Source organism: Aequorivita vitellina (genome assembly GCF_022008365.1).
Lineage (GTDB): Bacteria > Bacteroidota > Bacteroidia > Flavobacteriales > Flavobacteriaceae > Aequorivita > Aequorivita vitellina.
In genome coordinates, this window is sequence record NZ_JAIRBA010000025.1 from 1 (window position 1) to 57,671 (window position 57,671).

At 34.5% G+C, this 57,671-nt stretch carries 54 protein-coding genes and 2 pseudogenes (1 of these 56 running past the window's edge); 19 read left to right on the top strand and 37 right to left on the bottom strand.

Annotation, left to right across the window (positions count from 1 at the left end):
* Window positions 1-1,840: 1,840 nt before the first annotated feature.
* Complete coding sequence (locus tag K8089_RS11955) at window positions 1,841-2,464, bottom strand: hypothetical protein (protein WP_237603525.1); 624 nt, start codon at window positions 2,462-2,464, stop codon at window positions 1,841-1,843.
* A 258-nt stretch (window positions 2,465-2,722) separates the two neighbouring features.
* Between K8089_RS11955 and K8089_RS11960 the strand changes: the two genes are divergently transcribed.
* The 5 genes from K8089_RS11960 to K8089_RS11980 all read left to right on the top strand — a co-directional run bounded on the left by K8089_RS11960 (window position 2,723) and on the right by K8089_RS11980 (window position 7,495).
* Window positions 2,723-3,442 (top strand): LytTR family DNA-binding domain-containing protein, encoded by a 720-nt coding sequence (locus tag K8089_RS11960; RefSeq protein WP_237603526.1) that lies wholly within the window; start codon window positions 2,723-2,725, stop codon window positions 3,440-3,442.
* Between the two features lie 219 nt (window positions 3,443-3,661).
* Window positions 3,662-3,823, top strand: a complete 162-nt coding sequence (locus tag K8089_RS11965; RefSeq protein WP_237603527.1) for a hypothetical protein — start codon at window positions 3,662-3,664, stop codon at window positions 3,821-3,823.
* A gap of 85 nt (window positions 3,824-3,908) precedes the next feature.
* Window positions 3,909-5,939, top strand: a complete 2,031-nt coding sequence (locus K8089_RS11970; RefSeq protein WP_237603528.1) for a tetratricopeptide repeat-containing sensor histidine kinase — start codon at window positions 3,909-3,911, stop codon at window positions 5,937-5,939.
* 4 nt (window positions 5,940-5,943) lie between these two features.
* Window positions 5,944-6,627 (top strand): response regulator, encoded by a 684-nt coding sequence (locus tag K8089_RS11975; protein ID WP_237603529.1) that lies wholly within the window; start codon window positions 5,944-5,946, stop codon window positions 6,625-6,627.
* 187 nt (window positions 6,628-6,814) lie between these two features.
* A complete protein-coding gene (locus tag K8089_RS11980) occupies window positions 6,815-7,495 on the top strand; it encodes a hypothetical protein (RefSeq protein WP_237603530.1) in 681 nt (226 codons plus the stop codon).
* A gap of 14 nt (window positions 7,496-7,509) precedes the next feature.
* On the opposite strand, the gene K8089_RS11985 is transcribed toward K8089_RS11980, so the two are convergent.
* Window positions 7,510-7,752 carry a hypothetical protein gene (locus K8089_RS11985; protein WP_237603531.1) on the bottom strand — a complete coding sequence of 81 codons (243 nt, stop codon included), beginning with the start codon at window positions 7,750-7,752 and terminating at the stop codon, window positions 7,510-7,512.
* A 35-nt stretch (window positions 7,753-7,787) separates the two neighbouring features.
* On the opposite strand from K8089_RS11985, the gene K8089_RS11990 reads away from it, so the two are divergent.
* Both K8089_RS11990 and K8089_RS11995 read left to right on the top strand, forming a co-directional pair.
* Window positions 7,788-9,290 carry a MauE/DoxX family redox-associated membrane protein gene (locus tag K8089_RS11990; RefSeq protein ID WP_237603532.1) on the top strand — a complete coding sequence of 501 codons (1,503 nt, stop codon included), beginning with the start codon at window positions 7,788-7,790 and terminating at the stop codon, window positions 9,288-9,290.
* An 84-nt stretch (window positions 9,291-9,374) separates the two neighbouring features.
* Window positions 9,375-9,632: a DUF6520 family protein gene (locus tag K8089_RS11995; protein ID WP_237603533.1), complete on the top strand. Its 258-nt coding sequence runs from the start codon at window positions 9,375-9,377 to the stop codon at window positions 9,630-9,632.
* 41 nt (window positions 9,633-9,673) lie between these two features.
* Here the strand turns inward: K8089_RS11995 and K8089_RS12000 are convergent, their stop codons facing one another.
* The 3 genes from K8089_RS12000 to K8089_RS12010 are packed head-to-tail and all read right to left on the bottom strand — an operon-like array spanning window position 9,674 to window position 16,725.
* Window positions 9,674-12,319, bottom strand: coding sequence for an alpha/beta hydrolase family protein (locus K8089_RS12000; protein WP_237603534.1), 2,646 nt, complete (start codon window positions 12,317-12,319; stop codon window positions 9,674-9,676).
* Window positions 12,320-13,708, bottom strand: coding sequence for a RagB/SusD family nutrient uptake outer membrane protein (locus K8089_RS12005; protein WP_237603535.1), 1,389 nt, complete (start codon window positions 13,706-13,708; stop codon window positions 12,320-12,322).
* Window positions 13,709-13,722: 14 nt separating this feature from the next.
* Window positions 13,723-16,725 (bottom strand): SusC/RagA family TonB-linked outer membrane protein, encoded by a 3,003-nt coding sequence (locus K8089_RS12010; protein WP_237603536.1) that lies wholly within the window; start codon window positions 16,723-16,725, stop codon window positions 13,723-13,725.
* Between the two features lie 243 nt (window positions 16,726-16,968).
* On the opposite strand from K8089_RS12010, the gene K8089_RS12015 reads away from it, so the two are divergent.
* A complete protein-coding gene (locus tag K8089_RS12015; RefSeq protein ID WP_237603537.1) occupies window positions 16,969-17,349 on the top strand; it encodes a helix-turn-helix domain-containing protein in 381 nt (126 codons plus the stop codon).
* 15 nt (window positions 17,350-17,364) lie between these two features.
* Window positions 17,365-17,757, top strand: coding sequence for a helix-turn-helix domain-containing protein (locus tag K8089_RS12020; protein ID WP_237603538.1), 393 nt, complete (start codon window positions 17,365-17,367; stop codon window positions 17,755-17,757).
* Window positions 17,758-17,999: 242 nt separating this feature from the next.
* Here the strand turns inward: K8089_RS12020 and K8089_RS12025 are convergent, their stop codons facing one another.
* Window positions 18,000-18,224, bottom strand: a complete 225-nt coding sequence (locus K8089_RS12025) for a hypothetical protein (RefSeq protein WP_237603539.1) — start codon at window positions 18,222-18,224, stop codon at window positions 18,000-18,002.
* Between the two features lie 344 nt (window positions 18,225-18,568).
* On the opposite strand from K8089_RS12025, the gene K8089_RS12030 reads away from it, so the two are divergent.
* From K8089_RS12030 to K8089_RS12040, 3 genes are all read left to right on the top strand, one after another.
* Entirely contained in the window at window positions 18,569-19,666 is a 1,098-nt protein-coding gene (locus K8089_RS12030; RefSeq protein ID WP_237603540.1) for an ImmA/IrrE family metallo-endopeptidase, read from the top strand.
* A complete protein-coding gene (locus K8089_RS12035; protein WP_237603541.1) occupies window positions 19,666-20,232 on the top strand; it encodes a DUF4411 family protein in 567 nt (188 codons plus the stop codon). Before K8089_RS12030 ends, K8089_RS12035 begins: the two co-directional genes overlap by 1 nt.
* A gap of 892 nt (window positions 20,233-21,124) precedes the next feature.
* Window positions 21,125-21,745, top strand: a complete 621-nt coding sequence (locus tag K8089_RS12040) for a hypothetical protein (protein WP_237603542.1) — start codon at window positions 21,125-21,127, stop codon at window positions 21,743-21,745.
* 296 nt (window positions 21,746-22,041) lie between these two features.
* Here K8089_RS12040 and K8089_RS12045 read toward each other — a convergent pair whose 3' ends face one another.
* Genes K8089_RS12045 through K8089_RS12055 form a run of 3 tightly spaced genes read right to left on the bottom strand, consistent with a single transcriptional unit; the run spans window position 22,042 to window position 23,891 of the window.
* Window positions 22,042-22,596: a hypothetical protein gene (locus K8089_RS12045; RefSeq protein WP_237603543.1), complete on the bottom strand. Its 555-nt coding sequence runs from the start codon at window positions 22,594-22,596 to the stop codon at window positions 22,042-22,044.
* A complete protein-coding gene (locus K8089_RS12050; protein ID WP_237603544.1) occupies window positions 22,597-23,100 on the bottom strand; it encodes a hypothetical protein in 504 nt (167 codons plus the stop codon). It abuts the gene before it with no gap.
* A gap of 2 nt (window positions 23,101-23,102) precedes the next feature.
* The gene (locus K8089_RS12055) at window positions 23,103-23,891 is read right to left on the bottom strand and encodes a TIGR04255 family protein (protein ID WP_237603545.1); all 789 of its coding nucleotides are present in this window, start codon (window positions 23,889-23,891) and stop codon (window positions 23,103-23,105) included.
* A gap of 1,013 nt (window positions 23,892-24,904) precedes the next feature.
* Here K8089_RS12055 and K8089_RS12060 point away from each other — a divergent pair.
* The 7 genes from K8089_RS12060 to K8089_RS12090 all read left to right on the top strand — a co-directional run bounded on the left by K8089_RS12060 (window position 24,905) and on the right by K8089_RS12090 (window position 29,698).
* A complete protein-coding gene (locus K8089_RS12060; RefSeq protein WP_237603546.1) occupies window positions 24,905-25,258 on the top strand; it encodes a hypothetical protein in 354 nt (117 codons plus the stop codon).
* A 150-nt stretch (window positions 25,259-25,408) separates the two neighbouring features.
* Entirely contained in the window at window positions 25,409-25,741 is a 333-nt protein-coding gene (locus K8089_RS12065) for a hypothetical protein (protein ID WP_237603547.1), read from the top strand.
* 34 nt (window positions 25,742-25,775) lie between these two features.
* Window positions 25,776-26,351: a hypothetical protein gene (locus tag K8089_RS12070; protein WP_237603548.1), complete on the top strand. Its 576-nt coding sequence runs from the start codon at window positions 25,776-25,778 to the stop codon at window positions 26,349-26,351.
* A gap of 1,113 nt (window positions 26,352-27,464) precedes the next feature.
* The gene (locus K8089_RS12075; protein WP_237603549.1) at window positions 27,465-28,220 is read left to right on the top strand and encodes a hypothetical protein; all 756 of its coding nucleotides are present in this window, start codon (window positions 27,465-27,467) and stop codon (window positions 28,218-28,220) included.
* 18 nt (window positions 28,221-28,238) lie between these two features.
* A complete protein-coding gene (locus tag K8089_RS12080) occupies window positions 28,239-28,649 on the top strand; it encodes a DUF5675 family protein (protein WP_237603550.1) in 411 nt (136 codons plus the stop codon).
* Window positions 28,650-29,239: 590 nt separating this feature from the next.
* Window positions 29,240-29,515 (top strand): hypothetical protein, encoded by a 276-nt coding sequence (locus K8089_RS12085; RefSeq protein WP_237603551.1) that lies wholly within the window; start codon window positions 29,240-29,242, stop codon window positions 29,513-29,515.
* A 12-nt stretch (window positions 29,516-29,527) separates the two neighbouring features.
* Window positions 29,528-29,698, top strand: coding sequence for a hypothetical protein (locus tag K8089_RS12090; RefSeq protein ID WP_237603552.1), 171 nt, complete (start codon window positions 29,528-29,530; stop codon window positions 29,696-29,698).
* A 175-nt stretch (window positions 29,699-29,873) separates the two neighbouring features.
* On the opposite strand, the gene K8089_RS12095 is transcribed toward K8089_RS12090, so the two are convergent.
* From K8089_RS12095 to K8089_RS12230, 28 genes and pseudogenes are all read right to left on the bottom strand, one after another.
* The gene (locus tag K8089_RS12095) at window positions 29,874-30,623 is read right to left on the bottom strand and encodes a formyltransferase family protein (protein ID WP_237603553.1); all 750 of its coding nucleotides are present in this window, start codon (window positions 30,621-30,623) and stop codon (window positions 29,874-29,876) included.
* A gap of 12 nt (window positions 30,624-30,635) precedes the next feature.
* Window positions 30,636-30,959 (bottom strand): hypothetical protein, encoded by a 324-nt coding sequence (locus tag K8089_RS12100; RefSeq protein WP_237603554.1) that lies wholly within the window; start codon window positions 30,957-30,959, stop codon window positions 30,636-30,638.
* The gene (locus K8089_RS12105; protein ID WP_237603555.1) at window positions 30,946-31,557 is read right to left on the bottom strand and encodes a sugar transferase; all 612 of its coding nucleotides are present in this window, start codon (window positions 31,555-31,557) and stop codon (window positions 30,946-30,948) included. Before K8089_RS12105 ends, K8089_RS12100 begins: the two co-directional genes overlap by 14 nt.
* 84 nt (window positions 31,558-31,641) lie before the next feature.
* Window positions 31,642-32,856 carry a glycosyltransferase family 4 protein gene (locus K8089_RS12110; protein WP_237603556.1) on the bottom strand — a complete coding sequence of 405 codons (1,215 nt, stop codon included), beginning with the start codon at window positions 32,854-32,856 and terminating at the stop codon, window positions 31,642-31,644.
* Window positions 32,849-34,240: a phenylacetate--CoA ligase family protein gene (locus K8089_RS12115; protein ID WP_237603557.1), complete on the bottom strand. Its 1,392-nt coding sequence runs from the start codon at window positions 34,238-34,240 to the stop codon at window positions 32,849-32,851. The genes K8089_RS12110 and K8089_RS12115 overlap by 8 nt, the downstream gene beginning before the upstream one ends.
* A gap of 135 nt (window positions 34,241-34,375) precedes the next feature.
* The gene (locus tag K8089_RS12120) at window positions 34,376-35,251 is read right to left on the bottom strand and encodes a sulfotransferase domain-containing protein (protein ID WP_237603558.1); all 876 of its coding nucleotides are present in this window, start codon (window positions 35,249-35,251) and stop codon (window positions 34,376-34,378) included.
* Window positions 35,252-35,509: 258 nt separating this feature from the next.
* The gene (locus K8089_RS12125) at window positions 35,510-36,688 is read right to left on the bottom strand and encodes a glycosyltransferase (RefSeq protein WP_237603559.1); all 1,179 of its coding nucleotides are present in this window, start codon (window positions 36,686-36,688) and stop codon (window positions 35,510-35,512) included.
* A 175-nt stretch (window positions 36,689-36,863) separates the two neighbouring features.
* On the bottom strand, window positions 36,864-38,054 hold the full coding sequence (locus K8089_RS12130; RefSeq protein WP_237603560.1) for a glycosyltransferase family 4 protein: 1,191 nt from the start codon (window positions 38,052-38,054) through the stop codon (window positions 36,864-36,866).
* Between the two features lie 14 nt (window positions 38,055-38,068).
* Entirely contained in the window at window positions 38,069-38,626 is a 558-nt protein-coding gene (locus K8089_RS16595) for a serine O-acetyltransferase (RefSeq protein ID WP_277612593.1), read from the bottom strand.
* Window positions 38,613-39,758 carry a glycosyltransferase family protein gene (locus K8089_RS12140; RefSeq protein WP_237603561.1) on the bottom strand — a complete coding sequence of 382 codons (1,146 nt, stop codon included), beginning with the start codon at window positions 39,756-39,758 and terminating at the stop codon, window positions 38,613-38,615. Before K8089_RS12140 ends, K8089_RS16595 begins: the two co-directional genes overlap by 14 nt.
* A 100-nt stretch (window positions 39,759-39,858) precedes the next feature.
* The gene (locus K8089_RS12145; protein WP_237603562.1) at window positions 39,859-41,118 is read right to left on the bottom strand and encodes an EpsG family protein; all 1,260 of its coding nucleotides are present in this window, start codon (window positions 41,116-41,118) and stop codon (window positions 39,859-39,861) included.
* 41 nt (window positions 41,119-41,159) lie between these two features.
* On the bottom strand, window positions 41,160-42,029 hold the full coding sequence (locus K8089_RS12150) for a hypothetical protein (RefSeq protein WP_237603563.1): 870 nt from the start codon (window positions 42,027-42,029) through the stop codon (window positions 41,160-41,162).
* Between the two features lie 69 nt (window positions 42,030-42,098).
* Window positions 42,099-43,549, bottom strand: a pseudogene (locus tag K8089_RS12155) (MBOAT family O-acyltransferase).
* A 69-nt stretch (window positions 43,550-43,618) separates the two neighbouring features.
* Window positions 43,619-45,103 carry an oligosaccharide flippase family protein gene (locus K8089_RS12160; protein ID WP_237603564.1) on the bottom strand — a complete coding sequence of 495 codons (1,485 nt, stop codon included), beginning with the start codon at window positions 45,101-45,103 and terminating at the stop codon, window positions 43,619-43,621.
* Entirely contained in the window at window positions 45,087-45,935 is an 849-nt protein-coding gene (locus K8089_RS12165) for a sulfotransferase domain-containing protein (protein ID WP_237603565.1), read from the bottom strand. The genes K8089_RS12160 and K8089_RS12165 overlap by 17 nt, the downstream gene beginning before the upstream one ends.
* A 2-nt stretch (window positions 45,936-45,937) precedes the next feature.
* Window positions 45,938-46,948: an NAD-dependent epimerase gene (locus K8089_RS12170; protein WP_237603566.1), complete on the bottom strand. Its 1,011-nt coding sequence runs from the start codon at window positions 46,946-46,948 to the stop codon at window positions 45,938-45,940.
* Window positions 46,945-48,357 carry a nucleotide sugar dehydrogenase gene (locus K8089_RS12175; protein ID WP_237603567.1) on the bottom strand — a complete coding sequence of 471 codons (1,413 nt, stop codon included), beginning with the start codon at window positions 48,355-48,357 and terminating at the stop codon, window positions 46,945-46,947. Before K8089_RS12175 ends, K8089_RS12170 begins: the two co-directional genes overlap by 4 nt.
* A gap of 48 nt (window positions 48,358-48,405) precedes the next feature.
* Window positions 48,406-49,662, bottom strand: coding sequence for a sulfate adenylyltransferase subunit 1 (locus tag K8089_RS12180; protein WP_237603568.1), 1,257 nt, complete (start codon window positions 49,660-49,662; stop codon window positions 48,406-48,408).
* Window positions 49,663-49,723: 61 nt separating this feature from the next.
* Window positions 49,724-50,071 (bottom strand): annotated as a pseudogene (locus K8089_RS12185) (four helix bundle protein).
* A gap of 46 nt (window positions 50,072-50,117) precedes the next feature.
* Complete coding sequence (gene cysD, locus K8089_RS12190; protein ID WP_237603569.1) at window positions 50,118-51,023, bottom strand: sulfate adenylyltransferase subunit CysD; 906 nt, start codon at window positions 51,021-51,023, stop codon at window positions 50,118-50,120.
* Window positions 51,020-51,616, bottom strand: coding sequence for an adenylyl-sulfate kinase (gene cysC, locus K8089_RS12195; RefSeq protein ID WP_237603570.1), 597 nt, complete (start codon window positions 51,614-51,616; stop codon window positions 51,020-51,022). Before cysC ends, cysD begins: the two co-directional genes overlap by 4 nt.
* 10 nt (window positions 51,617-51,626) lie before the next feature.
* Window positions 51,627-52,043, bottom strand: a complete 417-nt coding sequence (locus tag K8089_RS12200) for a DUF2061 domain-containing protein (RefSeq protein WP_237603571.1) — start codon at window positions 52,041-52,043, stop codon at window positions 51,627-51,629.
* Window positions 52,043-52,831, bottom strand: coding sequence for a 3'(2'),5'-bisphosphate nucleotidase CysQ (gene cysQ / locus K8089_RS12205; RefSeq protein WP_237603572.1), 789 nt, complete (start codon window positions 52,829-52,831; stop codon window positions 52,043-52,045). Before cysQ ends, K8089_RS12200 begins: the two co-directional genes overlap by 1 nt.
* 52 nt (window positions 52,832-52,883) lie before the next feature.
* Window positions 52,884-54,095: a UDP-N-acetyl-D-mannosamine dehydrogenase gene (gene wecC / locus K8089_RS12210; RefSeq protein ID WP_237603573.1), complete on the bottom strand. Its 1,212-nt coding sequence runs from the start codon at window positions 54,093-54,095 to the stop codon at window positions 52,884-52,886.
* 76 nt (window positions 54,096-54,171) lie between these two features.
* The gene (gene wecB, locus K8089_RS12215; protein WP_237603574.1) at window positions 54,172-55,308 is read right to left on the bottom strand and encodes a non-hydrolyzing UDP-N-acetylglucosamine 2-epimerase; all 1,137 of its coding nucleotides are present in this window, start codon (window positions 55,306-55,308) and stop codon (window positions 54,172-54,174) included.
* A gap of 145 nt (window positions 55,309-55,453) precedes the next feature.
* Window positions 55,454-56,452 (bottom strand): SDR family oxidoreductase, encoded by a 999-nt coding sequence (locus K8089_RS12220; RefSeq protein ID WP_237603575.1) that lies wholly within the window; start codon window positions 56,450-56,452, stop codon window positions 55,454-55,456.
* An 82-nt stretch (window positions 56,453-56,534) separates the two neighbouring features.
* Complete coding sequence (locus tag K8089_RS12225) at window positions 56,535-56,909, bottom strand: four helix bundle protein (RefSeq protein ID WP_237603576.1); 375 nt, start codon at window positions 56,907-56,909, stop codon at window positions 56,535-56,537.
* A gap of 179 nt (window positions 56,910-57,088) precedes the next feature.
* Window positions 57,089-57,671, bottom strand: partial view of a nucleotide sugar dehydrogenase gene (locus K8089_RS12230; protein WP_237603577.1) — the 3' portion only. The gene runs 803 nt beyond the window's last position; only the last 583 of its 1,386 coding nucleotides appear in the window; its start codon lies off the right edge, out of view — the gene reads right to left on this strand; it ends in the stop codon at window positions 57,089-57,091.

The following is a 57,671-nucleotide window of genomic DNA, read 5'->3' on the forward strand; positions in this document are numbered from 1 at the left end:
CGGCGGATAAAAGTTGTGGGTTGTCCGTTTCTAAATAGCATTGACCGTTTTTAGTTGTTTGTTGTGGCTATGATTTGGGGCGGGGTGAAAGTTCCCTGATGGCGAGAGATTTCGTCTCAACATCCCCCCTGCCCCCCCGTTCAAAGGGGGGGAGCGCGTCATGAATGGTGCTGAGGTTGTTTTATTTGACAAGTGCTAAAGTTTTGAGTATTGTTATTTTTTTGAGGGGACAGAGGGGTTGGGAGGTTTTTGAACGGGGATATTGCTTTCGGGGGTATTCGTTATACAGCGGGGTTCGACTGCGCTACCCTGACAATGGGAATGGAGGCTCGATCCGATAGCTATCGGATGCTGTTCGGCTGCGCTCGGGACGGGTTGCTCTGCTTGACAATGGGGCTTGCGATGGGATGCGTTAGACAGTGGGGGTTCGACTGCGCTCACCCTGACATATTGCTCACCTTGATATATTGTTTGCGGTAGTATGTGTTAGACGGAGGGGGTTTGAGTGACTATTTATAAACTTTTGTTTTTTAAATAAGTAGAACGGAAATTAGCGGTGTTTGGTTCTAGACGTTACTAAGCCCTCCTTTTGAAGGGGGGTTGGGGGGATGTTTTTGACGGGCTGCTCAGCCTGACATTTGGCTTGCGATTGGAGGCGTTAGACAACGGGGTTCGACTGCGCTCACCCTGACATTGGGAATGGAGGTTCGACTGCCCTTCGGCTCAGTTTAGGACAGGCTAGCTCACCCTGACAAAGAGGCTTGCGGTGGGATGGGTTAGGTGACGGGAGTTCGATCCGATAGCTATCGGATGCTCTTCGGCTGTGCTTAGGACGGGCTAGCTCACCCTGACAATGGGGCTTGCGATGGGATGGGTTAGACGCCGGGGGTTCGACTGCGCTCACCCTGACAAAGAGGCTTGCGTTGGGATGCGTTAGGTGACGGGGGTTCGACTGCCCTTCGGCTCCGCTCAGGACAGGCTGCTCACCCTGACAATAGAGCTTGCGATGGGATTCGATCCGATAGTTATCGGATGCTGTTCGGCTCCGTTTAGGACAGGCTGCTCGCCCTGACATATTGCTCAAACTGACAATTGGGCTTGGGGTTGGGTTATTTTAGGTGGTGTATTATTGTTTCGGGGTTGATGCCGGTGTAGTCTGCGAATTCGTAGATGGTGAGGAGGTGGTGCTTTTTTTTGTGAAGGTAGTTTCTTATTTCCTTGTTTAGGTAGAGGGCGTGACGGTATGACTTGCCCGTGAGGAGTTGGATATCTTTTGGATATATAACTATTCGGGAGGTGCGGGAACTTTTGGGCGAAAGTGGAGTTTTGATATTTTTTTCATCGGGGTACATGGTGGTTTTTTAGAGTTATAAATGTTTGAGGGACATTTATATAAACAGATAGGCGTAATTTGAGGTGACAATTGATTAGCATTGAAAATTAATTTTAATGAAATAAGACTAAGATTTATAGTTGCTTTTATTTTGGTTTTAATTAAAAAAAACGGGGTTTTAGATTTTAACATAGTAGTATGATAGTAGGGGTTGACTAGGGAAACACTAGCATGAACGTAGCACTAGAGTAGCATGAAAGGTACATGAAACATACATAGATGCGGGTTGAACACTACATTAAGTCACCCTGAACCATACATAGATAATTTTGAACAGTACATAAACACATCATTTAGTTTTCGTTTTTTAGCTTTTTTTAATTCATTTTTTAATTAATCACTGAATTATTGTGCTTAAAAAATCTTGATGCAGTTTGTGTGTATTTTGTTTGGTGTTGGGCAGACCTCAGCGTAAAAATTACTGGGTTGACTTGCCATGTTATTATTTTAATTAAGGGCTTTGAATTGTATGAGATGTCGCAATTGATCTAAGGGTATAAATTGGATTTTTGAATATTTGCGGCGTACTATTTTGTATCTACTTATATGTTTGAAATAATAAGCATCGCCTAAAAAATACAATAGAATAATATGCATTAGGTCGTGCAAATCTGATTTGGGTAGTTGCTTATCCATTTCTAAATACAGGAGGAGATGAAGTTTATTGGAGGTTTTGTAAATTTTTTTTACCGCAAAATAAATTTGATAGATATTATTTTCAGTGCCTAAAAACTGGTTATAAGCGCACAACGCTATGATAGAATGCTTATATGGAGTGATGCCCGACTGAAAATGCCACTGAGAGAAGGAAGGAGCTTTATCGAGCAACCGTGCGGCGATTTTTTTTAATGTGGATCTACCTTTTGTTAAAAAAACTAAATTGGCCGAAGGAGTGTCGTTTTTATTAAAACTTATTAAAATATAAAGTTTTGGGTGAAGTTTACGAACCAATTTGTCTAAAACACAATAAATATCGTATTGTGTCCTTTTATCGTCGATGCTCCGTGCAAAAAGGAAGTTTTTTTGTTTTAAAGAAAAGTAATTCCAAAAACTGCTTATTTCTGTTTCCATGATTTTGAAGATTTTGTTAGTTATCGCTTTATAGGATTCTAGCCTTCAGGTGAAAATTCAATCTTATTTTTCTGAAACTATTTATTTATTTACGTGGCAGAATTGCGAATGCACGAATTTCAACTAGAGGTGTCTTTGTAACTGCAAATTATTAAAATACATTGCAAAATAATGGCGGACGAACTGCCAACGATGGCGGTTGAACCGCCATTATTAGTTATATAATTGTGGTATTATTCAAGTGCTAAATTTTATGCTTTGCGATATTACCTCATCATTGGAGCTATACCAGCAGCCTTGAATGCAGTAATTCCCGTTTTTGACAAAAGCGGGGAGTTTAAGTGTTTGGGGATGGCAGCCGAAAATGCTATTAATTGGAGTAAAATACTGAAGTTGCCGCCAGAATTAATTTTGATCAATCTGGATGACCCGAAAGTAGAAGTGTCTAAGATCATCAAGAAATGCAACATTAAATTAGGTGTAATTCCTAATTATATTGGGATAACAACTTCGTATGAAAAAGGATTTAATGCATTTAGAGTTGGTTTTGTTGATGTAATTCTCGCCCCATTTACCAAAATCAAAATATTGAAGGTTCTGGACAAATATAGAGTTGCTTTTTGGCCAAGTTACATTTATTGTATAGACTGCTATTATGACTTTTTTTATATAAACCTTCATGATTTACTTCTGATTAAAGCCGATAATTATAATACAGATTTTTTCATGAGGGATGGTTCGATCCATGCTAGTTTTAAAAATCTAAAAAAAACCCATCCCCTGTTACCTTCCAATTTTCAAAGAATAAACAGAAGTTATGTTATAAATTCCTTTTATGTTTATAGAATACATACTGGAAAGAGCCAACTATATCTACGGCATTACGACCAAATATTAACCTATACAAAAAAATATCGCAACAATATTTTCCTTATTAAAAAGCAATTGTTAAAAGCTCCTGAATCTATTTTCGCTTGATTTATACCCCTTCACATGTTCTACCCCCCCTACTCACATGAATTTTAGGGCACCTCACAGGATAGCTCTCTATTATTTCGGTTTTTATAATTATGGATATTACTTTAGACGACAGGAAGTTGCTCTCCTACTGGTCTATTGCCAGGTTCATTGTGCACAATGATTACCTCTTCGCAGGAAGAGGATTGTCACTTATTCAATAATTTAAAAACGTACACAATGAAAACAAAATTAATATTTCTAGGGCTATGGTGTTTTATAGGATTATTAACCTCCTGTACTCCCACTCCAATCAATAACGACAATAAAGTTGAAAAAACCCAGCCAGTATATGCCACAGGTGGTGAACACAGTACTGAAGCAGATAATGAAAAGGATTAAATTTCATAACTCCCTAATTTTGAGAGAAGCCTTTTATAATAAAGAGGCTTTTCTTAATTTTGTGTACCCCCCTAACACATTAATTATGAGCACCTACTATTCAACACACGGGCGGGCGTTTGGCTATGCCCTTTTTTTATTTCTCAATTTAGCTTCCCTTCCACTCACCGCACAGAGAGCACCAATGGATCCGGATTTTGAAAAGCATTTAAATCAGGCTCTTAACGACAGTTTATCTCTAGAGGTTAGAAAAAAACACTTAACCTTCTATTATAATCTAGTAAAGGAAATTCAAGATGATAGTTTGAAATATGAACGAATAAGCGAAATTGTTGAAATAGCTTCAAACCTTAAAGATTCCGTTTATTTCCACAATATTTCCAACGTAGGCCATAAACTAGCACTTAGCATAAATAAGCCATCATTTGTTGGGGATTCACATTGGAATTATGCCGCATATTATTTAAACGAAAAAGAATACGAGCGCAGCTATGACCACTATCACCATGCGTATAAGTTATTTATTGAAGCAAATAATGATTATTACGCCGGGAAGATGCTGTACAATATGGCTTATATATCAAGCAAGACTTACGATTATACTGGAGCCGAAATTCTTCTTTTTCGGAGTATCAAATTATTTGAGCAAACGGGAAGTACCTTACAGCGCTATCGCAGTTTTAACCTATTAGGTACTATAGCTGACGACATGGAGGAATTTGAAAAAGGTCTGAGTTATTATACTACTGCGGCCAATTTAATAAAGGAACTTGACAAGTGGGAGTATAATAGACTGCAAAATTTGAACAATCTGGGAGTACGATTAATAAAGATGAAGCAATTTGACGAAGCTCTCTCCTATTTTAACGAAGCCCTTTCATTTCCTGAAATTCTTAGATCATCACCAGCTTTACTAGCTAAATTACTAGACAACAGAGCATATTGCTTAATATCCCTCGGGAAGCATGAAAATGTAGTTTCTTCTATGTTAAAGGCAATAGCCATACGCGATAGTATAGACGATACATCAGGGCGGGTTATAAGCAGACTTCGATTTGCCAATTATTATGGAAAGATTGGCGACAGCGCGCAGGCTATAGTATATGCAAAGCATGCCAGAGAGCTTGCAAGCGAGAATAATTTAAAGCGGGACGTGCTTCATTCGCTAGAGTTTTTAGCGGTGTATGATAGAAAGAATGCGGTTTCGTATTTGGAGCGACATATAGCTTTAAATAAAAAGATAAATGCAGAGGATCGAAATTTGAGAAATAAGTTTACAGCTATTCAATACGAGACGGAAACCTACATTCGTAAAAATGAGCGGCTTTTAAAACAAAAGCTGCAGCTTTTATTAATATCGTTGGTTTCCATTGCCATTCTTTTACTTATTTATTTAAATACAAGGCAACGCGCAAAAAATAAGCAGCTACTGCTGGAGCGGCAGGAACAGCAATACAATGAAGATATGTATTTGATGGCACTTGCCCAGAAGTCGAATCTAGAAAAGGGAAGAGCGGAAGAACGAAAGCGCATCAGTCAGGAATTGCACGACGGAATTATCTCAAGACTATTTGCGCTCCGGTTTAAGTGGCAAACGATTAAACTTAGTGGCGAAGCTATAATGCTAGAACAGCACAGACATTTTTTAAATTTATTAGAAGAATTAGAGACTGATATTCGAAACCTTTCCCATGAGTTTCGAAATATGCTATATATGGAAGATAAAAATTTCCTCAATGGCATTAAAACGCTTATTAAAGAGAAAAGCGAAATAGGAAATTTCACCTTTCGTTTTGATTATGAGCAGGCGGAGGATTGGGAAAATATACCGTTTATTACCAAAATTAATGTGCAGCGTTTTTTTGAAGAGGTACTTCAAAACGTAATAAAACACGCTCAAGCTACGGAAGTAACAGTATCTATTTACAGGGATATGAAGGTGTTAATATTTAAAATAACGGACAACGGGAAGGGGTTTAGCCAATCGCAATTAAAAAAAGGGATAGGAATTAAAAATTTAGAAAACAGGAGTAGTAAATTAAAAGGGAATCTTGAGGTACAATCAACATTAAATGTTGGTACGGTAATTTGTTTATGCATTCCCATTAATAATTAATGGTATGGAGACAAAAAGTATAAATGTATTCATGGTTGACGACCATGCTATGATTTTGAAAAGTTATGCAGATGAATTGAAGAAATTTGAAAACCATAGTGGAATCTATCGGTTTCAGATAGAGCGAGCGTATTCTTTATTACAAGCGATAGATGTATTAAAATTTACTTTTGAAAAAAGAGAGATGCATTTGGTCCTATTGGATATTGGTTTACCAAATTGCGAAGTTCCGGGTTATAAATCTGGTTTGGAATTAGGAATTGCAATCCGCGAGAATTACCCAAAAACAAAAATAATAGTTATTACTAGTTATAACTCCTATCCCCTAATACAGAGATTATTTGACCTTATAAAACCCGAAGGATTACTGTTAAAAGGAGAGCTTAATCCTGAGGGGTTGCGGGCAGCAGTTCAGGATGTTTTGGAGGGAGTGCCCCACTTTACTAAGACCGTGCGGAAATTTTTAACCCAAGCTCCTGTGAAACCTAATATATTAGATCATTATGATATGCTTATACTCTATTACCTATCTGAGGGGGTGCTAACCAAGGATTTAGTAAACCACCTACCACTATCATTAAGATCAATTGAAAGGAGAAAAAATAATCTCAAGGATATTTTAAAACTGGATTATAAAAGCAGTGATGTAATGCTATTAAACAGAGCAAAGGAGGAAGGGTTTTTGTGAAACCGAGATGTTAGACCGCACTTCTACTAGAATATAGAGCGCTTCGCTGCTAGAATCTAGACCGCTTCGCTGTTAGACTTGAGAGCGCTACGCTGCTAGAACCTAGATCGCTTCGCTGTTAGATTATAGACGGCTGCGTTATTAAACTTTAGACTTGACGAAATACAACTGATAAATAATATAAACTGTGGCAGTTAAGACATTGAAATATCTTTTTATTGAACATCTTTTATTTGTAAAAGATGGGTTTTACGATGGGTTAAAGCAAATTTCAAGGAGCAATTCTTTTCTAAAGTTAGAGGGTATTGAAATAAGTGATGTTGCAACCAATAGTCCGTTACTCAGCGAGCTTATTGATAATAATAGATTTTATTTTGTTTGGGTTAATTTAGATTTTCCGTTGGAGTTAAAGGAGGAACATACTACTCCTGTAGCGTTACTTGCTGCTATAAAAAAGAAATATCCGGAAACACATTTAGTGGTTACGATGAGAAATATCACTGTTTTTTCCTTACGGAAGGTGTTCAAAAAAATAAACCCACAGATCGTTCTTGAATTAATAGACTGTGATCGAGAAACAATAATTGATGCATTAAGAAGTGTTTTTAAAAAGGAGGTTTACTACAGCCGAAATGTTTTGATGCTATTGTATAAATTTTTAGAAACATTTGAAGTGATGGACGATACAGACTATGCCATATTGCACGAGCTTGATCTTGGTACTGCAGTTAGCGCCCTACCGAAAAAAGTGCACCTCGCCCATTCGACAATCTTAATTAGAAGAACCAAACTTAAGGAAGTATTTAAATTAGTAGGAAAAACTGATATGGATTTGATAAAAGCTGTAAAAACGCAGCGATTTGTATAAGTCTTTCTTATAACTCATCCACATTTATTTAGCCTTAAGTTAATATAGTATTGCTTTACAATATCTAATTTTTCAAGGATAATCCTTGAATTTTCAGTGATAATCCTTGAAATATCAGTGATAATCCTTGAATTTTCAGTGATAATCCTCGAATTTTCAGTGATAATCCTTGAATTTTCAGTGATAATCCTTGAATTTTCAGTGATAATCCTTGAATTATCAGTGCATTTTATACAGATAGTTTCATTTTGGCTCACTAATTTTATCTATGTAAAAATTGAAACACAATATTATGTTTTCGCTAGATAAAAAATATTTTAATGCAGAAACTGTAGTTATAATTATCAGCTATCTCTATAGCTTACTCTTTCTCTACGCAGCTGTTAGCAAATTATTAGATTTTGAAACCTTTACTGTGCAATTGGCTCAGTCTCCTTTACTTAGTGCTTTTGCAGGGGTTATTGCTTGGTTGGTCCCGGGAATTGAAATAGCTATTGCCGTGTTATTGATGGTTCCTAAATTTAGAACACTAGGCCTCTATGCTGCCTTTACCCTAATGGTAATGTTTACGGCCTATATATTTATCATTCTAAATTACTCTGACTTTATTCCCTGTTCTTGCGGTGGAGTTTTGGAGAAGTTGAGTTGGACACAGCATCTTATTTTTAATGTAATTTTCATAATCTTGGCGGGGGTGGCGGTCTTTTTTACTGCGCAAGGGAATAACAAAAAGACCTTGCTTTTGCATGCCACCCTTGCCATTATCGGGATTGGGATAGTGGCTTTGTTGTTTGCTTTTTCGGAGAAGAAGATGCACAGGAATAATGCGTTTCAGCGAAGGTATCCGCATCATCCTGCCAATGAAGTACAAAAAGTGGATATTGGATATAATTCCTATTATTTTGCTGGGATTACCGAAGACTCCATTTATCTCGGTAATAATTCTGCGCCGCTTCATGTTTTAGCAATTAGCAAGAAAACGCAAGATACCCTCCACAGGTTTATTAAACTTCCCAATTACGATTTTCCATTCAGAGCAATAAGAGTAAAGGTAACCGATTCTATTTTTTATGTGATGGACGGTAACGTTCCCGTAATATTCAAAGGCTCATTAAGGGAATTAAAAGGAACATTGCTTCCTCAGAATCATCATCGATTCATTTTATCAGAACCACTTGACGAGGGTTACTTTGCAATTCGAGCTTATGATACTATAACAGAGGGCAACATTCTAGGGCGTATGAGTGATGGCAATAGTCACACTACCCACTTTTATCCAAATATCTTAAAAGCTTATGGGGACGTATTTTTTGATACCGACGGACTCCTACTTTATAATGCGCAGCTCAAAAAAATTATTTATGTGTATTACTACCGAAACGAATATGTTACGATTGAAAATGAATTTTCAAAATACCATAGCGGAAGAACTATAGATACCATCTCAAAACCAGTGTTGGACGTTCGCACCATAGCATCAAAAAACGAAAAAAGACTGGGTAAGAATCCTATATTAGTCAATATTGAAGCTGCAACATTTGGTAATTACCTATTAATCCAAAGTGAGCGCCTTGGTAAATATGAATCTGAAAAAATGCTGGATGGAGCTTCTATAATAGACGTTTACAATTTGGAGGACAGAACCTACGTCTTCAGTTTTTACCTATATCACCCAGGCTTAAATAATACAATAGAATTTAGACTTGACGGGGAATTATTGTATCTAATTGTTGACCACTTTTTGATTACCTATAAATTAAAAGCCGAATATTTCACTTTAGATTCAAGGCAATAAAAATACTATATAGTGAAGGGGTGAGACCGAAAACCTTTAGAAAAGAGTAGGTTGAAATCAATTAATTTTTAAATTTTTAATATTATGAAAAAATCGAGTAAAAATTGGCTTCTGCCCTTAGTGGCAATTGCCTTAGCAATTGGCGGTGCATTTGCCACCAATTTAAACACAAATGACAATATGCTGTCAACGGGATATGCAACTGTGCATATGCCTTGCGATACGCCAGTAGATTGTTCGACGGTGCCTGGCTTGGCTTGTAAAGCGCCAAGTGGGCAGATTGCGTATGGGAAAATAAACCCCAATGACGGTTTCTGTCCGGTAATACTCTATAGAAAGTAGAGTAAAAGAGAAAAGGCTGGTTTGCATTTCGCCAGCCTTTTTTAATGGTATTCCTTAATCCATTTTTTAGCTGTTTTTCCTCTAAGATAATGATCGAACCAATCTTGCATTTTCAAAGTTAAGTCTTTTGCATTATTTGAATGGTTCAGTAGGTGTCCTTCATCTTGATAGAGCAACATAATATGTTCCTTTCCCAATTTACGGAGCGCTAAAAATAGTTCCACTGTCTGTTCCCAGTTTGTATTGGTATCCAGTTTACCTACCCAACTCAAAAAGGGGATATTAATATTTTGGGCATATACTATTGGCGAATTTCGCTCATAAGCTTCTCTTGCATTATAATATCCTGTTCCTAATCTTATACTATAACTTTCAAAACGATAAGATTGTGGGACATCCCACATCCAAGCCATTGATAAATAAAGACTTCGAAGATCACTAATTCCTGATCCAGCTACGGCCGTGGCAAACATATTGGTTTGGGTTATCAAAAACATAGTTTCGTACCCGCCCCAAGAATGACCATAGGCGCCTATTTTCTCATTGTCAATAAACTTATTTTTTATAACCTTATTTACTCCATCTATAATACAAGCAACTGCTGAGATTCCGGGATTTCCGATTTCATATACAATATCTGGGCAGAAAACAAAATATCCCTTAGTGGTATAGTTTGAGATATTAAAGCCGTGTTCTTCATACATTGAAGGACTAATGTATTTATGAAGATTTTCAGCCATCTCTTCATAATAATAAGTAACCATTGGATATTTAATTTGGGGATTAAAATTAGATGGGTAGTATAATATGCCCTTTAAACTATCCTTTTGAGAAGTGTAGTAAACCAATTCTGATTTACCCCAATTGTATTTAAAATGTTGGGGGTTTGACTGCTGTAACAAAATTGGCTTTTTTTGTTTTAGGTTGAGAAACATCAGCTGCGGAGGACTATCATACCGCTCTTGGGTATATATTACCGAATTACCATCATCTGCCAAACGTAAATTGGAAACAAAGCTATCTTTAAAAACTATTTTTTCCAGACCTACATTATTGTTATATGTAAAATATCCCGTGCGTTCATCGACTAGCGAGCGTGCTTTAACAATTATCCCATTTGTAAAGTCATACAGTTGTGCATTGAAATCTTTATAGGGGTTATTTAAATAATTATAAAGTCTAAACCTTATCTTCTCGCTTCGTCCATTGGTAATCTTTCTCGTTTTATTTCCATTGGGAGTGATGGCCCAAATATCAAATTTGTCATAAATTAATACTTCGGCTTCATTTATTGTCCAACCTGCCAGTCCGTAGGGTCTAAAAGGTATGATTCTGGTGTCTTCTGTGTTTAAGAAACTATGTTGAAGGTTCTGGGTTAGATTACTATGACTATCATTTAGTGCATCATAGCACCACCAATTATTTTCTTTAAAATAAACCAGATAGCGACCTGATGGGGAAATTTGGAATTCCATACCAAAGGGTTTTTCCAAAATAGATTTATGATCTCCCGATTCTATATCGTTAACTAGTATTTCTGAGGCGGGGGCTTTATCATTAGCTGCTAATATATAATCTTTCACTGAATACGAAAAAGCGTAAGGAGAACCTTTGCGGATCTCAGTCATACTCTGCTCGGTATTTCCCAATAAGTGCCACTCTTCCGTTTCCAAGTTCCAAGAAACTGTCATGTCAGGGTTTTGAAGAATGTGCTTTAATTTTTGATATGCGGGGTACAAAAATTCATCTTTTGTATTCCAGACTTCAACACTTGCAATTTGATTGTCTATGAGTTCAGGTTCTTTAGAAGATTTGATTTCCTGACGTCTGACCCTAAAAAATATGTTTTCGTTATCCTTTGAAATAATTATTGGTTCCAAGAAAGATCCACAGATTTCTAATCCGTTTCTGTTTGAATTAAATACTTTAACCTCCGACGGACTTCTCCAATTTTGAATCCAAAAAACATTGATATTTCCATCTACTTCCATCTCATAAAATGCCAAGCCATTACCATTTAATGACCAAACAAGATTTTTAAAGTTATTTACTTTAGTTACTTTTATGAGTGAGGTTTTTTGGTCTAACAAACTTTGCACAAATAGTTTATTGCCTTCCCCTTCGGAATTTATATAGGCAAGATAGCTACCTTCCTTATTAAGTTGAAATTCGGTGACATTTTCAATTGTATATCCTATCTTTTCCCCTAATCTTTTTACAATCAATCTCTGATTCTCTGGCGAAGCTGTTTTTTGAAGATAAACTATAAACTGGGAATCAGCGGTTATCTCAAAATCGATCACTTCCCTAATTTGCACCTGAGTTCCATTTGTTAAATTGACCTGAGATAGTTTGTTATTGATGTCCTTAATCAGGCACCATTTACCATCTGAGGAAAAACTCTGTTTGTTACCTCGAGGGATAGAAAATTTTTGTCCGTTTTGGGTATTCAATAAAAACAGTGTGTCAGTAGTTTGAGGATAATAAAGCGAATAAGTAGCCCATTTTCCATCGGGTGAGATTTGATGGGGCAGCATATTATGCCATTGTTCATAGTCAACAGGTGTAAGATCTTTTAACTTGCCAACTTGCCCAAATACAGGGCAAGCCAACAAGAAAAAAATGAAAAAAACCACTCCTTTTCTGCCAATCCAAAGTAATTTAACTATGAGTGAAAGAAGTATCATTTAGTATCCGGGATTTTGTGGTTGAAGGTTTGGATTTACCACTAGCTCGCGCTCTGGAAGCGGGAATAACCGATCGGTTGTATTCCAGCCTGGTTTAAGTTGGTCAAGCACTTCATCAAGCTTCCCTACTCTTTTGAGATCAAAAAAACGATGGCCAAATTCGATAAAAAGCTCCAATTGCCTTTCCTGTAATATCGCTATAAGCAATTCACTCTCAGTGGTAGCAGTTGTATTGTCCAAGCCCGCACGATTTCTAATTTTATTGATGTCGTTCTGTGCTTCCGCAATATTTCCCAATCTTGTATTGGCTTCTGCTCTAATAATATATTGCTCTGCCATTCGGAAGATGATGGAATATTCTTGCGAGCTACCTGCTCCCAATCCTATTTTATATTTATAGGGAAAATACCAGCTGTTGTTTCCATCGGTAACGACTCCGATCCAATTTGTTTTTCGCAGATCATTTTCGCTAAATGCATTAACCAATGCACTGCTCAATGCCCTTGTGGAAGGAGGCGCTGAAAGTATTATAAATGTATCGGCTTCTAGCGTATTACCACCTACTTGACCGGGGCTGAATTGCCAAAGAGTAGAGCGACTGGAATTGAGAAATACATTGGCTATATTATCTTCCCATCCATTATTTTCAATTACCAAGCTTGCATATTGATTAGCAAGTTCATAATTTTTTTGGTATAAATACACTCTTGCCAGTAAGGCCAGGGCAGTATATTTATTGGGCCGTGTATGTTCGCCGGTGCTATCTGTTTCAGGCAGCAATTCAGCTGCTTCTAGCAAATCAGCCGTTATAAGAGCGTATACATCTGACTCTGCCATCCGTGACACGGACTTATTAACGATATAGTTTGTTGTTTTAATATAAGGAATATCACCGTAAAGATTCAGTAAATAGAAATGAAGGAGTCCTCTTATAAAAAGAGCTTCCCCAGTGAATTCCGCTTTTTCCTCCTCACTGAAAAAATCTGAACCTGCAACCCCTTCTAAAATGGCATTAGTACTATAAATTTGGTTATAAGCACTGTTCCAAATCTCTGCGACCGCGGGTTCACTAGGGGTTAGATTGTTTTTATTAAAACTCTCTTCGGGCAGTGGAATTGCACTGTAATAGTCAAGTTCGTCCGCATACTGACCCATTAGATTGGACATTCCCTGTGCACCTCCGGATAGAAGACCATAGTCTCGCAAATTTGCGTAGATACCAATTATTGCCGCTTCTACCGTGGTTGGGTCGGTATATACATTATTGCCTCCTAACAAATGGCTAGGAGTTTCCACTTCAATACGTTCACAAGAAAAAAATGCGAAAAGTAATAGAAGGAAGGTAATTCCTTCGCTTGTTTTAAGAATAGTATTATATATATTTTTCATCTTTTATGGTTTTATTAAAGTGTTAATTCAAGACCGATACTGACCAGTTTCAAGGGAGGAAGGTTATCGTAAATTTGGGTTTCCGGGTCTGGTCCTTTGTACTTTGTAAAAGTTAAAAGGTTTTGTGCAAGCGCATAGACACGACAATCAACACCAAGGGTGCTTAGGGTTGGGATCGTGTATGAGAGGGATATATTTTTAAGACGGATGAAAGAAGCATCGCCAACCGAGGAATCGCTGTCATAATTATTGACATATCCTGAAACGGCTTCTTGATTAAGTCCCGTAGTAAACAACTGGACGTTTGTATTATCCCCTTGCTGTTGCCAATGGTTCAATATTTCGGTGGATTGGTTTGCCATGGTTCCTGGTAAGGGACTGTTTGCCATAAAATTTCTACCCTGTTGCTTTACGAACTGGACCAGAAAATCTAAGCTAAGGTTGGCATAGGTAAAGGTATTTTGTATGCCTCCGAAGTACTTAGGACTCAAATTGGCTATAGTTTTAAGATCATTTGGTTTGGTGATGGCATCATCGCCGTCTACATCCTCGAAAGTGTAAATTCCCGTTTCTGGGTCTACGCCATTGCTATTATAAAGCAAGAGGATATCCAGAGGTTCGCCTATTATATACTGATTGGCATAGGTAGAAGCATCAAGATTCGGAAAGGCAAGTAGTTTATTTCGGGGAAGCGAAATATTAATAAAAGTCTTCCAAGAAAAATTATCTCTCTGAAAATTGGTAGTTGCAAGCTCAAATTCCCAGCCCGTATTTTCTACAGTCGCGGGCAGGTTGGCCTGTAAAGTTGAAAAACCTGTGGTTCCGGGAAGCGGTATTCCTACCAATTGGTTTGAAGATCGGTTTTGATAATAGGAAGCCGATAAATTGATTTTATCCTTTAGTAAACCCAATTCAATTGCACCCTCTAATTTTTTATTTGTTTCCCATCCAAAATGGGGATTAAATAGACTTACAGGAATAAGCCCTTGCATACCCTGATATGAGAGTCCGCTGCTGGTATAAGTATCTAAAAACCCGTAATTCCCTATTTGATCATTGCCTGTGGTACCATAGCTGCCACGAAGTTTCCCAAAGCTTAAAAACGAAAGTTTGTTTTTGATTAATTCCTCCTTAGAAAAAATCCATGCAGCCCCGATCGCTCCAAAGTTGGCATATTGGTTTCCGGGTCCAAACCTGCTAGAACCATCCCTCCTGCCTGTTAAGTTCACAATATATTTATGGTTCCAATTAAAATTAAGGCGACCAAATAGCGCCCTATAGTTATAAACTTCTTCCGTATTGCTCATTATAGCAATGTTTGCCGCTGATGCTGGATTGTATATAAGACTGTTACTTGAAAATCCCTGGGCAAATAGAAGGGATTTTGTTGTGATTTCCTTTTGTATTGTACTTCCCAAAAGCAGATTCAAATTTCCTTTACCTATTGACTTTTTATAGTTTAATTGTGGTTCTACGATATAGGAACGTCTGTTTGCTTCATTAACTATGATGGAGGAATAGCTGCTATTTAATCCATAATCGGGATTATAGATTGTATGCGGGGAAGTCTTGGTTTCTTTTAGGGTATTGGTTGTAAAACCCAAGTTGGTCTTGATTTCCAATCCTTTTAGAGGCCGATAGGCAATCGTTCCACTGCTTAAAAGTGTATTTGTACGGGATAGATATTCCCCGTTCAATTGAGCCAAGGGATTTGTAAAGGTGCCGTCCTCCCAATTTAGATCTCCATTAGCGTCATAAAGTGAAGGAGCATTTGGAGGTAGGTTTCGTGCTTCGTTTACCAAGTTAATAGGTGGCAACTTGTTGTTATCCACAACATAATTTCCATTGAATTGCAGTGTAAATTTATTGTTTGGTGAGCTATGATTTAGGTTAAGCAGTGCCGATCCTTTTTTATACTTAAAATCGCCAGGGAACACCGTTGTTTGTTCCTCATAACCTCCCCGGAGTAAAAATCGGGTCTGATTATCACCTCCCTGTACTGATGCACTTGCAGTGTTATAATAGGCGGTACCTCCTAAAAGTTCTTCCTGCCAGTCGGTATATCTATTAGTGGACCACGTACCATTTACATCATAAGCGTTAAATGGATATTCGGTAATACCATCATTGGCAAAAGCTTCACGGCGCATGGCTAAATATTGCTCTGTATTTAGCAGGTCCAAGTCTCTTGTAATACTTCCAACTCCTGTAGTGGTATTTATTTGAAAACGTGTCTTCCCAGACTTTCCCATTTTAGTAGTTATTAGCACCACTCCATTAGCCCCTCTAGAACCATAAATAGCAGTAGCATCGGCATCCTTTAAGACCTCTATACTTTCTATGTCGTTTGGACTAATGCCATTTAACGGACTTTGGGAGTTTCCCAAAACATTGGATACATTGATATTACCAAGTGACTGCGAAGGATAAGGCACCCCATCTACAATATAGAGGGGTTCGCTCCCATCTGCCCGAATGCTATTGCGCCCTCGAATACGTACCGAAAAGCCACCACCGGGAACGCCTGTGCTCTGCACAATATTTACTCCTGCCATCCTGCCCTGCATAGCGGCAAGCGGATTGGAGACAGGTTGGTTTTCAATTTCGGTAGCGGTAATACGTGTGATACTTCCCGTTTTTTCTTTGTCGGAAACTTTATAGTAGCCCGCATTTATTACTACTTGATCCAAGGCTTGCGCACTTGGCTCCATAGTAATATAGAACTCTGTCTTTCCTCCAATTGGTATTTCCTGAGGGGTGTAACCTAGAAATGAAAACACCAAGGTGTCATTTGCGGCCGTGTTTATAGCGAACCTACCGTCAAGATCGCTAATAGTACCTTTGTTTTTATGTTTTAATATAATGTTTACCCCTGCCAAAGGAGCCGTCTCGTCCTGTACCCTACCCGTCACCAAATAAGGTGCATCTTGGGCATAGGTTGTTATTGAAGTAAATAGTGGAAAGAGAAGGCAAAGTGAAACCTTTAAGGCATAGGTATGCCTGTAGTAATTTTTCATACTTTTGTAGTGTTAAATTAGACAACTGATTTAATGTTGGCCTTTCACACGTTGCGCAACAGGGTGTGAGGGCCTTTTTTATAAAGAGTTTAAAAGCTGAAAACAAATTGCAATAGACTTAACTTCCAGCACTTAATTCTTTTGAGTGCAAATAATTAAAAATTTATATATATAAAAAATAATTTTGGTTGACCTTTACCTAAATATCATTGACTTTTACTATATTTATCCAAATTTCTTATTATGACTACAACAACGAAAAGAAAAAAGCACACCTCCCACATGGGACACAATGTGGCAAAATTGAGGTCTTACCTAGGGGTAAAACAAGAGTCCCTTGCTCAGGATTTAAAAATGACTCAACAACAAGTATCCCAAATTGAGCAACAGGAAAAAATTGAAGAAAAAACTTTAGTCGTAATTTCGGAATATTTAGGAGTTCCAGTAGAATTAATAAAGAATTTTGATGAAGACGCTGTCATTTATAATATCAATCATTATAATGTACATGATAATACATTTGCGGATTCTTCATCTGCACAAGTTTTTAATCCAATTGAAAAAATAGTGGAACTTTACGAGAGATTATTGGAAAGTGAAAAAAAAAATTTAACTAACAAATAATTCAATTTTTAAACTATGAAAAATAATTTTGAAAATGTTTCTAGCCATATTGGCCGTAAAATAGAGAAAGTAAGGCTTCTTAGAGGTTTTACTCAAACAGAATTAGGCGAACGATTAGGGGGCATTAGTAAACAAGCTATCAGCAAACTTGAACAGACAGAAGTTATTGATGACAATAGAATCGAAGAAGTAGCTAGAGCTTTAGGAGTCACTCCGTCTGGATTGAAAAAATTTAATGAAGAATCCGTTTTGTATGCTACGGCGAATTTTTATGAAGGAAGTCATTCAGTTAATACTAATATCAATACCATTATTAATGATCCCGTAGATAAGATAATTGAATTTTACGAAAAGAGGCTTCAAGATCTCCGAAATGAAATAATCGCTACCTTAAAAGATAAAAAATAATTCGTAAGTATATTCACTATATGAGCGCACTTTTAATCAAATACTAAGAGATTTTATTTCTCAAATCAAAAGTCCAAAAGTGACATTATAATCCTTTGATAACCTAAAACCTAACAACTCCGAAAATCCACAAGAAAAAAACAATAGCTCCAACAATTACGGCCATTACTAATGAGAATTTAAACTGATCTCTGTAGAATTTTTCGTAGTTACGCATCTGCTATTTATTATAAGTTCACCATTTAATCTTCCCAGCCACAAAGTGAACGACCTAGCTTTTTGGCTTCACTTAACGTTACCGAATACGTATCGGTAGAACAGTTCGACAGACCTCTACAGTCTTTTTTATAATGGTATTTGGTACTTTTCGGGCCTTTGCAGATATATACGCCTGAAACATCCAAGGAAAATGAGGTAAGAAATAAAAACAGTAACCCTCCAATAAATAAACTTTTAATTTTTTTCATTGATTTAATTTTAAAAACTGGGGAGAATATTCAAATATAATAAATTGTTTATTAGACACCTAGAATATTACTTTAGAAAAAAATAATTAAATAAAATTGTTTATTTGGTAATCTCCATGGTTAAAATTGGCGCTGTTACGGTTTTCCGCAATGCATTGTATAAATTATATTTTAAATTTGAAATAACTTATTAGATACTGCTATGTGTGGTATATACAATGTGCTAATGTACACATTGCACGCAAGCTAAAAAGAAATCGTAACTTTGCACAAAAGTTTTAAAAAACATATTGAAAGTAGAACATAACATATCAAGAATTAGACATTTGCTAGAAATGTACAGAATGGATGTACAAGAATTCTTGCAAAAAATTAGTAGTGGACTTAAAAATCCAATAACTAAGGAAGATGTGTTTGGTAAAGAAATTCAAGTATCTTACTTAAAAAGAATTGATAAAATTTTTGGAAAAGGTCTTCACTATTATCTTGACCCAAAAGCACCTGAAAAATCAAAAGAAGCAAGTGTATTCTTTAGAAAGCAAAACTTTCAAAACGATGAACTCAATCTAGGTGCAATTAAAATTGTTAACCAATTCGAAGAATTAAAACTATCACTTTCAGCAATTGCAAAACTTTCAGATTTAGATTTTAAAAGACAGATAAAAAAATATTCGATTTCTGACAGTCCAAGAGAAATCGCTTTAAAAGCTAGAAAAGTCTTATATCCAAGATTCGATAAAAATAGACGCGATTTTTTGAAGTCATTGATTTCTTCATTTGCTACCAAAAATATTATGGTTTTTGAATTCATAGAGACTTGGAATAAAAAGGAGAAAGCTAATATTGACGGATTTTATCTAAAGCCAAATATGATTGTTCTTAAGAGACATCAATCTTTTTCCAGAGAAATATTTACACTTGCTCACGAATTAGGTCACTATTTACTTGACGAAGAAGAAATCGAAGAAATAAATTATAGCGTGTACAATAAAAATCTTTCTTCGATAGAAAGATGGTGTAATGATTTTGCTTTTTTCTTTCTTGCAGGTAATTATGCTAAAACACTAGATTCATTAGATAAAGCTTCAGCGAATAATGATTATCATCACGACTTTATTGAGAAAGTTTCTCACCATACTCATTTAAGTCAATTGTCTCTTTTCACAAGACTTCTTTATCAAGGTAAAATATCAAAATCAAACTATGCTTTAGTAAGAGAAGAATTTGAAGAACTTTATAGACAAAAGCAAGAGCAAAAGGAAAGAGAAAAACAATTATTGAAAGAACAAGGAGTTAAACAAAGAGGTTCTGTCGCTAAACCTATTCCATCTCCATTGTTTTTATCTACAATTCAAACAGCTTACTATGAAGGTGTTTTAAACGAATATGAAGTTTGTAAAAAACTTAATATTAAACCCGAAAAATTAGAAAAGTATATTTGATGAAAGTAATAATAGATACAAGTTCCTTACTGTCCTTGGTTCGTTATTACTTACCATTTGACCAAAAAACAAAGTTATTCGATTTCATAAAATCTGAATTTGAAAATGGAAATTTAATTTTAATAGATGCCGTTTATCAAGAATGTGAATATACTGCTCAAGGTTTAGTTCTTAAAACATTAAATTATTTAAAAGAAAAGGAGTTTAAGAAAGATTTTAAGCTTCCTTTAAAAACAAAAGATTTACTTCCACCTTCAACAAAGAAATTTTACAACCTTTTAAATGATAATTTCAGAACACCTCTATCGAGACGACTTAATGATGCTGAATTTGAAGAGCGTAAAAAAGAGTTTTTAGAAACAGCTGATGCAAGAATGATAATACTTGCTTTGATAAAGAAAAGTAAAAAAGAGGAAATTGTTATCGTTACGGAAGAATCTGAAAATGGAAATGATCACAAAGCATTTAAAAAAATACCTTCTATCTGTAAGATGCTTGACATTAAAGTAATGACACTACCTGATTTATTAAAAATCTATCAAGGTATTGACATTGAATTCAAATAAAAGTCAGCGTACAACAACGGTAACCGTTGCAAAACCCCTTAATTTATAAAACCCCAACTCATATAAGTCACTCGAAGCTTCTGGATAAGAGGCTTTATTTTTTAATCAGGCTTGTGAGTGAGCCAAATTTGGACCTTTTAAAAAAAGCCTATCTGCGTTAAGGGGCAACACTTTAGGTAAAAAATGGTTATATCAGTTCGATTTGTGCCAGTGATTTCGGTTTCACAGTGCCAGGCATTACGGTTTAAATTGAGCATATATGTCCCCACCCAAAACTGCCGGAAAAGGCAGTTTTGACCTCCCCAAAGGGGAGGTAGTCTGGAAGTTTAAGGCAATGTATTTCTGGCGATTCTATATGGGCCTTTAATGTTATGGATATGCTGGACTGAGCGAATTTAAAGTATAAAGTGACTCTATCTTTATAACAACTAATATGTCTTTGCTTACTTATACAAAAATTATTATATTTGGTATACTCCCCAATTTAAAAACGCATATTCTCCCCGATTTAAAAACCCACACGTACGGTTTTTCGTAATGTGTGGGTTTGTGTTTGAATTATATTAATAAAAATTATTGGTTATTTCAATTCGATTTGTGTCAGTGATTTCGGTTTCATAGTGCCAGGCATTTCGGTTAAAACAGTGCCAGTTTGCCTGTGACCGAAAAACCAATAACGGTTCGATTTGTACTACTTTGAAAGATCAAGTAATAATTACCTTGTCGCTTAAAAGCAAGCGATATAGCCAACACACTTGATCCAGTTTTCCGCAATGCATTTTATAAATTATATTTTTATTTTGAAATAACTTAATAGAAACTGCTAAATATGGCATATACAATATGCTAGTGTTGTATATACGCAGATTGTGCAATATTAAAAAAACCAAGAATGAAATTGAGACTTTTACTAATTACCATCTTATTTTGCATTCCTATTTACTCCCAACCTCAAAAGGATTCTCTTTTCAAAGAGGATATTGAAGCTTTAGTTGAAGAAATGGAATTTATGTATGGTTACGACCAAACATTACGTGAATATACTCTTTTCAGAACATTCGATAAATCAGAAACTGATAGAATTGAAAATCTTCCCGATAGTTTACGTTTGAAGGAAATGACTGGACGCAAATTCGTTTCTGACACTTTGAGTAAATTTATTTTCCAAAACTACATTAATCCAAAGGATGCATTGCATACGGAAAGAATGATTGAAATAATAAAAAAATATGGTTTTCCAAGTGTCGAGCGAATAAGAAAATTCTACAATAAGGAATTTGCCGATCCTGAATTTAGGCCTATGTTAATTTTCATTCATTCGCCTAGTCAATATTGGGAAGAGTTAAAAGTATTAATGCTGGATGAATATAGAATTGGGAATATCAATCAATGTCAGTATGGATATTTTCTGTGGCAATTTACTGGACGACAAAGTTTTAAGCCAATGTTGGATAATGGATATAAGTTGATTGAAGAAAACGGCAAAACGATATTGCAACCTACTTGTGAATAAGAAGAAAAACATTTCTGAATTTTAGCAACAAAATCTGAATATGAAATAGGAATATCGAGCATCGGAAAGGCAAAACCAGCGAACGCCACTTCTCTTTTGCAACAGTCTGTTAACGATTAAAAAAACGGAAGCAAGACGGAGCAGAACGTGGGAAAACATTGCAAATACGAGGCTATAAGCAATGCTGGGTTTTGTGTTAAATCCGAAAGCAGTTGTATATTTACGAAATGAGGATCAACCCGAAAATGATTGCATTTTTTGGCGCACTACTCATAGCCCAAACGTTGGCAAACATTTCAGACAACCTTCTTGAATTCAACATCATCATAGGAATCAGAAATTGGGTTGCTATCAATTATAAGTTTACAATCTTTTGATAGCTTTCTCGAGAACGACCTAATTGCAGTATTTGGGGTTTCATTATCTTTTAATGCAGGATTTTCATAAACTAAATCAGCGTGCGCAGGATTTCCAGGAGAATCTGTAAAAACTTCTGCTTCTTTAGGTAAATATTCGAAATTTTCATCTAACGGTGTCGAAAAAATATCAGCTTCAAATTCATTTCTCTCATTTAGAATATAATCTTGTTTTACTTTTTCAAAATGTGATTTTCGAAAAACAATAAAACCTATATAGACTTTGCCAATTGCAAAACCTTTTGCAAAATCTTTACATTTACTCTCTTCACAATAAAAATTTCGTTGAAAAGAAACACCACCTTTGTTTGGTAAAAAAATATCTTTGGAAACTAGCTTTTCCTCTGTTATGATTTTGTTCTTAAAATTTCGGTCAAAAATAAAATGAACCAAAATTTCATCATAGGCAATTTCTTTTGGTATTGGTAAGTGCATTTAAACTGATAAAAAGCTAGATAAATCTTGTAGTAATTCATTTTCAGATTCATCTAATATTAATGAATCTACTTGTTTATCATCAGTTCCGTTTACTTCAATAAAATATCCAAGTTCTTTGGCACCAATTTCTAATGAAAAAACATTATCCACATTTTTTTCCCAATCAAACACAACAGTTCCATAAGAAGTGCTATATACATCATCAATTTCTAATTGTTCCAAAACACTCGGATAAAGATTATCGATAAAAGAATAACATTGTGATAGAACATCCGCAGATATCTTAACGTCGGCATCAGCTGAGTTGAAAAAATCTAAAATTTGTCTTTTCAAAAAATCTGACTTTTCATTACTTATAATCCCAGTAAAATGATAAGTATGTTTCAAGTCAACAACTTCTTCTTCAAGATATACATTTTCCATTTCGATATTGCTTCGATTTAAAAAACTGAACTTTTCGACTTCAGGATTTAACGCAAACAAACTAGTTAATAATGCCATAATTACTTTAATTTTATTAAATTCTGACTATCTACTGTCAATATATCTTTAAGAATTTTTTTGTTCTCTAAATGCGCTGAATCATATAGAGAGCTGAAATTCTTATGTTGGTTTAAGGTACTAAATAATTTTATATCACCAAACCTTTGAGCGTATTGATGGTCAATTATTATTCTTTTAATATCATTATTGAAAGATATTTCAGTTTTCTCTTCATAAGTAAAACCACCTTCCTCATTTCCTTGAGAAACTAGAACTAAAGTTCCGTTTTTAGAAGATAAAAACTTTTTATTTAAAAGTTCTGAATCAATATTGAATATGTCAGCCACAGGTATAGGTGAGTTTCTATCAGTCCATATAAATTCATCTCTATAATTTAAACTAATCGCTTCAACATAGAAATCATTCATACCAGAGAACGAATTCAAATCTGAATCTAACTGATTTTTAAACCTGTCCCAATCCTTATATTTCCTATTCTCTAATGACAGAATCGACTGATTTTCTTTACTGTTTTCTAATTTAAAAACATTGTTTATCGAACCTTTATCGTCATAGCTTTCAAATATAAAACCTCTAATTTGTTCATTAGAAATTCCCAAATTGTTATTATTAATATTAATGGTTGTTGCCTTCAACAATCCTTTTTTAGGATAACCTTTAAAACCCTCAACTTCCTTTGTTTTTTCAAAGATATCTTGAGGTTTTAAAAAAGCTTGTGGTATGAATACTGATGCTACAGCTCTACTAATCGAATGATTTTCAGAAATAGGCTTTAAAAATTCTAACATTTAATTTTAAAAATGGTTTTATTTACAAATGTAGGTTTTTATTTGAATTTAGTTAAAATATTCAACAAGTTTTAAGAAAGTAATAACTCTAAAAAAACGATTTGCCAATCGAGTAGACGGCTCCGCCCCTAAATAGGAACAGAGTGCGCCTCTCACACCACCGTACCCTTCGGCTCCGCTCAGGATAAACCCAGCGGGTCTCGTATACGGCGGTTCGATAATGAAACTCTTTGTTTGCAGTGTTCTTTTAACCTAATATAAATTTACCTATTCAGCCGTTTTACGGTGAATGAAGTAGGCAGTTTGGTCTTTAGACTATTGATCATCCTCCACCTATTTCATTCGTTAATAAAGTTTTTAGGTATTCGTGATTGCTATGCAAGTCTTTAGTCTCAACCTCACGGTTAGCAACCTTGTAGCTAACTATTGGTTATGGCATTACCCCTGCCCATAAGGGACTTGCACCCTCTGGATTAATTATTTACCTTTCGGTAAAGTAGAAAGTGTGCATGGTGGAAACACAAAACGCATTTAATTAATTGCTAGTTTGAGCTTGTTTACGAAAAACCACGCGGATTTTCTATTCGGGGATTATTTGCTAATTTCAATGCTTAATCGCGGCACTAATCATCTGCAAAAACATAGTACATTTGAGAAAAACCTCGGAATACAGGAAAATACGAAGGCATAATAAAATTTATGGATAGAAAGAAAATAACTTATTTAATCATATTCGTGAGTTTTATTTGCCTTATATTCTCTGTAAGAGGGAATATAAATACTTATCAAGATTATATTCAATCAACAGGAAAAACAAGAGCCTTATTTGGATTATCTGAATTAAAATTTAGTTACAGATATTATTTAGGAATTTTATCATTAATTGGATTTATAATATCTGCCAACTATTTAAGAAAAAAGGAAAACCGACTATTAGTGTCAATTGCAATGTTAATTTCAATTCTCGGAATTATTACATCATTTTTTAGAATTTGGAAAATATTTATTTAAAAATGAGTAGAATAAAATTAGAAACTGAATCTTATTTAATAAAGGGAAATGAAAATGAACGTTTCTTTCCCTTCTTGGAGTTAGAATTGAATGAATGGATAATTTATGAAAATGATACACCAAAATATTATTTCGATCTCAACTCTGAAGTGGAATCTGAGTTCGAGATATTAAATTGGTTAGTGGCAGAATTAAATAGCGGAAAAAAATTACAGGATTTGATTTCTGAACTTGGAAAACGAAAGGGAAAAATATGGAATATATTTCCTTCCCAACTCGGAATGGAAGTTGAAACCAGCTTTAAAACTGAGCGAATTGAATTAGAATATCTGACAGACAGAACAATTGAAAAATAAGAACAACAGTATCCGTGTATAATTTATTGCTAGTTTTAGCCTACTTGCGAAGATCTTTGCGGATTTCTTTTCGGTTTTATTTGCTAAATTAGTTGCTTAATCCGGCACTAATTATATAGAATGCCAGTTGCAAACAATTGAGAGGAATTGATGAATAAAGAAACTGAAATAGAAAAAGTATCAAAACGTGAAGTTTTAAACGAAACTGACGATATAAATAAATTTATTTCTGAACTAAAAACAACTGGTGCGAGTTTAATTGAAACTTTTAAAATATTAGCTAGTAAGCTAAATATTAATACGGACTTGGCATACGATATGACACGCAATTCTCCCGCTTGGAGTCATATCTTTAATGTTGATAACCCCTTTACTCAAGAGTTCCTTGATTTAGCTAGTGAGGATGCAGATGAAGTCGAAATAAAAGACAGTAAACTTGTTTCTATCACATACAAATTAGAGAATGATTCGAAAATCGATTAAATATTTAATTGTCGTCCTAATTAATCTTGTAATATTGACTGGATTATTAGTTTACTGGACCGACCTTGTTGAATTGACTTTCAATAATTGGGTTCGTCCTATTGAGTTTTTAAAAATAATCGGATTCACATTAATATCACTGATTGGAATAAGAATCGCTATCGGATTTTTCAGAAAAAGAAATACAGCTATCAAGAAAAGACTTCAAGTATCTGTTTTAATTACTATTTTGGTTTCTTCTTTTCTTTATTTTAATTATTCAAAAAAGATTTATGAAAACAGAATCCAGAAAAGTGACTTAAGAAAAGAATTGGCTATGAAAATTGAAGCTGCAAACGGACTTGCCTTTGGTACAAAAGCTGATAACTTGACTTTTGAGCAGTATCAAGAAATCACGAAACTCAATTGGTTTCCCAAATTGCAAAAGAATGCAGACAGCATTTCTTACTATTATACTTATGACGGAATATTACCTGATTATTCATTTACGGTAAGTTACAATCTGCCGATTACGATAGAAATTGATTCAACCGAATTTAAATATGGAGCGATAGAAATAGTCACAATTGGAAATAAAAAACGGATAAGTTATAGTGAATACGTGCAATAAGAACGCACTAAGGCAAAGAACTGAGGTAAGAACCAAGCATGTTGGCACAAGCCATGGTATTGTTGAGTTGGAATAAATCTTCTAATTTGATTTATTTGGATTCCAGCGAGCAATCATCTTTACCATCATTCGATTATAGGTTATTTGATTTTTTATCATTGAAATATATGAATAACTCGGTTTGATTTGTGCCAGCGATTTCGGTTTCATTGTGCCAGGCATTTCGATTTAAACCGTGCATATATGTCCCCACCCAAAACTGCCGGAAAAGGCAGTATTGACCTCCCCAGAGGGGAGGTAGTCCGGAAGTTTGAGGGAATGTATTTCTAGCGATTCTGTATGGACTTTAAGAGTTATGAATATGCTCGAACGAGCTAATCTAAAGTATAAAGTGACTCAATCTTAATTACAATCAATATGTTATTGCCTACTTAACCAAAAATTATTATATTTGGTATTCTCCCCAATTTAAAAAACCCACGCTTACGGCTTTTCGTAATGTGTGGGTTTTGCATTTCTAATATTGTTATAAAATGGAATGACGGTTAGAGGTAAGGGCTTCCAACCGATAGCTATCGGATGCTCTTCGGCTCCGCTCAGGACAGGCTAACTCACCCTGACATTTTGCTTGCGATGGTTTGCGTTAGACGGTGGGGCTTCGACTGCGCTCAGCCTGACATTTGGCTTGCGGTAGTATTCGTTAGACGACGGGGTTCGATCCGATAGCTATCGGATGTCCTTCGGCTCCGTTCAGGAGGGGCTGCTCGCCTGACATATTGCTTGCGGTAGTATTCGTTAGACGACGGGGTTCGATCCGATAGCTATCGGATGCCCTTCGACTGCGCTCAGGACAGGCTAGCTCAGCCTGACATTTTGCTTGCGGTAGTATTCGTTAGACGACGGGGGTTCAACTGCCCTTCGACTGCGCTCAGGACAGGCTAACTCACCCTAACATTCGGATGGTTATATGAGTTTTTAATTTCTTTTGTTTTACAGTAGTGTGCAAGAATATGCAGAATTATGCAAAAATATGCAATCTGTGTTTTGAAAAATTGCTTTAGGGGGTTGTGGTTGTAGGTTTGGGTATTGTTTAACCCTTAAAATTTGTTAATTATGGCAAAGCAAAAAGGAATTTTAAAGTTAAAAGGTACGATAGGAGATTTTACCTTTTACAAAACGGAAGACGGGTATATGGCCCGTGAAAAAGGCGGGATTGATAAAGACCGCATTTTGAATGATCCCGCGTTTAAGCGAACTCGCGAGAACGGGATGGAATTTGGAACAGCTGGAAAAAGTGGGCAGCTGATTAGAAAAGCAGAACGACTGCTTCTTAAACAAGCCAGTGACAAGCGAGTAACATCGCGATTGGTACAAGTGTTAATGGCGATTATTAAAACCGACCCACTGAACAAACGCGGTAGTAGAACCGTACAGGATGGAGACATGTCCTTGTTAAAAGGATTTGACTTTAACCAAAAGGGAAAGCTCGATACTGTTTACTTTAGCGGGTATAGCTCGGTATTTGACCGTGCTGCCGGAACCTTGGACGTTGCGATTGAAGAATTTGTGCCAAATGAAACAATTGACGCGCCAAGAGGTACTACCCATATTCAACTGGTAGGAGGAATTTGTGCGCTTGATTTCCAAGGCAGAAAGTTTGAGGAAGGTCATGAATTTTCCCCAATCATCCCTTGGGATACGACTACGCAAGCGGCTTTAACCTTAAGCACCACCATTACGGCAGGAAGTACCTTGCCAGTGTTGCAGGTGGTTGGCGTAAACTTCTTTCAAGAGGTGAACGGAGAAATGTATCCGCTTAGAAACGGCGCATTTAATGCCTTGGCAGTTGTTGAGGTAGATCAGCTGTAATCTTAAATCCTCAAGGTTATGGAATTTTATCTTCATAGAATCCATTATAAAAATGGAACGAACGGAGCCTTGTATCACAAGCAGCAGTTTCTATGCTTTTGCATAGAGTTGCCTTGGCGTCTGAACCATCGCAATGTTTCGTGTATTCCTGACGGCACATACGAGATGCGACCATTTTTCTCTCTGCGTTTTAAGCATCATTTACGATTGATAGACGTACCTGGTAGAAGTGGCATCCTATTACACCCGGCAAACAATGCTCAAACTGAGCTACGGGGCTGTATAGCACCTGTGTCGCAGTTAACGGGCATTGGAAGAGGCCTTGGATCTCGAAGGGCGTTAGATAAGGTCTTGATGCGGATTGAAGGGCTTCGGGAAACGCATGAAGCGATTACGTTGACGGTGATATCGGATTTTTCGGGGAGATGAACATCCCCCCCTGCCCCCCCTTCAAAGGGGGGGGAATGTTAGGTGACTGGAATGGAGATTTGGGATAAGGTGGTATGATGAAGCGGTAGTTGGCTTTGGGGTGGTAGGTGTAATCATGTAGAGGTTGCCGCGGTCGTGCCTCCCTCGCAATGACCCTTCGACTGCGCTCAGGACAAGCTAGTTAGTTTTCATTTCAATGTGGATGGTTGCATTGCTTCGCTCGCAACTTATGATGTTGGGGTGGTTTGTGGTTGGGGGATTTAGTGGTAGTTGCTTTTGCGATGAGGGTGGGACGTGGGTAAATGTTGGTTGATGAGGGGTTTTGGGGTGGTTTTGTGTTTGGGGGGGGAGGTGGGGGTGGTTTTTTGTTTGGGGTGGTAGGTGTTATCTTGATGAGTTTGCCACGCTACGCTCGCAATGACGGGTTGCTGCGGTCGTGCCTCCCTCGCAATGACCCTTCGACTGCGCTCAAGACAAGCTAGTTAGTTTTAATTAAATGTAGGAGGGTTGCTTTGCTGCGCGCAACATTTATAATGTCTTGCTGCGTTGGCGATGAAAGTTAACTGAGTATTAATTTAAAAATTTGGTTTATGGATTTATTTGAGAGAATTAGGCGGCCTACGCCTCGGTTTTTTAGGCGGTTGCGGAATATTGGGATTGGGTTGACGGCTATAGGTGGAGCTATAATAGCTAATGCAATTTATTTGCCTAGCATATTGATAAAAATTGCTGGGTATTTTATTGTAGCAGGTACAGTGGCTTCTGTTGTGAGTCAGACAGTGATAAATGACACGGACGACGACGACCCCCCACCCGATTACATGATGCCACCGGGGCCGAATCCGCTATTGGATGTTAATCGATAAATACGAGAAATTATGGACAATTATAAGATTAGTATTTTTGGCGGAACAGTGTTTGGGATAATTCCCAATCTGCCAATAGATGATGTAGTACTTACAATTTGTATGGCTATCATTGGAACTATTAGCAGTTATATTGTTACCGTTTTACTGAAATGGATTAGCAGACGGTTGGATAGACGGTAATGTACTATCTGTTTTTTGAGAAAGGAGCTTCTGGGGGACTGGGGGCTCTTTTTTATGGTTATTTTTTATTGTTTATTGGTGGGCTTCACTATGGTTTAAAATACGGAGGCGAAGATGATTTGAATTGTGGATTAGACTGAGGATAATAGACGGGGCCAGAAAAAACAAAATAAATTCATTTTTGCTTTATAATAGATAGTTGCATATAATAACGCTCACCATCAAAAACAAAATAAGCACCTTCTTCCACATTATTTGTTGTCAGGCCACGCAAGCGGTCAATTAATTCCTTACCCGAATACTGGGCATCCAATTGAATCTCTTGAATTTGCTTTATATCTTTTTTAGAGTGAGAAGTCCCCTTATTTATTTGTTTAACAGATTTCGGTTTTAACGCCACAAGATCATCAAAAGCTTCATAAAAGACTTCCTCCTCTAATCTTAGAGCTTTTTGATATAGCGTATTTGCTGTATCGGAAGGTTGAATAACCAATTCTTTTTGATGAATAATATTGCCTTCATCTAGCTTTTGTGACATAAAATGTAAGGTAGCGCCATAGGTGGTTTCATCGATTATAGCCCAACTAGGAGTATGCCATCCTTTATTAAATGGGAGAAAGGCAGGATGTAGATTTAAAAAACCATTTTGGGGCAACTCTAAAAACTCATTTGGAATTATATAAGGAAAATGGACTCCAAATATATAATCTAAGTTCATTGATTTTATAAGTTCTAAACTATTTTTAAATTCATTGCCCTTGAAAACGAAATCATTCTCTAAACCAGCAATATCAATCAATTCTTTACTATGGCTACTTATTGAACCATCAGATACAAATAAGGCGGACGGTTTATAACCTTTAGAGATAATAAACGCTAGTATATTTGTACTTATCTCCCTATCTCCAGCGAAGGCGTATTTCATTTAAATTATATTTTAAATTATATCAAGTATAGTTTTCGGAAATCCAGGCGAATCGGGATAGCGGGTAAATACAAATTCTGCTTCTAAATCTTTTTGTTCTTTTTGCAAGTTATTAAATTGATTAAACCAATCATCTAAGTGAAACAAATATTGATGTATAGTTTCTACGTCCTTATCATCACATTCATATAAATAGGCTTCCAACAATGCATAGACTTTTTCATTGGCATGCTTTATTCTTAAAGCTTGATAATATCTTTTATCCGAAATATACAAGCTATAGGCAGCTTGCGATCTGTTGATGGCACGAATTAATTTTTTTTTAATCGACTGCATTTCCTTGAAAATTTTGGGTTGTTACTTGACCTTGTTGTGTAATGCCTTCGCTTTTAAAGACTTTTTTTACTGTTTTTAAAAGTATCTGTAAATCTAAAGCGAAACTTTGATGTTCGACGTACCATACATCATAATCAAACTTTTGTTCCCAAGAAATAGCATTGCGACCATTAACTTGTGCCCAACCTGTAATGCCTGGTTTTACATTATGACGTTTCCGTTGTGTTTCATTGTATAAAGATAGATATTCTGGCAATAAGGGTCTTGGACCTACAAAGCTCATATCTCCCTTTAGCACGTTTAACAATTGTGGCAGCTCGTCTAAAGAGGTTTTACGCACAAAACTTCCCATAGCGGTAAGGCGTTTGCTATCTGGCAACAATTGTCCTTTATCATCGCACTTATCGTTCATTGTTTTAAACTTGACAATAGTGAAAATGCGTTCATCTTTACCAGGTCTGCGTTGAAAGAAGAAGGGTTTGCCGTTGTTTACTATAGCAAGGCATAGCCAAACTACTAAAAAAATTGGGCTTAAAACTAACAGCCCTATTAGAGCACATAGAAAATCGAAAAAAGGTTTTAAAAGGGATTTATACATTTATTGTTTATGTAGGGGTGCAAAGGTAAGGAAAGTTTTTAAGTAGCTATCGGAGATATTAAGGAGTGGATTTACGTGGTTTCCTCAGGACTGGCTTGTCGATAAACCACTTTCTTTTAATAAATCTTGATACTCTGCAAGTAAAGCATCCCAAACTTGTTGCCGTTCAAAACGACTCGTAATTTTTTCTCTTGCGTTGCTTTTTAATTGCTGGTATAAATCAGTATCATCCATTAGCAATTGCATCGCATCAGCTAGAGCTTCTGAATTTTTTGGAGGTATAATCAATCCATTTATATTTGGAATTATAATTTCATTACAGCCATTGATGTCTGTTACAATCGAAGGCAAACCCATTGCACCTGCTTGCATAACCACATTCGGGAAGCCTTCGCGGTAACTGGGGAAAGCAAGGGCGTGGCTGATTGCAAGATAAGGTCGTACGTCTTTTTGAAAGCCTACTGTAAGGATTTTCGGGTTGCTTTCGATTTCCTGTAGGGTTTCGGGTTCGAGGGGGTCGAGGTGGGCTTCTAGGGAACCTATGAGCAATAGTTTGTGAGTGGGGAGTGGAGAGTGGTAAGTTGTGGACGAGGTCACAGCGCGACACTCGCGATGACTGGAGAAAGCTGAGACCAATTCATTGATGCCTTTATCACCTACGAGGCGGCCTATAAATATAAACACAAAGTCATCATCATTTAAATCAAGTTCTTTTCTTAGGGCTTTCTTTTGATCATTGTTTATTTGATCCGGACTAAAATGAGATGTGTCAACACCATTGGAACTGCCGTTGGCAATCACTTGTATTTTATTGAGTTTGCAATAGCCTTGCGCCAAAATGATATCATAAAGGCCCTTAGAGTTTGGATAGATTCTTGTGGCACAACGATAAGTTATTTTCTCAACGATGTCAAGTAAGCTTCGTTTTAGACCTATTGCCTCTAGTAAGGGCAAGCCGGCTACCGTATGCAAGCGGTGAGGTACCCCGGCGAGTTTAGCAGCCAACATACCTAAGGTGCCCGCTTTTGGGGTATGGGTATGGACTAGAGTTGGTTTTTCCTTTTTAAAAAGCTTATAGAGTTGCCAGACGGCTTTTAAATCTTGTATTGGCGTAATAGCCCTTGTCATTTCCACTTGAATGGCTGGAACTCCTTCCCTCTTCTCCACTTCTATTAACTCCTCCTCCGGTCCCGATGATACCGCGAGTACCTTATAAAATTTATTCATAAATCGCAACTGTCCATTTAACAGGACGTTTAGGGATACAGGCACAGTTGTGACACGGACGAGTTTAAACATTTAAAAGGTGCTTAATATTGTTTTTTACTAATCTAAATTTTCCGCTTTGCTCAACAGAAATGTCATCTACATATTGTACTTCTAATTCCATACTGTTTCCAATTCTATCTCTCCAATTTTGTATAAAATTCTTCTCAATTTTTTTATTATAAATTTTCTTATCAATTACAATTTTTAAAATCAATTTCGATAATGAGTTTTGTATCGCTTGGAATTTCAAAATACCTTTAGTATCTTTCAATGTATTTGATACATTACCTAAGTTTATTTTCCCTACTTCCGGAGAATAAATAAAATCGTCAATACGACCTAAAATTTCTTTTACTAACGGATTATTATTACCACATTGACAAGATTTTGATTCATCTTCTAAAGTAATAGAATCTCCTATGTCATATCTTATGAGTGGTGTGCCTTCAGAAGTAAATGATGTTACAACCAATCGACCTGATTGACTTGGGTTATTATATTCATCCAATACTTCAAAAACACCACTTTGTAATTCTAGATGAAGAATTCCATATTTACATTCAAAAATAAAAGGAGCACCCTCGGATGAAGCATATTGATTATACATTTTACAATGAAAATAACTTTCAATAACTTCTCTCATTTCTTTATTAATAGTCTCTGCTGTTGGAAAAATTGCTTTTAACATTCCATTAGGAAATTGCAAACCATTATTTATTCCATATTTTGCAATGTCAAACATAGTAGAAGGAAAACCAACAAAGAATTTTGGTCGAAATTTTATTAAGTCTTTTATATAATAAATTAGGTTATGATGATGTATATGAAAAGTAGAATAATAACGAACTCTATAAAAATAATCGGTTTTCCAATATCTGCATTTCTTCAAATCTCTCGAAGTAAGTATAGATTTGCCTGAAAACCAAGCTGTTCTTTCACCTAATTTATAACCTTGACGATCTCTAAAATCATCTAACATTGCAAAGCGTTCTTGCATATTATCATGAGTAAAAAGTACTTCTAGAGATTTACCAGTTGTGCCACCGGTTTTAGAGATAATTCCTTTATTTTTTGTAATTGTATTTATTTTATCTACATTAGACCTTAATATTTCTTTACTTAAAAAAGGCAACTTTTCAATAGTTTCTATTTTATTAAAGTCTTCTATTTTTAAAAGATTTTTTTTATAATACTCAGACTTTAAAACAGTTAGTTTTAAAAATGCAACATATCTATTTTTTTGAATTTTTAACAATTCTTCTTTACTTAAATTCCTATTATTAAAAAACATTTTTTTGTAATATTTATACTTGCCTCCATACCTTTTCTTGTATGCCATAATATTAAACCAAGTAATAAAAATATTTTGAATAAAATTAGGGAAGATACAATATAGTCGTTGTAGGATTTTCATAGTTGTAATGTAATAATGATATTTTTAATGAAAAATTTGACTAATGTTTTTTAATTAAATATTTCCTGATTACTAATGTAATTTTAAATCTATCTTTTAATACTGCCTCTCGTAATATTTTTAGGGTCCAGCTGTCTAAAATAATATTTGATGGTTGTTTTTTAGATAATCAAGATCATCCTTGAATTGATTATTTATACTATCTCGAATATCATTCGAAGTATTTGGTTTATTACTAATTTCTTTTAATAAAAATTTATCAATATTTCTCATTACTTTGCTTCCAAGCTCTTGTATGAAACGTGGTGATTTTTTTGCTAATTTTGACCTCTCAATACTTACTAATGTACTTTTTAGAAACATAAAACGAGGAGCCCGTCTTACATTGCTAGGTCCATTATTTAAAAAATGATTAAAATCAGTTTCATTAATGTTTAAAAAATTAAAAATATCTTGTAAAACATTTTGAGGCATATCTTTTAATGCATTTAATGAGGTAACATAAACATTTTGACTTCCAAATACATTAATATAGTTTACAATCGGAGTTTTATATTTAGTAACATTTTTATAAAAATTCAATCTAGGGTGTTCAGAAATTATAAATTCATTAAAATCAGGTAAATTCATTCCAGTTTTAACTTCTTGAAAATAATGAGATTCAATTCTTTTATAGGGCTCTCTAACAATAAAGATGATTTTGGTATTTGGATTATATTGATGTATTAAGGACGGAGCCTGCGAATCAAACGAATAAATTGTACTTGCATCCATTATATATTTCTTATTGACCACCCCTCTATAAATACTTTCATACCACTCTACCCCCTTATCGTAACTACCACCTACCGACCAATTTGTAAAATCTTTAGTAGTATTAAACCCTTTAATTTTACTGAAGAATGCGGGTTCTTTACTCGTGCCTATACCAATATCTTTATGCATTTTAAGCATATCATATAGTGTGGTTGTGCCACATTTTGAAAACCCTGCAATTACTAAATTTACCATACTATTTATTTCTTAAAAATACTAAAATATTAAATGTTTAAGCTACTCAATAACCTCTTAAACGATAAAGTGTTTATTCAAATATTTAATCAAGTCAAGAGTTTATATTTTCTCTTCGATAATGTTCGATTTAACTATAAAACCTATCGCCATTTTAGTTGTGTACTTATCTAATAACTAATTCAAGGGCTAGTGAATTTATAGAAATCGGAAGTAATTTGTTAATAACTTTCTTTTACCAATTAGGGTTTTTGGGAATTATAAATTTTCAGAAAAATCCAACCAAAACTTTTTCCTCTTTGTTGACAAAATACTCCTATCATAAGCTAATGCAGTTTTAAAGTTAGCATTAATCATTTTCTCAAGTTCTACTGAGTTAAAAATTATTCGACTGATTTGAAGTGATAAGTGTTTAAAATCACCTGTTTTATGAAGATAATTATTATCTAATAATTCAGGTATACCAGCGATTTTGGAGGCCAAAACAGGACATGCTTGTGACATTGCTTCAATAACAGATCTTGGTAACCCTTCTTGTTTAGATGGATGTATATAAATATCAATTTTATTCAACCAATTTAAAACTTGATCACCTGATTTAAGTTTTCCAAGGATTTTTACATTGTTTTCTATATTTAATGATTTTGCTAATTTCTCAACCCATTTATAATCGCCACCGCCAATCATCTCAATATAAATATACTTTCTTTCATCTAAGGTTGAGACAGCTTTAAGAATTTCTTCGTGCCCCTTATAACGAACCCCAAAAGAGCCTATAAGTCCTAATGTTATCTTCTTATTCCTAATATTATTTTCTAATGTTGATAATCTATGATTTATGACCTTTTCTTTATTAGACACTTGGACATCTACATTTGAGGCATTTATTGTGTGTTTTGATTTAGTAGGATATCTCTTTTGTAAGAAGTGTTTTGTAACGTATAGCACATAATCTGAATGTTTTACAATGTGCTTCATCCAATAAAAATATACTAAAGCTAATATTTTACCTTGCATATTGCCATAATTCCAAAAGGCATCAAAAGGACAGCCTACTACCTCAAGACCAACTTTCAAATTCATTTTTTTTGCTACATGAAAAGCATTGTTACAATATTGTCCTGGAACCCTTATTACAACAGCATCTACTCTACAAAACTCTTTTTTAAAGACTGAATTATTTATAAAAAAATTTTTTATTAGTCTTTTAGGTGTGTCTATAAAAGGAACATGAACATATTCAACTTTGGGGTGGTTTAGTTTGTTCAAATTCAACTTTTTTATTGTGTCTATATCAGATTTATAAATACTTGCAAAAACAATAATTTCATCAAATCCATCCAAAAATCGATCCCAGACAGTGACATCGAATACGCCAAAAATATCGTCCTGATACTTATAACATCTTGCATCATATACATACGCTAATGTTTTCATTTAAAGAAGTTTTTAAAATTAAAATCTACCTTTTACTTAATTATTTTAATGTATTAGTTTAAATTATAATTAATAGATAAACATCATTAAATAGCATGATAAAATACTTTCATTATTTCCTTAATGTAAAGTAAAATATTAGATAATATAATAAATCATTTGAGACTTAAATTAATTATTCCTTAATTGTATCAATACGATGTTCTATTTTCATAAATGCTCTAACTTGATTTTTATTCGTATAGTTTTTTTTTATCATAGCATATGCATTTTTAGATATAAACTCATATTGCTTTTTTTCATTGACTAACTTTTGTATTACTTCAACATATTCATCTACTGCATTAAAATTGGTGAGAAAACCTGTGTAATTATCTGATATAAAATCAGTAACACCTCCAACGGCATTAGCAGCTACTGGCTTACCAAATGCCATTGCTTCTAGTATTACACGAGGTAACCCTTCAGAATAACTAGGATGTATTAACATATCCGACATTGTATAATAAGCTAAAACATCACTTTCATTAATTACTATATCAATATAAGGTTCTAGTTCATGTTCATTTATATATTCGAGAATAGAGTTATAATAATTTTTAGATGTTACTGAATGACTAACCATTCCAATAAGCAATAGTTTTACTTTTTCACCTTTATCAATCAGTTTATTTAAGACTTCTAAAACTACAAGCTGACCCTTAATTTTTCTAAAGCTTCCACAATGCATTAAAATAAATTCTCGTGAATTATCTTGGACTTTATGCCAAGGAAGTACGGCTTCATTTGTTTTCAGTAGAGGCTTGATTTTATTTATTTCGATTGCGTTTGGTATTACATAAATATTACCTAAAGTTGCATACCCAGACGCAAAAACCATTTGTCTAGTTGCCTGTGAAACTGCTAAAAAGACATCAGCTAATTTTTTTAGCAATCTTCTTTCGACATACCCAAACGTATTAGGTAAAAACCAAGTTCTTGCAAAATAGGCGATTTTATAGCTTTTAGATGATTTTAGTATTGCGAGTGTTTTAGTATTGTTTACACTTATTAAATCAGGTTTAAACTCTAATATTATTTTTTGGAGATTTTTCTTATACTCTTGATTTTTTTTTAGATAACGAATATAATTAATTAAAATATTGAGTCGTCCCTTGTCATTCAACATTATAGGTTTATTTCGAGGGTCAATAATTTGATAAGGAACGTTTTCTTTTTTGCATTGCAAAATGTAAGGTTCACAACATCCCCAAAAATCTACCACTAACACTTCATTCTTTTCATCAATAAGTCTTTTAGCAAGTTCTAAAGTACTTTTGCTTGATCCCCCAAAATTATGCACTGCTTCTAAAAAAATTATTTTCATTGGTTTTAATTAAATTAACTACTAGTCAAAGGATTTTCCATATATTTCACTTTTCTCAAAACTCTCGCAGGTATTCCTCCAGCAACACTATCTTCAGGAATATCTGATACAACAACTGCATTTGCACCAATTATACAGTTATTTCCTATTTTTATAGGACCAAGTATTTTTGCACCTGCTCCAATTAAAATGTTATCACCCAATATCGGTTGTGTTGTTCCATATTTTTCTTTACCCAAATTTCCGCCAAATGTGACGCCTTGTCTAATTTCACAATTTTTTCCAATTTTTGTTTTCCCTCCAATTATAATTCCTCCTATATGTCTAATGACAAATCCTGGTGCAATATCAGCCCTTCTTCCAATCCAAGTAATTGTTGAAATATGCATCAACTTTTCAACTAACACTGCTATAAGATGTGAGCGTTTATCAAAATAATTTGACAATCTATACAACACTACAGCTCTATAATTGGCCATGAACAAGGTCATAATAAAAATATTCAACAGTGTTGTCTTATCGCACCTTTTATAACAATTTAAATCCTTTTTTAAGACTCTAATTAATCCCATTATAAAATAGTTTTAGATAGTTCTCAGCTCTAGTACGCCAACTAAAATTCTGACAGTCGTAATTGAAATGAAAATTATTTAAAGATTCTATCTTTGAGATAGCTTCTAAAATAGCGTTTAAATTATTTTCACAAAAAATAACATTTCTAAATTTACTTGCCATCTGGTAAGTAGCAGTTTCTTCATCCCCTTTAATAAAAAGTATTATTTTTTTAAAAGCTAATAATTCAAATATTTTTCCGCTTGTTTGGACCCCAGATTTATTATCAATAAAAACTAACACTTCATACTGGTACAGCAATTTGAAAAGTTCAGTTTGTTCTAAACTATTATAGAAAGAAACGTTTTTTATTTTTTTTACTTCATTATTTCCATATATATCAAGTTTATATTCATTCTGATTTGACAATGCAGTAAATAAATAATCAGGAGACCTTAGTTTATTGTAAAATCTTCCTGCATAAGCCATTGATTTCCTTTCTGTCATACATTTCTGTGATAAACTTTCTATTAACTCAGTATTTACCCCTTGAGGAATAATGTGAATTAATGAAGAGTTAATGTTAAATTCACTTGTAAAATGTGCTTTAGTTAATTCATTTGTTACAATAAGATTGGTCGATAGTTTTAAAGCTTTAAATTCAATACCCCTAGAAATCTCATCATCATTCCAACGAGCCGAATTTTTATAAAGAGGATCCCCTATATCACAAATAATTTTTGAATCAGGATATTTTTTTTTTAGCCAAGGAACAAGAAGATAATTTGAAAATGGACTTATCATAACTACAAAAACAACTTCCTTTATTTTATTTTTCTTTCTTAATCTTAGTTTAATATCCATTTTGATTAAAAAATGAATGAAAATAAATGGATCTAAAATTCTTGAAAGTTTGTTCAATTTCCCTCCTAGTTTAAAAAAACCTATGTATTTAAATAAAAGAAATATTAGATTAAATTTATTAACTTGAAAAGGTTGATCCGCTTGCGATATTACATTATTACTAAAACATAGTATGGTATAGTTGTTTTCAGGTGCTATCTGGCGCAAGTTTGTATTGATATTAGTTAGTCTAATACCTCTCGGATTTGTTTTCTTTGTTATGGGGTGAATAAAAAAAATATTTTTCATCTGTACTTTTTACTTTTATTAATCAAATGGGACTCCCAAAAATCATTTTACCACGATAATTATCTGGAGATTTGATAAATCTCTTAATGTGTAATTCAGATTATTTATAGGTCTTCATCAACAAATTTCCAATTGAATATAGCATATCACTATCATCTATCAATACCGTAAAATAATTCCCAAATAGCGTATGAAAAGAGAATGTAAATATTATCCATAAATATAATGGAATTATAAGAATTGTAGCTAAATATCCAAGCTTTGATATAATACTTCTACTTTTGTAGTATAACGAGCTGTTATTTAATAGACTTATACTTATTCCAACAAGCATCAAGAACATTCCAACATTAAGAAAACGTTGCATACTTGGTATAAAACTAATTATCGCGCCAACTAATGATAGTATAATCCCATATTTTAAAAATAAATTTTCTCTTTTACTCAATTTATTTTGTTTAATAATAAGCAAAAAAGTTAGTATTAAAATTAACGCTCTTTGGTAAAAAATTATGCCTATCTTAAGACTACTTGTATTAAATGATGATTCCTGACTTTTTTCTAATATTTCTTCAGAAGTATAAACCTCTACTTTTCTTTCCAATTGCTCATTAAAAGTGTATTTAAGTAAATTTGCCTGGACAATTGAAAGATTACTTAATGGGTTATATAAACTTAATAAAAATATCAAAATTAAATATAATTTTTTATAAGATGGTATATACTTATATATTAAAAAAACTAATAGTGGAATAACAAAAGAAAAGTGTACTGCTAAGGGCAAGATTAGAAAAGTAATTCCTTTTTTCCTCTTATTTAAATAAATAAAATTAATTAAACCATACGCAAAGATATGGGTAGCAGTCCAAAACCTAAAACCATTTATATTCCAAAAACCAATAAAACAAGCTGTAAACAATACTATGCCCATTAATTTATTTGAAAAATTTGGCCGAATCTGTTTAAGTACAAAATCAATATTTCTTGAATAGAAATAACCAAAAATAACACCATAAACTCCAAAAAGAAAGTGATAGTTGTTTGTAAAAGGTCTCAAAATATAATTTAGAAAAATAACCAAAAAATCAACTTTACCAGTTACCGCTGGATTAAAAACATCGAAAAATGAATTGAATTCTTTATAGACTCTTGCGGAATTCACAAATTTTTCTTTGTATGCATATGCATCTATAGTTTCGATAAAGCTCATTGAAAAGCCGAAAAATATTATAAATAACCATAAGGCGTTTTTAAACCAAGAAGACCTATAATGTTTTAATGTTAACAAAAAAGATATAAAAGGAAAAATTATGTATCCTAATTTGAAGAGGTTAAACCTATTTTGACCAGAACTATTCAATGATAATATATTTTTTAATTTGTCTAAAAAATAAACTCATTCTATTTAATTTCAGCTATTAAAGAATCTAATTCAATTGAAAACATCTTTGCGCCATAAATATTTAGATGATCAACATTTAAAAACAATGAGTCATTATAGTCGGTCGCAAATTTATCAATAATAGTAATATTGTTTGATTTATAGTTTTCAATCAAAATGTTGTATTTATTATATATTTTTTTAGGTACTCTATTCGCATAATTACTGTGAACAGGTGTATTTAAAAGAATTAATTTATTTTGAGAATTAGATATTAGCAATACTATAGAGTCTAAGTATTTAATTGACAATTCAGAAATATCAGTTCGGTTACTTTTATAATAAAAGTGTCTGTTAATTGTCTCCTCAAAATCGTCTATTTTATTATTTGTTGAATTTGAGAAGTTACCAATGTAACTAGTATGATTGAAATGTGGGTAGAAACAAAATATCTTAAAAAGCGTTTTATAATACTCTTTATAATCTATATCTATTTCGTTTTTTATAGTGTTAAACTCTTGGATGGAATAACTTCTACTAAACATTTCAGAAGCCCACTTAGAGTCAGAAAGTTTATAATCATTAAACTTTGCTATGTTATGTGGTGCAAATCCTAAAATAACCTTAACTCCTTGGTTTGATTCAAGAACGTTTTTTAACTTCCAATATGTTAGAATATATGGTTCGGCCGGTTGTGCAATATTGATTGAGCCAGGCAAAAATTCAGGGTTTATTGCATTTTGAATATGAGAATCACCCACAAAGATTTTTTTATTATCTATGTTTACGCTTGTATTTCTTATAATTAATTGGTTTATAAAAAAATTAATGCTAAAGAAAGCAATTAGTATTATTAAAAAAATTGAAACTTTTAATATGAATTTTTTCATTTTCCCTGGCAACTCATTTTTAAATGTTTAAATATAAAACAAATCGGTTATCAATTATTTATATAATGGTTAAAATTGGAAATATATAAAATCTTGTTGTTTTCCACCAAACCAAAGGATTGAAAGAACCAAAGCATAATAAAAAGCATATCTAAAGAAAATAGATTTATTTTTTCCAAAATTTTCTATTGCATATTCCTTTTCTCGGCCTATCCATTCAATTAATAACAAAAACAGAACAAAAGTAATCGTAATCACCGCATCATGTAAACTAAAAATCTTTGGCAAGCTAAAAAGGGATTTGTCAAAAATACCGTTCAAATAGGTAAATGCATGTGAAATATTTTCAGCTCTAAAAAAAATCCAAGCCAACACTGTAAGCAGAAATGTCCCTAGCATTGCCATTAACTCTTTAAAAGTAGGTAAATATTTCCCCTCAGCAACTACATTATCTGCGTAATTTCTATTCCTATTTGTTAATAGAAGTGGTAAAAAATAAAGCGCATTCAAAAACCCCCAGACAATAAACGTCCAATTCGCTCCATGCCAAAATCCACTTACCACGAAAATGATGAAAATATTTCTAACTTTCATCAAGGTTGCGCCCCTACTTCCACCAAGAGGTATGTATATATAATCTCTAAACCAGGTTGAGAGTGATATATGCCATCGTCTCCAAAATTCAGCAATGTCTCTTGAAAAGTAAGGATAGGCAAAGTTTTTCATTAAATTAAAACCAAATAATCTAGCCGTTCCTATTGCAATGTCAGAGTATCCGGAGAAATCTCCATAAATTTGAAATGTAAAAAACAATGCTCCCTAAACTAAAGTACTTCCATTTAAATTATCTGAATTATCGAAAATATGATTTGCAAATTCTGCGCAATTATCAGCTATTACTACTTTCTTAAACAACCCCCATAGAATTAGCTTTAATCCTTCAGAGGCTTGTTGGTAATTGAATTTTCTTTTTACATAGAATTGAGGTAATAATTTAGTAGCTCTTTCAATAGGACCAGCTACCAGTTGAGGGAAAAAACAAACGAAGGCCGAGAAAGCAATAATATCTTTTGTGGGTTTTAATTTCTCTTTATAGACATCAATGGTATAGCTTAGTGTTTGAAAGGTATAAAAACTAATTCCCACCGGTAAAATAATGTTTAAAGTAGTTGTATTAAACTGATATCCAAAAAAATTAAAAGCAGCATCGACATTATCTAAGAAAAAATTATAATATTTAAAGAAACCCAAAAAACCTAAATTTACTAGAATACTAGTCCATAGTAAAAGTTTTCTTTTCGTTTTATCTATCGTTTGCTCCAAAAATATTCCAACAAAAAAATCAACAAGTGTACTAAAAATTATCAGTGTAAGAAACCTATAATCCCACCATCCATAAAAGATATAGCTTACTACAACTATTAGTAAATTTTGGATCTTAATATTTTTCTAAAAACAAACCAATATAATAAGAATACTGTTGGCAGAAATGCCGCAAACTCTATGGAATTAAATAACATTTGTTTCGAATAAATTATTTAATAATACTTAATTTTTTCTCAGTAAATCTGTCAATTACTATTGAAAAATTAATTTTTAATCTTTGACATTAATGGTTTTACTATAGAGTAATAATCGATTTTAGCTATATATGCCCAAATGCCAAATATCATTGCATATAGAGTGCCAGATAAAATTAACAATATCAAGACTTTAAAATCAAAAAAGTATTCAATACTTAACTTAATCCCGTATGCCATAATAAAGGCAGGTATTAGAATTTTACTTATTAATTTGATAGGAATGAGATCAATCAGTTTTATATTAAAATAGTTAGCAATAAATAAAAGCATTGCAATAATTCTAGCTATTCTGCAAATTACTGAAATCCATACAATAGTTATCGGAGAATTGATAAAATATATCGAAGCCCACTCTAATGCTATTGTAAATAAAGCTGCATACAAGTGGATATTTCTATAATACTTTTCACCTCCAATGGCTAATAGTAACGGAGCATAAGAAATCAGTGTAAAAAAGTTAGAAATCAGTTTAATTTGAAAATACGTACCAGAAGCTTCGTAGCGTTCTCCATAGAGGAGAATCATTAGTGCTGTAGCAAAACAAAAACAAAAGATTACTAGAGGATATATGAGCTTTGCCGTTTTTTTAAACACTGAATGCCAAAGACGTAATATTTCTTTCCTAGTTTCTTCGGTATCATTAAATGCGTTTTTAGAGTACAAAGGTGCTAATACAATTGAACCTGCAGAAATAATCATCCCTACAAAAGGTAGTTCTAATGAACCATTGGCAAATTCAGCAAAGACTTCTGTTCCAAAATAACGACTAATAAAAAATTGATCAGCTGAGCTAATAATAACTCCCCATATACTCGCCATCATAATTGGTGTTGCATATTTTAGGATCTTTTTATACGAGATTTTTGATATTGTATGTTCTTGATTTTTTATAGGGCGGTACTTTAAAAACATCGCCAATAGAAAACTAAAGAAGCTAGCTACCGTAAATCCAATTATTGCATCTTCTACATCACCTTTGAAAACAATTACAGGAACTACTACACAAAGCAACATCAAAACACGTGTTACTACATTGTAAGCTGCAATCCATTTTGATTTTCGATACACCGACAAAACTCCTTCTACACCCATTGTGGGCAACATAAAAAGAGGCACTAAGGAGAAGTAAATCAAAGGTTTAGACAAATTATGATTTCCAAGGACATCGGCAATAATTCCCGAACCTAAAAATATAGCTAATGACATTAAAAAGCCTGCCAACAATAATATTTTATTAATTTTATTAACAAGACTCTTAGCTTCTTCTACGGCTACTCGCGGTAAAAAGAACGAATAAGCTTTAGGTACACCCAGTGTAAAAACAACCAGTAAAGTACTATATACATACATTACTTGCCTATAAGTTCCGTAGCTGTCTTTGTCAAAATATCGACTTAGTATCATAGAGCTAACCATACTAAAACTAAAGGCAGATAGACTCCCTATAAGAATCCAGAATGATTGGGTGGTATTACTACTGTTTTTCAACATTTTCAATCTTAGTACTGTGGGTTATACTTCTAATTGATTTTAAAATCCTATCAGGATTAAGATGTATTTTTTCACACCAAAAATTAAAAAGTGTTACCAATACACTTTTGTTTGAATTTTTTCGCTCAATACTTTCGTTTTTATAACTATCAAATTCCTGTAAAGAAATATTTTCAAGAGTTTTTTTCCAATCAGGATTTTCTTCATATTCAAATTGTCTAAGACTATCTGTGATATCGCCATATTTGATTAATTGCTGTTTTATTCTTGGTAAATGCTTTTTCCAAGTACCAATCCCCTTACTTTCTATTGGTCTTAATTTTTTTAACGCTTTTAAGGTATCATCGTCAGGTTTAGCATATAAATGGTATTCTGAGAACTTATGTTTTTGTTTCAGGAAGGGTATTTTTTGCTCTATTTGCTTTTGAATTTCATCGGGATTTGTTGTAAAGTCTTCATAACGAATTAATATGAATCGGGGATGGTCTTTTAATTTTTCATAATCACTTAAAAATTTGAACCAAAAGTTAAGTCCACAATAATATTCATCTGTTATACGACCATGATAACTGACAATCATATCCCTAGGATCACGAATAACGCAGACAACATAAACACCTTTAATTTTATCTAATATAGTCCATAATTTATCCGTGCTTGACGGTTTTTTGGTTAAAACAGTATTGCACTTACCAAAACTAGAATTAGATTTTGAAATTGGAGCTTCATGGTCACAGCTACAATCAATATTAAAACAACTTTTAAATAACTCTGTTAAAAGTGTTGTTCCTGTTCTAGGACCACTCGAAGTTATGTGTATTCTTTTAGACATATTTATGAATAATACTCTTTATACCATCCCACAAAACTGCGTATTCCAAGTTGAATGGGTGTATTGGGTTTGTAATTAAAATCGTTCTCTAAAGCGGCGGTATCTGCCCAAGTTGTTTCTACATCACCAGGTTGCATAGGGAGCATATTTTTTTGAGCTTTTTTGCCGGTTTCAATTTCTATAGCTTCAATAAAGTCGAGCAGTTCTAACGGGGAGCCATTCCCAATGTTATAAAGGCTGTAGGATTTGTTGTTGCGTTGAGGCTGTAAAAGTGTTTTTTCCACACCAGCTACAATATCGTCAATATAGGTAAAGTCGCGAGAGAGGTTGCCGTTGTTAAAAACTTTAATTGGTTTATCATTTAGAATTGCATTCGTAAATAAAAACATTGCCATATCTGGTCTGCCCCAAGGCCCATAAACCGTAAAGAATCTTAAGCCTATGGTTTCTATGCCGAACAAATGACTATAGGTGTACGCCATGAGTTCATTGCTCTTTTTGCTGGCGGCGTACATACTAATAGGATGATCTACATTATCTTCTGTAGAAAAGGGAATTTTATCATTCATCCCATAGACACTAGAACTACTGGCATAAACAAGCTTTTTAACTTTGGCATGCCGAACACATTCCAATAAATTTACAAACCCCACGATATTGCTTTCAACGTATTTCATCGGTTGCTCAATGCTGTAACGAACACCAGCTTGTGCAGCAAGGTTACAGACCAAATCAAACTCATTACCTTCAAAAAGTAGCGGAAGATTCTTTTGATCTTCCAAATTTATCTTAATAAAAATGAACTGCTCATTGTGCAATTCACTCTCCACATACTCATTGTATTCAATCTGGTTTTCAGAAATACCCAAATTTTTTAGGCGGGCAAGTTTTAAGTTAACATCATAATAATCATTGATGTTATCTAAACCAACAACAACATGTCCTAAAGATATTAATTTCTCACATAAATGATAGCCTATAAAGCCCGCTGCACCAGTAACTAATATTTTCATGAGGTACTATTAAAGATTGAAACTCCTATCGCTGTATATTGAAAACCAAGTTGCTTCATCGTTCGACCATCTAGTACTTTTCTGCCATCAAAAACAAAAGCTGGTTTAATGACGGAGCTATAAATCTTGTGCCAATTAAATTCCTTAAACTCATCCCATTCTGTCAATATAGCTATTGCATGTGCGTTTTGGCAAGCTATGTAAGGGTCATTAACAATTTTTACTAATCTCCTATTCTCCTCTGGACTGCGAGTATTTAAATAATCTAAATCAGCATAAATTCTTTCTTCACTTACTTTAGGGTCATAAACAGTTATTTCGGCTTGTTCATCTAAAAGTGCGTCAGCAACATAAATTGCAGCCGATTCACGCGTATCGTTAGTATCTTTTTTAAAAGCCCATCCAAAGAAAGTAATCTTTTTACCAGAAACCGTATTGTAAAGTTTGGAAACAATATTTTCAGCGAAACGATTTTTTTGATGATCGTTCATAATGATAACTTGTTCCCAATAGTCTGCAACTTCGTTTAGACCATAAGATTTAGCAATATATACTAGATTCAAAATATCTTTCTGAAAACAAGAGCCTCCAAAACCAACGGATGCTTGTAAAAATTTAGGGCCTATTCTACTATCCATCCCAATTGCTTTACTAACTTCAGATACATCGGCACCAGTCACTTCACATAGCTCAGAAATGGCGTTAATAGAAGAAACTCTTTGCGCAAGAAATGCGTTTGCCACCAACTTAGATAATTCTGAAGACCAAACATTTGTCGTAAGTATCTTTTCTCTTGAAATCCAAGTAGCATAGATATTTACCAAAGCTTCAATAGCTTCTTTTCCATCTTCACTCTCCTCTCCTCCAATCAATACACGATCTGGATTTAACAAGTCTTGTACGGCAGTCCCTTCTGCCAAAAATTCTGGATTAGACAGAATTTGAAATTTAACCCCATTGCCCGTATGGTCTAAAATATTCTTTATGGCTTGAGCTGTTCTCACAGGCAAGGTAGATTTTTCAACTACTATTTTATCAGTAGTTGCAACTTTTGCAATTTGACGTGCAGAAAGTTCAATGTATTTTAAATCAGCAGCCATTCCCTTCCCTTTACCATAGGTTTTGGTAGGCGTATTAACCGAGATAAAAATCATTTCGGCTTCATCAATCGCTTTTTCTACATCGGTGCTAAAAAACAAGTTTCTGCCTCTAGCCTCTTGAACTACTTCTTTTAAGCCTGGCTCATAAATTGGCAAGTTATTAAAATCAGAATCGTTCCAAGCTGCTATTCTAACTTTATTAATATCTACAACAGTAATTTTGATGTCAGGGTTTTTTAAAGCAAGTACTGCCATAGTTGGTCCTCCAACGTAACCCGCACCAATACAGCAAACATTTTGAATTTTCATTTTTTAATCATTTGAGTGGATTAATGGTGAAAGTATAGATTATTGTATTTAAACAATCATCCCCGCAGCAACGGTTTCATTGGTATTATCGTCTATTAAAATAATACTTCCAGTTATAGGATTGGTGCCGTAAGGGTCAATCATTAAAGGTTTTGTGGTTCTAATAGTGACCCTGCCTATTTCATTCATCCCAAAAGTATCCTCATCCTTAATGCGATCATAAGTATTAATATCAACCTTATACAAAACGCTTTTTATCATCGCTTTTTGCGAATTTTCTGTGTGGCAAACGGTATATTTTGCTCTTGGTTGGGAAGGTTTATTGCTCATCCAACACAGCATAACATCAAACTCCTGTGAAGTTTCTGGTCTATTGTTAGTTCTAACTATCATATCGCCTCTACTTACGTCTATATCATCTTCTAAAGTAATGGAAACGGACATAGGAACATAGGCTTCTTCCAATTCCTGTTCAAAACTATCGATAGACTTTATTTTTGATGTAAAACCAGAGGGAAGCGCAATTACTTCATCTCCAATTCTGAAAACACCACTTGCAATTCTACCGGCATAACCTCTATAATCTATATAGCCTTCTCTTTGTGGACGAATAACAGTTTGCACTGGAAAACGAGCATCAATTTTATTAAGATCATTAGTAATATGTAAGGTTTCTAAAGTATATAATAAAGCAGCACCTTTGTACCACTCCATATTATCTGAACGATTAACAACATTATCGCCATGAAGTGCGCTTATTGGGATATAAGTAATATCTTTAGTTACAAGTTTGGAAGACACTTTTTCATATTGACTGACGATATTATCATAAACAGTTTCATCGTAACCTACAAGATCCATTTTGTTAATACAAATAATTAAATGTGGTATTTGAAGTAATGAAGCAATATAGGAGTGTCTTTTTGTTTGCTCTATAACCCCTTTTCTCGCATCTATTAAAATAATGGCTGCATTAGCTGTGGAGGCACCTGTAATCATATTTCTTGTATATTGAATATGACCGGGAGTATCGGCAATAATAAATTTTCTTTTAGGCGTTGTAAAATATCTATATGCCACGTCTATAGTTATTCCCTGCTCACGCTCTTCCTTTAAACCGTCTGTGAACATGGCAAGATCAATATTGTCATGACCTTTTTTCAAGCTTGTATTTTCAACAGCAGCTAATTGGTCTTCAAAAATTGATTTTGAATCGTAAAGCAATCTACCTATTAAGGTGCTTTTACCATCATCTACGCTTCCTGCAGTTGTAAATCGTAATAATTGATTGTTATCTATTGCCATTTTTGTGAGTTTGTGAGTTTGTGAGTTTGTGAATTTGTTATTATGTGAGTCTGTGGTGGTGTTATTCTTTTAAAGTTTGAATCAGCTTTATCAGCATTCTTTTAATAAAATATCTTTTGTCCTTTAGTGTTTTTGAATCATCAATAAAACTTAATCTATTAGATATTTCAATTTGAGTTTCTAATTCAGAAGCTGAGCCAAGACTGATATATAAAAATCTTTTAAATTCCTTCTTTGTTTCCCGTGATGCGCCTTCAGCAATATTTGATGGAATAGATACTTATGCCCGACGGATTTGACTTGTGAGTCCAAATTTTTCAGAATCGGGAAAATTATTGGTAACCTGATAAATTTCTGTCACCAAATCCATTGATTCTTGATACAGTCTTAAATCATTATGTGATTTCATATAATTTTTACTTATTCACTAATTTACAGGCTCACGTATTCACCTATTAGAAATACCCCTGCTTCTTTCTATCTTCCATCGCTGTTTCTGATCGTTTATCGTCTGAACGATTACCTCTTTCTGTCATTCGCAAAGCTGCGACTTCCTCGGCAATTTTTTCAAGGGTATCTGCATCTGATTCTATTCCACCAGTAATGGTAATATCTCCGAGGGTTCTAAAGCGGATTTTTTTAGTTTCAATTTTTTCGTTTTCTTCCAGTTTTAAATGCTCTGAAACAGGAATCCAAGATTCACTACGCCATACAACCTCACGTTGATGCGCTAAATATAGTGATGGAATTTGTATGTTTTCCCGCTTAATATAATTCCATACATCCATTTCGGTCCAATTACTAATAGGAAAGGCTCGAAAATGTTCGCCCTCAAAATACTTTCCATTAAGTAAGTTCCATAGTTCTGGGCGTTGGTTTTTAGGATCCCATTGGCCAAAATCATCTCTATGTGAAAAGAAACGTTCCTTAGCACGTGCCTTTTCTTCATCGCGTCTTCCACCACCGATAGCGCAATCTACTTTGTTGCTTTCAATAGCGTCGAGCAAAGTCGTAATTTGTAGGGCGTTGCGAGTGGCGTTTTTACCTTTTTCCTCTGCAACTCTACCACAGTCAATAGACTCTTGAACTGAGCCAACTATTAATTGAGCTCCTAACTCGTCAATTAGATCATCGCGAAACTTTATGGTTTCTGGGAAATTATGTCCTGTATCCACATGCATTAAAGGAAAAGGAATCTTTGCTGGATAAAATGCCTTTTTTGCTAAGTGGGTTACAAGAATTGAATCTTTACCTCCTGAAAATAGAATTACAGGGTTTTGAAATTGGGCATATACCTCACGGAGTATGTATATAGCCTCTGATTCCAATTCGTCTAAATAATTTAAATAGTACTTATTCATTTTCTCTCTATTTTTCCAAGTATTTCTTTTACAATTAAATCTACAATTGTGTCCAAATCTTGTTGGGTGGTATCAACTTCGATGTCAGGAGCCAAAGGTAATTCATATGGGGCATTAACGCCAGTAAAATTTGTGATTTCACCTTTTCTCGCCTTTTTATACAGCCCTTTTATGTCCCGTCGCTCACATTCCTCAATAGGCGTATTCACAAAAACTTCGACAAAATTTGTACTGCCAATAATCATTTTAACATTTTCACGATCTTTTCTATATGGGGATACAAAGGAAGCTAGCACTACCAATCCCGCATCCAACATTAAACTAGCCACCTCCCCTATTCTACGAATATTTTCAGAACGATCCTCTGCTGAGAAGGAGAGGTTGGAACAAATTCCCTTGCGCACATTGTCGCCATCTAATAAGTAGGTGTGAATTCCTTTGTTGAAAAGGGTTTGCTCCACTTCATTGGCTATAGTAGATTTTCCCGATCCCGAAAGACCTGTAAACCATATTAAAAGTGGTTTATGATGTTTAAGATTACTCCTTTTATCCCGATCCACCTTAAACTTATGTTCAAATATATTTTTCTCCATAAAATTGAAATTAATCTTTTAGTCCGTAATTTAATCTATACCACGCTCGTTCATGTAGGTAGTACAAAATCATTTTAGTTATAAGTTCAGACATACCGATTTTTAATCCTGCAAGTGGATTGCCAGTTATCAACCAAGCTAGTAGCATCGTATCTAAGGTACCAACACCCCTCCAAGTAACTGTTTTGGCTAAGTGTCTAATCCTACTCTCTCTAATTATCCCAGCCTTGGACAGGTTTATTTTAAACCATACGCGTTCGTGTAAATAGTATAAAATCATTTTAGTAAACACCTCAGCCATGCCAATTTTTAGGCCTGTTAATGGATTGCCAGTAATAAGCCAAGAGATTAAAATAGTATCTATGGTACCTACAATTCGCCAAGTGATGGCTTTGGCAATATGTCTTTTATTTGACCGTCCTAGCATTAGCTACGCACTAAGAAATAGTTATTTAGAAGGTTCCTTTTATTATAAGCCAAAGGTTTTTCTGTAGTTTGATCTATCACCTCAAGGCCTACCGCTCTGCAAATTGCATCACCAGCAGCAGTATCCCATTCCATAGTAGGTGCGAAACGCGGATAAATATGAGCTAGACCTTCTGCTACCAAACAGAATTTTAAGGAACTACCTCTACTTACAATTTCCACCTTATTAGCCTTTTCTATATTGTCGATAAAATTTTTAGTGTCTTCATTAAGATGTGAGCGGCTTCCAACAATCTTAATTGTACCTGAATCAAGCTCAGGTTTGATAGGGATGGCTTTTTTAAGGATTTCTTCTATTTCTATATCTTCCGACTCAAGATCAATTTTTTTAGCGCTTTTAGCATCCGCTGTAGTAAAGTATAACGTTTTAGTTACAGGCACATATATAACTCCGAGTATCGGGACACCATTTCTAACAAGGGCTATATTAACGGTAAATTCGCCATTACGTTTAATAAACTCTTTAGTTCCATCTAAGGGATCGACCACCCAGCATTTCGACCAATCCTTGCGTTGCTCATAGTCTAATTGTTTATTTTCCTCGCTAATAATTGGAATTGCTGTGGGCAGTAAATAACGATTGATAATATCATTTGCATTTTTATCGGCTTGGGTTAGGGGAGACTCATCTCCTTTAACCTCTACTTCAAAATTGGTTTCGTAAACTTTTAAAATCTCAGCTCCAGCATCAATTGCAGCCTTAATCGCTATACTTAAATTATTTTTCATATATTATCTTAAATCTTAATTTTTTAATAAAACAGACAAACAATTTAACTGTTTAATTATGTCTTACACCACAATAATCCAAGACCATCTGCTCTTCAGTAAACTCTAATTCCTTAAACTCTTTATGCGCGACAAGTATAGCCACAATATCAGCATTATTAATAGCTTCCTTATAATTAGTGATTTTAAACACTTGATGATCCTCAATATTTGGCTCTACAATAAAATAAGTTTCATCGTGAGCCTCCTGTAATACTTTTTGAACAATATATTTAGCAGGAGATTCACGTAAATCATCAATATTGGGTTTAAATGCAAGCCCCATTAATGCAATAGCAGGTGGACGACCATGCTTTAACTGAAAAGCATGCCGTGCCTTTGTTATTTGTTCTGCCACCCAAAAGCTTTTATAGTTATTTATTTCTCTCGCTTTCCCGATAATTTGGGATTCTAAAGGAAAGTCTGAGGTAATAAAATAGGGGTCTACTGCTATACAATGCCCTCCTACTCCACATCCGGGTTGTAAGATATTTACTCTGGGATGTTTATTAGCCAATCGAATCAATTCCCAAACATTAATATCCGCTTTATCACAAATAAGTGACAATTCATTGGCGAAGGCTATTTGCACATCACGGCTAGAGTTTTCGGTAAGTTTACACATTTCAGCTGTACGCGCATTGGTAGCGTGTAATTCCCCATTTACAAATTGTTTATAAAAGGCAGTTGCCTTTTCGGTACTAGCTTCATCCACTCCTCCTATTACTCTATCATTATGAACCAATTCATACATCACATTACCAGGCAACACACGTTCTGGACAATACGCCAAATAAATTTCACCTTTAAGTTCTGGTCGCTCTCTAAAAATAAGCTCCATCATTTTCTCGGTTGTTCCAATAGGCGACGTAGATTCAATAATATACAAATCTCCTTCTTTCAAAAATGGTAAAACTGCACGGGTTGCCGCCTCAACGTAAGAAGTATCAGGCTCGTGATTTCCTTTAAAGGGAGTTGGAACAACAATAAGATATGTGTCAGCTGCCACAGGTTTTATATCTGTTATTAAGTTACCAGCCTTCACAGCTTTGGCGACAGCCTCTTCTAAATCCATTTCTATGATATGAATCTTCCCTTTATTAATGGTTTTCACTACCTCTGGATTTACATCGACACCATGCACTTGCAATCCTTTAGATGCCATCAGAGCGGAAGTTGGTAATCCTATATATCCTAAACCAATTGTTACTACGTCTGGGTTCATTTTTGATTTGTTTATTCGTTAATTTGGCACTTCGACTGCGCTCAGTGTGACATGTTTGTATCTAATGTTCTCAAGGTTAACTCGAAATTTCTTCAAGTTCTAATTCTTTCATAAATTCAACGATTCTTCCACAAGCATTTCCATCTCCATAGGGGTTATGGCGACTGCTCATTTCTTTAAAATGATTGTCGTCATCTAATAAAGCAAAAGCTTCTTGTATTATTTTTTCTGTATCTGTACCTACTAAAATTACTGTTCCTGCATCTACGGCTTCTGGACGTTCTGTGGTTTCGCGCATTACTAATACTGGCTTGCCTAAACTTGGTGCCTCTTCTTGTACTCCGCCACTATCAGTAATAATAATCTTCGCTCTATCCATCATCCATATAAAATCATGATATGCCAACGGATCTATGAGTTGGATGTTTTTGATATTACCCAGAATACGGTTTACCGGCTCTAATACTTTTGGATTTAAGTGTACTGGGTATATAATTTCTATGTTAGGACGCTGTAAGGCAATTGTTTTTAAAGCCTCGCAGATTCGAATAAAGCCGTCGCCGTGATTTTCACGTCTGTGGCCTGTAACTAAAATTAATGATTTACCATTAAGATTCTCATCTAACTGTCTGACCAAGGCACTAGGTTCTTTTTTTACTTTTGCAACACTTTGCAATAAGGCATCTATGACCGTATTGCCCGTAACTGTAATTGTTTTAGGGTCTATATTTTCTCTTAATAAGTTTTTGCGAGAGGCTTCGGTCGGTGAAAAATGGAAATCGGTTACACGACCTGTAATCTGCCTATTAATTTCTTCTGGAAAGGGGGCATACTTGTTATGAGTACGAAGACCGGCCTCTATATGACAGACTTTAGCACCGCTATAAAAACCGGCAATGCTGGATGCCATTGTGGTAGTGGTGTCGCCATGTACGAAAACATAGTTAGGCTTAAAGTCTTCTAATATGGGTTTTAATTCTGTAATAATTGCAGCGGTAAGCCTATATAAGTCTTGACCAGGTTTCATTAAATCTAAATCGTATTGCGTCTTAATATCAAAAAAAGTGAGTACCTGATCTAACATTTCACGGTGTTGAGCCGTAACGCAAACACGCGTGTCAAAGTCTTCTGGGTATAGTTCAAATTCCTTAACTAAGGGTGCCATTTTAATTGCTTCAGGCCTGGTGCCAAATACAATAAGAACCTTTTTCATTTTTTAATAGATTTGAGACATTAGATTTGAGACATTAGACTCTTCATTCTCAGCTTTCATCACTAACTCTCTGTTTATTATTACCTGCTTCATCTAGAAGCATCTGATTATATTAATATTGAGTCTCTTAATTATTATTCATTTTCTATTTCAAATTATTCCAATACCATTCCACCGCCTCTTCAATCCCAGCATCAATACCATGAGTAGGTTTATAATTCAATAGCTTTCTTGCCTTTTCTACAGACGCCAACGAATGTGGAATATCTCCTTTACGGTTGGGCCCGTGAGAAATTTCCACTTTTGAAATTGAAGGATCAAAGGTACTTAAATGTTTCTTTAGTAAATCGGTAAGTTGTACCAAGGTTGTTCTATCTCCTACTGCTGTATTATACACTTGGTTTAGTGCGTCTTTATTTTCAGTTATGATGGCCAAAAGATTCATCTGCACTACATTGTCTATATACGTAAAATCGCGAGAATAGCTGCCATCGCCGTTAATAACAGGGCTTTGGTGCTTCATAAATTGTTTTACAAATAGTGGGATTACTGCCGCATAAGCGCCGTTAGGATCTTGGCGTCTGCCAAAGACGTTGAAGTATCTGAGTCCGATGCTATCTAAAGCATAAGTTGTATGAAAAATAGTAGCATATAGCTCATTTACATATTTTGTAATAGCGTAAGGGGATAAAGGTTTTCCAATCTTATCCTCAACTTTAGGTAGTGCCTCACTATCGCCATAAGTTGAACTACTCGCTGCGTAAATAAAGCGTTTTACGCCTGCATCACGTGCGGTTACTAACATATTTAGAAATCCGCCTACATTTACGTCGTTAGAAGTAATAGGGTCGCTAATTGAGCGCGGTACTGAGCCTAAGGCTGCTTGATGTAAAACAAAGTCCTGCCCCTCACATGCTAAATTACAAGTGTCTAAATCACGGATATCGCCTTCGATTAATTTAAAGTTTTTGTTAGCCAAGAATGGCTCTATATTATGTTTATGGCCGGTGGCGAAGTTGTCTAGGCAGGTTACGTTTGCGTCTATTTCTAGGAGGGCTTCAACGAGGTTGCTTCCGATGAATCCTGCGCCTCCTGTTACTAGGACGTTTTTGTTTTTTAATTTTTTGAATTGATCTAAAATCATTATTTGTTAATTCGGGATTCGGGATTTGTTAATTCGGGATTCGGGATTCGGGAATTGGGAATCGGGAACTGTATTTATATTTTTACTTTTCATTGTTCTTATTCTTTAAATATCGAATATAGCCATTGATTAACTGGATGCATTTTTCAGTTTGTTGACGTATTACAGTCAAAATTTCTTGATTTATATAGTTGCAATCTTTTGCTTCAATACTATGGTCAAGAATTTCGGCTACTGATCCCCTTGAAAACCTTAAAAAATTAATATTCTCTTTATAATGATATCTTCCCCAACCTTCAGCAATATTTGCTGTTGAAGAACGAGCTGCACGTAATATTTGTGAATGCAGTTCGAACCTTTCAGTTTTGGGAAGCTTTGTTAGTACATTTTCTTTTAAATAAATCTTCAAGTTATAACATTCCTTCCAACAATTCAATTCCTCGAAATTTGATGCCATTTCTTTGCACTTTAATTTGTTAATTGGTTAATTCGTTAATTCGGGATTCGTTACTTCGTTAATTGGTTACTTCGTTAATTTGTTAATTTGTTAATTCGATAGTTCAGATTTTATATTTAACTCGCCGAATCCCGAATCCCGAATTAACCAATCCCAATTCCCGCGTTCCAAATCCCGAATCACAATTTCGCGGTTGGGTTTTTTAGGACTCCTTTTACATCGTAAACAATAGCATTCTCTTTTTTATACGGTTCTAAGTCTAAACTTAAAAACTCATTATGAGATACACCTAAAATAATTGCATCAAACTTGCTATTATTAAGTTTATTAGTGGTTTCTATGTTGTATTCGTGTTTTACTTCTTCAGGGTTGGCCCAGGGGTCGTAGGTGGTTACTTTTATGCCGTAGTCTTCTAAAGCGGCTATAACATCTACTATTCTAGTGTTTCGTACGTCTGGGCAGTTTTCTTTAAAGGTAATGCCGAGCATTAGAACTTCGGCAGCGCAGATACCAATTTCTTTTTTAATCATACATTTTACCACCTGAGAGGCTACATATTCGCCCATAGAATCGTTTAGCCTTCTTCCCGCTAAAATAATTTCGGGGTGATAGCCTTTTTCTTGGGCTTTTTGCGCCAAGTAATACGGATCTACGCCAATACAGTGTCCGCCAACCAAGCCAGGTTTAAACGGAAGAAAGTTCCATTTTGTACCTGCCGCTTTTAATACTTCGTGGGTATCAATCTCTAATAGGTTAAAGATT

What these genes read in the sequence shown, in the direction of transcription:
- K8089_RS11955 (WP_237603525.1), bottom strand. Translation starts at nt 2,464, where the DNA reads ATGGAAACAGAAATAAGCAGTTTTTGGAATTACTTTTCTTTAAAACAA.
- K8089_RS11965 (WP_237603527.1), top strand. Translation starts at nt 3,662, where the DNA reads ATGAAAACAAAATTAATATTTCTAGGGCTATGGTGTTTTATAGGATTA.
- K8089_RS11970 (WP_237603528.1), top strand. Translation starts at nt 3,909, where the DNA reads ATGAGCACCTACTATTCAACACACGGGCGGGCGTTTGGCTATGCCCTT.
- K8089_RS11975 (WP_237603529.1), top strand. Translation starts at nt 5,944, where the DNA reads ATGGAGACAAAAAGTATAAATGTATTCATGGTTGACGACCATGCTATG.
- K8089_RS11990 (WP_237603532.1), top strand. Translation starts at nt 7,788, where the DNA reads ATGTTTTCGCTAGATAAAAAATATTTTAATGCAGAAACTGTAGTTATA.
- K8089_RS11995 (WP_237603533.1), top strand. Translation starts at nt 9,375, where the DNA reads ATGAAAAAATCGAGTAAAAATTGGCTTCTGCCCTTAGTGGCAATTGCC.
- K8089_RS12000 (WP_237603534.1), bottom strand. Translation starts at nt 12,319, where the DNA reads ATGATACTTCTTTCACTCATAGTTAAATTACTTTGGATTGGCAGAAAA.
- K8089_RS12005 (WP_237603535.1), bottom strand. Translation starts at nt 13,708, where the DNA reads ATGAAAAATATATATAATACTATTCTTAAAACAAGCGAAGGAATTACC.
- K8089_RS12010 (WP_237603536.1), bottom strand. Translation starts at nt 16,725, where the DNA reads ATGAAAAATTACTACAGGCATACCTATGCCTTAAAGGTTTCACTTTGC.
- K8089_RS12015 (WP_237603537.1), top strand. Translation starts at nt 16,969, where the DNA reads ATGACTACAACAACGAAAAGAAAAAAGCACACCTCCCACATGGGACAC.
- K8089_RS12020 (WP_237603538.1), top strand. Translation starts at nt 17,365, where the DNA reads ATGAAAAATAATTTTGAAAATGTTTCTAGCCATATTGGCCGTAAAATA.
- K8089_RS12025 (WP_237603539.1), bottom strand. Translation starts at nt 18,224, where the DNA reads ATGAAAAAAATTAAAAGTTTATTTATTGGAGGGTTACTGTTTTTATTT.
- K8089_RS12030 (WP_237603540.1), top strand. Translation starts at nt 18,569, where the DNA reads ATGGATGTACAAGAATTCTTGCAAAAAATTAGTAGTGGACTTAAAAAT.
- K8089_RS12035 (WP_237603541.1), top strand. Translation starts at nt 19,666, where the DNA reads ATGAAAGTAATAATAGATACAAGTTCCTTACTGTCCTTGGTTCGTTAT.
- K8089_RS12040 (WP_237603542.1), top strand. Translation starts at nt 21,125, where the DNA reads ATGAAATTGAGACTTTTACTAATTACCATCTTATTTTGCATTCCTATT.
- K8089_RS12045 (WP_237603543.1), bottom strand. Translation starts at nt 22,596, where the DNA reads ATGCACTTACCAATACCAAAAGAAATTGCCTATGATGAAATTTTGGTT.
- K8089_RS12050 (WP_237603544.1), bottom strand. Translation starts at nt 23,100, where the DNA reads ATGGCATTATTAACTAGTTTGTTTGCGTTAAATCCTGAAGTCGAAAAG.
- K8089_RS12055 (WP_237603545.1), bottom strand. Translation starts at nt 23,891, where the DNA reads ATGTTAGAATTTTTAAAGCCTATTTCTGAAAATCATTCGATTAGTAGA.
- K8089_RS12060 (WP_237603546.1), top strand. Translation starts at nt 24,905, where the DNA reads ATGAGTAGAATAAAATTAGAAACTGAATCTTATTTAATAAAGGGAAAT.
- K8089_RS12065 (WP_237603547.1), top strand. Translation starts at nt 25,409, where the DNA reads ATGAATAAAGAAACTGAAATAGAAAAAGTATCAAAACGTGAAGTTTTA.
- K8089_RS12075 (WP_237603549.1), top strand. Translation starts at nt 27,465, where the DNA reads ATGGCAAAGCAAAAAGGAATTTTAAAGTTAAAAGGTACGATAGGAGAT.
- K8089_RS12080 (WP_237603550.1), top strand. Translation starts at nt 28,239, where the DNA reads ATGGAATTTTATCTTCATAGAATCCATTATAAAAATGGAACGAACGGA.
- K8089_RS12085 (WP_237603551.1), top strand. Translation starts at nt 29,240, where the DNA reads ATGGATTTATTTGAGAGAATTAGGCGGCCTACGCCTCGGTTTTTTAGG.
- K8089_RS12090 (WP_237603552.1), top strand. Translation starts at nt 29,528, where the DNA reads ATGGACAATTATAAGATTAGTATTTTTGGCGGAACAGTGTTTGGGATA.
- K8089_RS12095 (WP_237603553.1), bottom strand. Translation starts at nt 30,623, where the DNA reads ATGAAATACGCCTTCGCTGGAGATAGGGAGATAAGTACAAATATACTA.
- K8089_RS12100 (WP_237603554.1), bottom strand. Translation starts at nt 30,959, where the DNA reads ATGCAGTCGATTAAAAAAAAATTAATTCGTGCCATCAACAGATCGCAA.
- K8089_RS12105 (WP_237603555.1), bottom strand. Translation starts at nt 31,557, where the DNA reads ATGTATAAATCCCTTTTAAAACCTTTTTTCGATTTTCTATGTGCTCTA.
- K8089_RS12110 (WP_237603556.1), bottom strand. Translation starts at nt 32,856, where the DNA reads ATGTTTAAACTCGTCCGTGTCACAACTGTGCCTGTATCCCTAAACGTC.
- K8089_RS12115 (WP_237603557.1), bottom strand. Translation starts at nt 34,240, where the DNA reads ATGAAAATCCTACAACGACTATATTGTATCTTCCCTAATTTTATTCAA.
- K8089_RS12120 (WP_237603558.1), bottom strand. Translation starts at nt 35,251, where the DNA reads ATGGTAAATTTAGTAATTGCAGGGTTTTCAAAATGTGGCACAACCACA.
- K8089_RS12125 (WP_237603559.1), bottom strand. Translation starts at nt 36,688, where the DNA reads ATGAAAACATTAGCGTATGTATATGATGCAAGATGTTATAAGTATCAG.
- K8089_RS12130 (WP_237603560.1), bottom strand. Translation starts at nt 38,054, where the DNA reads ATGAAAATAATTTTTTTAGAAGCAGTGCATAATTTTGGGGGATCAAGC.
- K8089_RS16595 (WP_277612593.1), bottom strand. Translation starts at nt 38,626, where the DNA reads ATGGGATTAATTAGAGTCTTAAAAAAGGATTTAAATTGTTATAAAAGG.
- K8089_RS12140 (WP_237603561.1), bottom strand. Translation starts at nt 39,758, where the DNA reads ATGAAAAATATTTTTTTTATTCACCCCATAACAAAGAAAACAAATCCG.
- K8089_RS12150 (WP_237603563.1), bottom strand. Translation starts at nt 42,029, where the DNA reads ATGAAAAAATTCATATTAAAAGTTTCAATTTTTTTAATAATACTAATT.
- K8089_RS12160 (WP_237603564.1), bottom strand. Translation starts at nt 45,103, where the DNA reads ATGTTGAAAAACAGTAGTAATACCACCCAATCATTCTGGATTCTTATA.
- K8089_RS12165 (WP_237603565.1), bottom strand. Translation starts at nt 45,935, where the DNA reads ATGTCTAAAAGAATACACATAACTTCGAGTGGTCCTAGAACAGGAACA.
- K8089_RS12170 (WP_237603566.1), bottom strand. Translation starts at nt 46,948, where the DNA reads ATGAAAATATTAGTTACTGGTGCAGCGGGCTTTATAGGCTATCATTTA.
- K8089_RS12175 (WP_237603567.1), bottom strand. Translation starts at nt 48,357, where the DNA reads ATGAAAATTCAAAATGTTTGCTGTATTGGTGCGGGTTACGTTGGAGGA.
- K8089_RS12180 (WP_237603568.1), bottom strand. Translation starts at nt 49,662, where the DNA reads ATGGCAATAGATAACAATCAATTATTACGATTTACAACTGCAGGAAGC.
- cysD (WP_237603569.1), bottom strand. Translation starts at nt 51,023, where the DNA reads ATGAATAAGTACTATTTAAATTATTTAGACGAATTGGAATCAGAGGCT.
- cysC (WP_237603570.1), bottom strand. Translation starts at nt 51,616, where the DNA reads ATGGAGAAAAATATATTTGAACATAAGTTTAAGGTGGATCGGGATAAA.
- K8089_RS12200 (WP_237603571.1), bottom strand. Translation starts at nt 52,043, where the DNA reads ATGCTAGGACGGTCAAATAAAAGACATATTGCCAAAGCCATCACTTGG.
- cysQ (WP_237603572.1), bottom strand. Translation starts at nt 52,831, where the DNA reads ATGAAAAATAATTTAAGTATAGCGATTAAGGCTGCAATTGATGCTGGA.
- wecC (WP_237603573.1), bottom strand. Translation starts at nt 54,095, where the DNA reads ATGAACCCAGACGTAGTAACAATTGGTTTAGGATATATAGGATTACCA.
- wecB (WP_237603574.1), bottom strand. Translation starts at nt 55,308, where the DNA reads ATGAAAAAGGTTCTTATTGTATTTGGCACCAGGCCTGAAGCAATTAAA.
- K8089_RS12220 (WP_237603575.1), bottom strand. Translation starts at nt 56,452, where the DNA reads ATGATTTTAGATCAATTCAAAAAATTAAAAAACAAAAACGTCCTAGTA.
- K8089_RS12225 (WP_237603576.1), bottom strand. Translation starts at nt 56,909, where the DNA reads ATGGCATCAAATTTCGAGGAATTGAATTGTTGGAAGGAATGTTATAAC.